The sequence below is a fragment of the Bacteroides sp. LFL-34 genome, assembly GCF_027257075.1.
In the GTDB taxonomy this organism is placed as follows: Bacteria; Bacteroidota; Bacteroidia; order Bacteroidales; family Bacteroidaceae; genus Bacteroides; species Bacteroides ovatus.
This window is the reverse complement of the sequence record NZ_JAPQKZ010000004.1, coordinates 57,672-115,342: the sequence shown is the minus strand read 5'-3', so window position 1 is coordinate 115,342 and position 57,671 is coordinate 57,672. Positions and strand designations below refer to the sequence as shown.

Annotated in this window: 44 protein-coding genes and 4 pseudogenes (2 of these 48 cut by a window edge); 27 read left to right on the top strand and 21 right to left on the bottom strand. The window is 38.5% G+C overall.

Annotation, left to right across the window (positions count from 1 at the left end; genetic code table 11):
* The 20 genes and pseudogenes from N5O98_RS03635 to N5O98_RS03540 form a co-directional block, all read left to right on the top strand.
* Positions 1–661, top strand: partial view of a Gfo/Idh/MocA family oxidoreductase gene (locus N5O98_RS03635; protein ID WP_004311144.1) — the 3' portion only. Its footprint begins 635 nt before the window's first position; only the last 661 of its 1,296 coding nucleotides appear in the window; its start codon lies beyond the left edge, outside the window; the stop codon is at positions 659–661.
* Positions 658–900 carry a hypothetical protein gene (locus N5O98_RS03630; RefSeq protein WP_008646559.1) on the top strand — a complete coding sequence of 81 codons (243 nt, stop codon included), beginning with the start codon at positions 658–660 and terminating at the stop codon, positions 898–900. The genes N5O98_RS03635 and N5O98_RS03630 overlap by 4 nt, the downstream gene beginning before the upstream one ends.
* A gap of 26 nt (positions 901–926) precedes the next feature.
* On the top strand, positions 927–2,345 hold the full coding sequence (locus tag N5O98_RS03625; RefSeq protein ID WP_004311145.1) for a Gfo/Idh/MocA family oxidoreductase: 1,419 nt from the start codon (positions 927–929) through the stop codon (positions 2,343–2,345).
* 62 nt (positions 2,346–2,407) lie between these two features.
* The gene (locus N5O98_RS03620) at positions 2,408–3,757 is read left to right on the top strand and encodes a 3-keto-disaccharide hydrolase (protein WP_032852408.1); all 1,350 of its coding nucleotides are present in this window, start codon (positions 2,408–2,410) and stop codon (positions 3,755–3,757) included.
* A gap of 143 nt (positions 3,758–3,900) precedes the next feature.
* Complete coding sequence (locus N5O98_RS03615) at positions 3,901–4,719, top strand: FAD:protein FMN transferase (RefSeq protein WP_008646558.1); 819 nt, start codon at positions 3,901–3,903, stop codon at positions 4,717–4,719.
* 226 nt (positions 4,720–4,945) lie between these two features.
* Positions 4,946–5,323: pseudogene (locus tag N5O98_RS03610) on the top strand (acetate--CoA ligase family protein); the annotation flags it as partial.
* Positions 5,324–5,420: 97 nt separating this feature from the next.
* Entirely contained in the window at positions 5,421–9,449 is a 4,029-nt protein-coding gene (locus N5O98_RS03605; RefSeq protein ID WP_004311149.1) for a hybrid sensor histidine kinase/response regulator transcription factor, read from the top strand.
* A gap of 92 nt (positions 9,450–9,541) precedes the next feature.
* Entirely contained in the window at positions 9,542–11,551 is a 2,010-nt protein-coding gene (locus N5O98_RS03600) for a hypothetical protein (protein WP_004311150.1), read from the top strand.
* 186 nt (positions 11,552–11,737) lie between these two features.
* Positions 11,738–13,747 carry a glycosyl hydrolase family 95 catalytic domain-containing protein gene (locus N5O98_RS03595; RefSeq protein WP_004311151.1) on the top strand — a complete coding sequence of 670 codons (2,010 nt, stop codon included), beginning with the start codon at positions 11,738–11,740 and terminating at the stop codon, positions 13,745–13,747.
* 240 nt (positions 13,748–13,987) lie between these two features.
* Positions 13,988–16,018 carry a hypothetical protein gene (locus N5O98_RS03590; protein WP_004311152.1) on the top strand — a complete coding sequence of 677 codons (2,031 nt, stop codon included), beginning with the start codon at positions 13,988–13,990 and terminating at the stop codon, positions 16,016–16,018.
* A 165-nt stretch (positions 16,019–16,183) separates the two neighbouring features.
* A complete protein-coding gene (locus N5O98_RS03585; RefSeq protein WP_004311153.1) occupies positions 16,184–19,288 on the top strand; it encodes a SusC/RagA family TonB-linked outer membrane protein in 3,105 nt (1,034 codons plus the stop codon).
* A gap of 18 nt (positions 19,289–19,306) precedes the next feature.
* A complete protein-coding gene (locus N5O98_RS03580) occupies positions 19,307–21,199 on the top strand; it encodes a RagB/SusD family nutrient uptake outer membrane protein (RefSeq protein WP_004311154.1) in 1,893 nt (630 codons plus the stop codon).
* Between the two features lie 19 nt (positions 21,200–21,218).
* Positions 21,219–22,364: a SusE domain-containing protein gene (locus tag N5O98_RS03575; RefSeq protein ID WP_004311155.1), complete on the top strand. Its 1,146-nt coding sequence runs from the start codon at positions 21,219–21,221 to the stop codon at positions 22,362–22,364.
* A 24-nt stretch (positions 22,365–22,388) separates the two neighbouring features.
* A complete protein-coding gene (locus N5O98_RS03570; protein WP_004311156.1) occupies positions 22,389–22,901 on the top strand; it encodes a hypothetical protein in 513 nt (170 codons plus the stop codon).
* Between the two features lie 30 nt (positions 22,902–22,931).
* Entirely contained in the window at positions 22,932–23,996 is a 1,065-nt protein-coding gene (locus tag N5O98_RS03565; protein ID WP_008646550.1) for a family 43 glycosylhydrolase, read from the top strand.
* Positions 23,997–24,081: 85 nt separating this feature from the next.
* Positions 24,082–26,628 carry a glycoside hydrolase family 31 protein gene (locus N5O98_RS03560; RefSeq protein ID WP_004311159.1) on the top strand — a complete coding sequence of 849 codons (2,547 nt, stop codon included), beginning with the start codon at positions 24,082–24,084 and terminating at the stop codon, positions 26,626–26,628.
* A gap of 431 nt (positions 26,629–27,059) precedes the next feature.
* Positions 27,060–28,490, top strand: a complete 1,431-nt coding sequence (locus N5O98_RS03555; protein WP_022199415.1) for an IPT/TIG domain-containing protein — start codon at positions 27,060–27,062, stop codon at positions 28,488–28,490.
* Between the two features lie 29 nt (positions 28,491–28,519).
* Positions 28,520–31,576, top strand: coding sequence for a SusC/RagA family TonB-linked outer membrane protein (locus tag N5O98_RS03550; protein ID WP_004311162.1), 3,057 nt, complete (start codon positions 28,520–28,522; stop codon positions 31,574–31,576).
* A gap of 8 nt (positions 31,577–31,584) precedes the next feature.
* The gene (locus N5O98_RS03545) at positions 31,585–33,597 is read left to right on the top strand and encodes a RagB/SusD family nutrient uptake outer membrane protein (RefSeq protein ID WP_004311163.1); all 2,013 of its coding nucleotides are present in this window, start codon (positions 31,585–31,587) and stop codon (positions 33,595–33,597) included.
* 19 nt (positions 33,598–33,616) lie between these two features.
* A complete protein-coding gene (locus tag N5O98_RS03540; RefSeq protein ID WP_004311164.1) occupies positions 33,617–34,603 on the top strand; it encodes a DUF4973 domain-containing protein in 987 nt (328 codons plus the stop codon).
* A gap of 515 nt (positions 34,604–35,118) precedes the next feature.
* On the opposite strand, the gene N5O98_RS03535 is transcribed toward N5O98_RS03540, so the two are convergent.
* The gene (locus N5O98_RS03535; protein WP_032852407.1) at positions 35,119–36,672 is read right to left on the bottom strand and encodes a sensor histidine kinase; all 1,554 of its coding nucleotides are present in this window, start codon (positions 36,670–36,672) and stop codon (positions 35,119–35,121) included.
* A 97-nt stretch (positions 36,673–36,769) separates the two neighbouring features.
* Positions 36,770–37,390 (bottom strand): annotated as a pseudogene (locus N5O98_RS03530) (ATP-binding protein); the annotation flags it as partial.
* Between the two features lie 108 nt (positions 37,391–37,498).
* On the opposite strand from N5O98_RS03530, the gene N5O98_RS03525 reads away from it, so the two are divergent.
* A complete protein-coding gene (locus tag N5O98_RS03525) occupies positions 37,499–39,367 on the top strand; it encodes a recombinase family protein (RefSeq protein WP_224262824.1) in 1,869 nt (622 codons plus the stop codon).
* A 94-nt stretch (positions 39,368–39,461) separates the two neighbouring features.
* Here N5O98_RS03525 and N5O98_RS03520 read toward each other — a convergent pair whose 3' ends face one another.
* The gene (locus N5O98_RS03520; protein WP_004296555.1) at positions 39,462–39,719 is read right to left on the bottom strand and encodes a hypothetical protein; all 258 of its coding nucleotides are present in this window, start codon (positions 39,717–39,719) and stop codon (positions 39,462–39,464) included.
* Positions 39,720–40,054: 335 nt separating this feature from the next.
* On the bottom strand, positions 40,055–40,333 hold the full coding sequence (locus N5O98_RS03515; protein WP_117809445.1) for a hypothetical protein: 279 nt from the start codon (positions 40,331–40,333) through the stop codon (positions 40,055–40,057).
* 102 nt (positions 40,334–40,435) lie between these two features.
* Between N5O98_RS03515 and N5O98_RS03510 the strand changes: the two genes are divergently transcribed.
* Positions 40,436–40,780, top strand: a complete 345-nt coding sequence (locus N5O98_RS03510) for a hypothetical protein (RefSeq protein WP_224262825.1) — start codon at positions 40,436–40,438, stop codon at positions 40,778–40,780.
* 351 nt (positions 40,781–41,131) lie between these two features.
* Here N5O98_RS03510 and N5O98_RS03505 read toward each other — a convergent pair whose 3' ends face one another.
* The 4 genes from N5O98_RS03505 to N5O98_RS03490 form a co-directional block, all read right to left on the bottom strand.
* Positions 41,132–41,314 (bottom strand): hypothetical protein, encoded by a 183-nt coding sequence (locus N5O98_RS03505; protein WP_004296552.1) that lies wholly within the window; start codon positions 41,312–41,314, stop codon positions 41,132–41,134.
* Positions 41,315–41,347: 33 nt separating this feature from the next.
* Complete coding sequence (locus tag N5O98_RS03500) at positions 41,348–41,521, bottom strand: hypothetical protein (RefSeq protein WP_269495502.1); 174 nt, start codon at positions 41,519–41,521, stop codon at positions 41,348–41,350.
* A 97-nt stretch (positions 41,522–41,618) separates the two neighbouring features.
* The gene (locus tag N5O98_RS03495; protein ID WP_005679035.1) at positions 41,619–41,774 is read right to left on the bottom strand and encodes a hypothetical protein; all 156 of its coding nucleotides are present in this window, start codon (positions 41,772–41,774) and stop codon (positions 41,619–41,621) included.
* 81 nt (positions 41,775–41,855) lie between these two features.
* Positions 41,856–42,056, bottom strand: coding sequence for a hypothetical protein (locus N5O98_RS03490; RefSeq protein ID WP_195469966.1), 201 nt, complete (start codon positions 42,054–42,056; stop codon positions 41,856–41,858).
* Between the two features lie 144 nt (positions 42,057–42,200).
* On the opposite strand from N5O98_RS03490, the gene N5O98_RS03485 reads away from it, so the two are divergent.
* Together N5O98_RS03485 and N5O98_RS27555 are read left to right on the top strand one after the other, a co-directional pair.
* Entirely contained in the window at positions 42,201–42,341 is a 141-nt protein-coding gene (locus N5O98_RS03485; RefSeq protein WP_269495499.1) for a hypothetical protein, read from the top strand.
* Between the two features lie 9 nt (positions 42,342–42,350).
* Positions 42,351–42,446, top strand: a pseudogene (locus tag N5O98_RS27555) (HNH endonuclease); the annotation flags it as partial.
* Here N5O98_RS27555 and N5O98_RS03480 read toward each other — a convergent pair.
* The 10 genes from N5O98_RS03480 to N5O98_RS03435 form a co-directional block, all read right to left on the bottom strand.
* Positions 42,443–42,703 carry a hypothetical protein gene (locus N5O98_RS03480; protein ID WP_117809441.1) on the bottom strand — a complete coding sequence of 87 codons (261 nt, stop codon included), beginning with the start codon at positions 42,701–42,703 and terminating at the stop codon, positions 42,443–42,445. The pseudogene N5O98_RS27555 and the gene N5O98_RS03480 overlap by 4 nt on opposite strands.
* Positions 42,704–42,727: 24 nt before the next feature.
* Entirely contained in the window at positions 42,728–42,886 is a 159-nt protein-coding gene (locus N5O98_RS03475; protein WP_165861952.1) for a hypothetical protein, read from the bottom strand.
* A complete protein-coding gene (locus tag N5O98_RS03470) occupies positions 42,849–45,008 on the bottom strand; it encodes a glucosaminidase domain-containing protein (RefSeq protein ID WP_269495496.1) in 2,160 nt (719 codons plus the stop codon). The genes N5O98_RS03475 and N5O98_RS03470 overlap by 38 nt, the downstream gene beginning before the upstream one ends.
* A 106-nt stretch (positions 45,009–45,114) precedes the next feature.
* On the bottom strand, positions 45,115–46,185 hold the full coding sequence (locus N5O98_RS03465; RefSeq protein WP_182426433.1) for a penicillin-binding transpeptidase domain-containing protein: 1,071 nt from the start codon (positions 46,183–46,185) through the stop codon (positions 45,115–45,117).
* A 21-nt stretch (positions 46,186–46,206) separates the two neighbouring features.
* Entirely contained in the window at positions 46,207–46,551 is a 345-nt protein-coding gene (locus tag N5O98_RS03460) for a hypothetical protein (protein ID WP_070782710.1), read from the bottom strand.
* Positions 46,552–46,640: 89 nt separating this feature from the next.
* Complete coding sequence (locus N5O98_RS03455) at positions 46,641–46,994, bottom strand: hypothetical protein (RefSeq protein WP_005679027.1); 354 nt, start codon at positions 46,992–46,994, stop codon at positions 46,641–46,643.
* 605 nt (positions 46,995–47,599) lie between these two features.
* A complete protein-coding gene (locus tag N5O98_RS03450; RefSeq protein ID WP_128859770.1) occupies positions 47,600–48,187 on the bottom strand; it encodes a tyrosine-type recombinase/integrase in 588 nt (195 codons plus the stop codon).
* A gap of 391 nt (positions 48,188–48,578) precedes the next feature.
* Complete coding sequence (locus N5O98_RS03445; RefSeq protein ID WP_122296015.1) at positions 48,579–49,595, bottom strand: DUF3871 family protein; 1,017 nt, start codon at positions 49,593–49,595, stop codon at positions 48,579–48,581.
* A 587-nt stretch (positions 49,596–50,182) separates the two neighbouring features.
* Positions 50,183–50,995, bottom strand: coding sequence for a hypothetical protein (locus tag N5O98_RS03440; protein ID WP_117809435.1), 813 nt, complete (start codon positions 50,993–50,995; stop codon positions 50,183–50,185).
* Positions 50,996–51,473: 478 nt separating this feature from the next.
* The gene (locus N5O98_RS03435) at positions 51,474–51,653 is read right to left on the bottom strand and encodes a hypothetical protein (RefSeq protein ID WP_225483792.1); all 180 of its coding nucleotides are present in this window, start codon (positions 51,651–51,653) and stop codon (positions 51,474–51,476) included.
* Positions 51,654–51,912: 259 nt separating this feature from the next.
* On the opposite strand from N5O98_RS03435, the gene N5O98_RS03430 reads away from it, so the two are divergent.
* The 3 genes from N5O98_RS03430 to N5O98_RS03420 all read left to right on the top strand — a co-directional run bounded on the left by N5O98_RS03430 (position 51,913) and on the right by N5O98_RS03420 (position 53,736).
* Positions 51,913–52,074: a hypothetical protein gene (locus N5O98_RS03430; RefSeq protein ID WP_154653420.1), complete on the top strand. Its 162-nt coding sequence runs from the start codon at positions 51,913–51,915 to the stop codon at positions 52,072–52,074.
* A gap of 656 nt (positions 52,075–52,730) precedes the next feature.
* Positions 52,731–52,976 (top strand): hypothetical protein, encoded by a 246-nt coding sequence (locus N5O98_RS03425; protein ID WP_004296531.1) that lies wholly within the window; start codon positions 52,731–52,733, stop codon positions 52,974–52,976.
* A 64-nt stretch (positions 52,977–53,040) separates the two neighbouring features.
* Positions 53,041–53,736 (top strand): hypothetical protein, encoded by a 696-nt coding sequence (locus N5O98_RS03420; RefSeq protein ID WP_070612757.1) that lies wholly within the window; start codon positions 53,041–53,043, stop codon positions 53,734–53,736.
* Between the two features lie 399 nt (positions 53,737–54,135).
* Here the strand turns inward: N5O98_RS03420 and N5O98_RS03415 are convergent.
* The 3 genes and pseudogenes from N5O98_RS03415 to N5O98_RS03405 all read right to left on the bottom strand — a co-directional run.
* Positions 54,136–55,059, bottom strand: a pseudogene (locus N5O98_RS03415) (YifB family Mg chelatase-like AAA ATPase); the annotation flags it as partial.
* Between the two features lie 13 nt (positions 55,060–55,072).
* Entirely contained in the window at positions 55,073–56,143 is a 1,071-nt protein-coding gene (locus N5O98_RS03410; protein ID WP_004311167.1) for a TlpA disulfide reductase family protein, read from the bottom strand.
* 112 nt (positions 56,144–56,255) lie between these two features.
* Positions 56,256–57,671: the 3' portion of a tetratricopeptide repeat protein gene (locus tag N5O98_RS03405; protein WP_008642433.1), read on the bottom strand. The gene runs 279 nt beyond the window's last position; only the last 1,416 of its 1,695 coding nucleotides appear in the window; its start codon lies off the right edge, out of view; its stop codon occupies positions 56,256–56,258.

Sequence of the window (57,671 nt, the reverse complement as noted above, 5' to 3'; positions counted from 1 at the left end):
AAACTGGCGTCTTTACAAGGAATTCTCGAAGGGACTGATGACGGAACTCGCTTGCCACCAGCTTCAGATCGGAAGTTGGGCTTTGCGTAAGATTCCCGAGAAGGTGATGGGGCATGGTGCCATTACTTATTGGAAGGATGGCAGGGATGTGTATGATAATGTGAGTTGTGTATATGTCTTTGATGATGGGGTGAAGATGACGTTCGACTCCGTTATATCCAATAAATTCTATGGACTGGAAGAACAGATCATGGGTAACCTTGGTACGGTAGAACCGGAAAAGGGAAAATATTACTTTGAGAATGTGGCTCCTGCACCGGCTTTCCTGCAGATGGTGAATGATTGGGAAAACAAAGTTTTCGATTCTCTTCCTTTTGCCGGAACGAGTTGGGCTCCGGAAACTGCAAATGAGAACACTGGAGAGTTCATTATTGGAGAACGTCCTAAGAGTGACGGTACGTCCTTGTTGCTGGAAGCGTTCGTTGAAGCCGTCATAACACAAAAACAACCGGAAAGAATAGCGGAAGAAGGATACTATGCAAGTATGCTTTGTTTGCTGGGACATCAGGCACTGGAGGAAGAGCGGATGCTCTACTTCCCCGATGAATATAAAATAGATTATCTGAACCATCAATCTGTAAAAACACCCGAAGCAGTATGAAAGACACGATTGTAACCGCACGACGAAAGAAAATAGAGTTAATTACTTTACTCGTTTGTTTCGTAGTATCCAATTTGATACACCTCTATGCAATTATAGCTTATCATGCGCCATTTACGGAGATGATAACTTCTATTTTTTATATCATCATATTTACTTTTGTGCTTTATGCTTTTTGGGGGATTTTGCGTCTCTTGTTTAATGGGCTACGGGCATTGTTTACTCGTTCACGAACTTAATCAATATCAATGAAAATAAATAACTTATGGTAACACGAAGAGATTTTCTGAAAACGATGTCAATGGCTTCTGCCGGATTGGCGTTGGGGGCAGGTGACTTACTGCATGCTCAAACGATTTCACCCAAGAAAGGAAGAGGTGACAAGGTAAAGATAGCCTATATCGGCATTGGTAACCGCGGTGAACAGATTATTGAAGATTTTGCGCGGACAGGTATGGTAGAAGTGGTAGCGTTATGTGATGTGGACATGGGTGCCAAACATACGCAAAAGATTATGGCTAAATATCCGAAGGCAAAACAGTTTAGAGATTTCCGCCAGATGTTTGATAAAGCCGGTAATGAGTTTGATGCTGTGGCGATTGCTACTCCCGACCATTCACATTTCCCGATCAGTATGCTGGCATTGGCATCCGGAAAACATGTATATGTAGAAAAACCGCTGGCCCGTACTTTCTATGAAGCGGAATTGTTGATGCAAGCTGCGCTTAAACGTCCTAACTTGGTTACCCAGGTAGGAAATCAGGGACATTCTGAAGCAAACTATTTCCAGTTTAAAGCTTGGATGGATGCGGGAATTATCAAAGACGTAACTGCTATCACTGCCCACATGAATAACCCGCGCCGTTGGCATAAATGGGACACTAATATCTATAAACTTCCTTCGGGACAGCAACTGCCGAAAGATATGGACTGGGATACCTGGCTCGGAGTTACCCCTTATCACGAATATAATAAAGATTATCATTTAGGACAATGGCGTTGCTGGTATGATTTTGGTATGGGTGCATTGGGCGACTGGGGGGCGCATATCCTCGATACGGCTCACGAGTTTCTGGAACTGGGATTGCCTTATGAAGTTACCATGCAATACGCAAATGGTCATAATGATTATTTCTTCCCTTATTCTTCCACGATTCTCTTCCGCTTCCCGCAACGTAAAGGGATGCCACCGGTAGACATTACTTGGTATGACGGTCTGGATAATCTTCCTCCTATTCCTGCCGGTTATGGAGTATCGGGACTGGACCCGAACATTCCTGCGACAAATCAGGGAGATACTCCTGCGGCTAAATTGAATCCGGGAAAGATTATCTATACGAAAGATTTAATCTTTAAAGGGGGGAGTCATGGAAGCACTTTGTCTATTATTCCGGAAGAGAAAGCGAAAGAGATGGCTGGCAAATTACCGAAGGTTCCTAAAAGTCCTTCCAATCACTTCGAAAACTTCTTATTGGCATGTAACGGTATTGAAAAGACGCGCTCACCGTTCGAAATCAACGGTGTTTTGAGTCAGGTGTTCTCACTGGGTGTAATGGCTCAACGGCTTAATACACAGCTATTCTTTGACAGCCGCACGAAACAGATTACAAATAATGAATTTGCTAATGCAATGTTGGCGGGACTTCCGCCGCGTAAAGGTTGGGATGAATTTTATAAATTATAAATAGAAACAGCTTTTTCCATTCCTTTCTTTAGGAGAAGGGGATGGAGAAGGACCAATAAATAATCATGAAAAATATTGTATTAACTTTACTTTTATTTTGTGCCGCTTCGTTGGGCGCACAAAACTGGGAACCTCTTTTCAACGGGAAAAACCTGAAAGGATGGAAGAAATTGAATGGCAAAGCCGAGTATAAAATTGTAGATGGCGCTATTGTCGGTGTATCTAAGATGGGAACTCCCAATACATTCCTGGCAACGACAAAGAATTATGGTGACTTTATCCTTGAATTTGATTTCAAGATAGATGATGGTTTAAATTCCGGCGTACAGCTTCGCAGTGAAAGCAAGAAGGATTATAAGAAAGGCCGCGTACACGGTTATCAGTTTGAGATTGATCCTTCGAAGCGCGCTTGGTCGGGTGGCATTTATGATGAGGCACGTAGAAACTGGCTTTATCCTTTGACACTGAATCCGTCGGCAAAAACCGCTTTTAAGAATAACGCATGGAATAAAGCCCGTATTGAAGCTGTTGGTAATTCGATCCGTACCTGGATAAACGGAGTTCCTTGTGCTAATATCTGGGATGATATGACTCCTGTAGGTTTCATTGCTTTGCAAGTGCACGCTATTGGAAATGCGGCTGATGAAGGAAAAACAGTTCGTTGGAAGGATATCCGTATTTGTACGACGGATGTAGAACGCTATCAGACACCGGAAGCGCAAGCTGCACCGGAAGTGAATCTGATTGCCAACACGATTTCTCCGAGCGAAGCAAAAGAAGGCTGGGCTCTATTATGGGATGGTAAGACTACTGACGGATGGAGAGGCGCTAAACTTTCTACTTTCCCTGCAAAAGGCTGGAAGATAGAAAATGGTATTTTGAAAGTAATGAAGAGTGGTGGAGCTGAATCTGCAAATGGTGGTGATATTGTGACTACCCGTAAATACAAGAACTTTATTCTGAAAGTAGACTTCAAGATTACTGAAGGTGCAAATAGCGGAGTTAAATATTTTGTGAATCCGGGGCTGAATAAAGGGGAAGGCTCTGCTATCGGTTGCGAATTCCAGATTCTTGACGATGACAAGCATCCTGATGCAAAACTGGGTGTGAAAGGCAACAGAAAGCTGGGCTCGTTGTATGACCTGATTCCGGCTCCTAAAGATAAACCATTCAACAAGAAAGAATTCAATACTGCTACTATCATTGTAAAAGGCAATCATGTAGAACATTGGCTGAACGGAGTTAAGCTGATTGAGTATGATCGTAACAATGATATGTGGAATGCATTGGTAGCATACAGTAAATATAAAAACTGGCCTAATTTCGGAAATCCGGAGGAAGGTAATATACTTCTTCAGGACCACGGAGATGAAGTATGGTTCAAGAACGTGAAGATTAAAGAACTGAAATAGTTCCGTTTTCTAGTTATTAGGAGATACGTCAAAACTCCTTTATGATTTTTATTCAGGCACGGATTACACGGGTTTCACGGTTACTCTAATGAAATAAAAACCGCGTAATCTGTGTAATCCGTGCCTAATTTGTGTTTTATACGATGCAGACCACTATTCAACATCTATACAAACCGTCAAATGATGGTAACTCCTTGTTTTATGCCTGGTTCCTTTCCATGCATACACGGGTGGATATTATCTTATGCAGCCGGAAACCGGAAGGGGAGTTGCTGCTTGTGGTCAATCGTATTTATGATGCATTGTGTCGGCTGGAAAAGATGGCGAACTTTTATGATCCGGCCAGCGAATTGTCTATTCTCAACCGGACAGCCTCTGTTTCTCCCGTTGTTCTTAGCGAAGAACTTTATTCAATGATCGATTTATGTCTGGAATATAATGGTAGGACTTTGGGATGCTTCGATATCACAGTTCATTCGGAAAATTACAATCAGAACACTATACATTCAGTACATTTATCTGCCGGAGATCGTAGTGTCGCTTTTTCACAGCCGGGAGTAACTATCAATTTGTCCGGCTTTCTCAAGGGATATGCTTTGGAAACAATCAGAGGTATATTGAATGAGGCTCTGATAGAAAATGCATTGATAAATATGGGAAACAGTTCTATTCTTGCTTTGGGTAATCATCCGGTAGGTTCGGGATGGAAAATTAATGATATACTTCTTCACAACGAATGCCTTACAACCTCCGGCAATGACTCTCCCAGCCGTCGGCACATTGTTTCTCCCCAAAATGGAAAATTGGTGGAGGGCGTCAAACAAATTGCTGTAGTAACAACTAACGGATCAATAGGGGAAATCTTGTCTACCAGTTTATTTGCTGCTGACAGCGAACAGCGTAAGGCTTTGCTGGCTGAATCTTCTTCTGTATTAAACCGTTTTTTCTTTATTGGTTACTAGGTATTTTTTTAGGGCGTGTGGTATTGCTTGATAGAGTTTACTGGGATGATAAAGCTTGGCCTAATCTTTTGGGTAACGGTTCAGCTGTAAAGACTGAAACAGATAGGTAAAAAGAATGTGAGGTATGTTAAAAAAAACTTTCATTATGGAATTTTTGATATACCTTTTTCATTATTCGGAATTTATTTTGTCTTTGTAGGAACATTATCGTCTATGCCGAAGGTGCGGGGTAGACATTTTGAGGATTCGTCGCATTATTGATTCTATTCCGGAGAATGGTTATATTGCTTCCAATTACGTACAAGCATTACTGCATGCTGCCGGTACTCCGCTGGTAGATGAGTTTGTTTCCGATAATAAAGAGGAGCTAGTAGCTTTCGTTCGTCGGTGCAGATTTCTGATTCATTCACTGCGTGCTTATATAATTATTCAGGGAACACGTGGACAAAAGAGAGTCAAAGAAGATAAATTTGCTGAAACTATTGTTCGTTTGTCCGCCTTGCTACATTTCGCTACAGAAATCAAAGAAATGGATATAAATCCGTTTTTAGCTGCGCAAAGAGCCGTTATAACAGTTGATGCGTGTATCCGAATAGAAAAATAGGACTATTCTTTCATTCATTGAGACATATTTACTATCTTTCCGCTATGATTTTGCCTACATTTGGTAACTCAAAACGAAAGGATAGAAAACACATAGTATGAAGAAAACCCTGACTCTTTTAATCTGTCTTATTTGTTATCAGATACTCTGTCACGCTCAAGTGGCAGACGAACACTATTATTTCAAAAATCTAAGTGTACAGAATGGATTATCGCAGAATACAGTAAATACAATTTTACAGGATAAGCAGGGCTTTATGTGGTTCGGCACCAAGGATGGACTGAACAGATATGACGGTCTGTCATTCCGTAAATTTAAGCATGATGACCGTAGTCAGCGGAGCATAGGCAATAATTTCATCACGGCACTTTACGAGGATGAAAAAGGAAGTATCTGGGTGGGTACGGACGTAGGGCTTTATATCTATTATCCGGAAAAAGATTCTTTCGAGCATTTTACCAAACAAAGTGTAGAGAATACAAGGATAGAACATACTGTGACGGCTATCTCCGGAGATAATCAGGGGTGTGTCTGGATGGCAGTGGAATCACAGGGATTGTTCTGTTATAATCTGGAAAAAGGAGAGCTTCAGAACTATACCTTACAGAACTTCTCCTTTCTTACCACCAATGTTGAGACTTTTGCTTTTGACAATAGCGGAACCCTTTGGATCGGCTGTTATGGCGATGGACTTTTCTATTCGAAAGACCGTCTGAAAACTCTCCATCCTTATTTATCGCCTGTGAATAACAAGGAAATTTATGCGAACGACGTAGTGACCTGTATTGTAAAAGGTGCATACAACTGCTTGTATATAAGTTCTTTAAAAGGAGGAGTGAAAGAATTGAATCTGACTTCAAACAAATTGCATGATTTACTTTTCGAAGATGAATCCGGGGAGTCTGTTTTCTGTCGTGAACTGTTGGTTGCTTCTGACAATGAACTATGGATTGGTGCAGAGTCGGGACTTTATATCTATAATCTCCGGCTAGGTAAGTACGTTCATTTGCGCAGTTCGATTAATGATCCTTATTCTTTATCCGATAATGCCATTTATTCATTGTGTAAAGATCGTGAGGGTGGCATTTGGATTGGCTCTTACTTCGGCGGTATAAACTACTATCCTCGTTTTTATACGAACTTCGAGAAATATTATCCGAAAGGAATAGAGAATGGCCTGCACGGGAAACGAGTGCGTGAGTTCTGTCAAGATAACCAGGGAATTCTATGGATTGGTACGGAAGATGGTGGCTTGAATCGTTTTAATCCTAAAACCAAGACTTTTTCTTTCTTTACGCCAAGTAATGCTTTTACAAATGTTCACGGACTGTGCCTGGTTGATGATAATCTTTGGGTGGGAACTTTCTCGAAAGGAGTAAAAGTGGTGGATACTCGTACAGGAGCTATTGTGAAAACCTATCAGAAGACAGACTCGCCCCGTTCATTGATAGATAATAGCGTTTTCTCCATTTGCCGAACGACGACGGGGGATATTTATCTGGGTACTTTATTCGGTTTGTTGCGCTACAACAGACAATCTGATGATTTTGACCGGATACCGGAACTGAATGCCCGGTTTGTATATGATATAAAAGAAGATTCGGGAGGAAACCTCTGGCTGGCCACTTACGCAAACGGTGCTTACTGTTATAATGTAAGTGAGAAGAAATGGAAGAATTATTTGCATAATGAAAATAATCCGAAAAGCCTTCCTTATGATAAAGTGGTAAGTATCTTCGAAGATTCTCACCGACAAGTTTGGTTGACAACTCAAGGTGGAGGGTTCTGTTTGTTTCATCCGGAAACGGAAACCTTTACCAGCTATAATCTGGCAGACGGATTGCCAAATGATGTCGTTTATCAGATTGTGGAAGATAAAGATGGACTTTTCTGGCTGACAACGAATAATGGTCTCGTATGTTTCCAACCTACTACCGGAGCAATGAAAGTATATACTACCTCCAATGGTTTGCTGGGCGATCAGTTTAATTACCACTCCAGCCTGGAGACGGAAGATGGTACGATTTATCTGGGAAGTATCGACGGCTTTATCGCTTTCAATCCGAAGACCTTTTCAGAGAATAGGTCGCTCCCATCTATTGTGATTACGGATTTCCTATTGTTTGGCAAAGAAGTGTATGTCGGTGAACCGGGATCTCCATTGGAAAAGAGTATCACTTTCTCTGATGAACTTATTCTTCAGTCTAGTCAGAACTCTTTCTCTTTCCGGGTAACAGCATTGGACTTTCAAGCTCCAAGAATGAGTAAAATCATGTATAAATTGGATGGTTTTGATGCGGATTGGCTGACAATTGGCGAAAGCCCTATTGTTACTTATTCCAATCTGCGATATGGCAATTATACATTCAAAGTGAAGGTTTCTAATAGTGATGGAGTATGGAATGAAAATGGAATATCATTAAAAGTACATATTCTTCCTCCTTTCTATCTTTCTGTTTGGGCTTATTTTGTATATGCTTTGTTGATTATAGGTTGTTCTTTGTATGTAATTATATATTTCAAGAGGCGTAGTAACAACAAGCATCGCAGGCAGATGGAGAAGTTTGAGCAGGAGAAAGAACGTGAAGTTTATCATGCAAAGATTGACTTTTTTACGAATGTAGCTCATGAAATACGTACACCGTTGACATTGATTAAAGGTCCGTTGGAAAATATCATACTGAAAAAACAAGTGGATGCTGAAACCCGTGAAGACTTGAACGTCATGAAACAGAACACGGAACGATTACTCAATCTGACCAATCAGCTACTTGACTTCCGCAAGACGGAAAGCCAGGGATTCCGGTTGAACTTTGCAAAATGCAATATAACAGAGGTCTTGAAGGAAACTCATGTACGTTTCACTTCTCTTGCAAAACAGAAAGGGTTGGAATTTACCTTACAGGTACCAGAAAAAGATTTCTATGCCCATGTTAATCAGGAAGCATTTACGAAGATCATCAGCAACTTGTTGAACAATGGAATGAAATATGCCGAGAGTTATGTACATGTAATGCTGGAAATACCCGAAACTGATGATGATAATCTATTCCGTATTCGCACAGTAAACGATGGAGTAATCATTCCTGATGAAATGAAAGAGGAGATTTTTAAACCTTTTGTTCGTTTCAATGAGCAAGAGGATGGAAAGGTGACTACTGGCACTGGAATCGGTTTGGCACTCTCTCGCTCGTTGGCTGAATTACATCAGGGAACTTTGGCTATGGAGACAGGAGAAGAAAGTAACATTTTCTGTCTGACTTTACCGGTCGTTCAGGATATGACAATCACTTTAACCCCAGAGGCGGAGGTGGAAATTGATAGGGTAAACGAAATCCCTGCCGAACAGGCGGGAAGGAAAGATAACCGTCCCACTGTGCTGGTAGTAGAAGATAATCCTGATATGCTTACTTTTGTTGTTCGTCAATTGTCGAGAGATTATACAGTGTTGACAGCTACTAATGGTGCAGAAGCATTGAAGGTGCTTGATGGTAACTATGTGAATCTGGTGATAAGTGATGTTGTGATGCCCGTGATGGATGGTTTCGAATTGTGTAAGACGATTAAGTCGGATTTGAATTACAGCCATATTCCGGTTATCCTGCTGACTGCCAAGACCAATATACAATCAAAGATAGAGGGGATGGAACTGGGAGCAGATGCTTATATTGAAAAACCTTTCTCTGTAGAATATCTACAAGCGTGTGCTTCTAACCTTATTCAGAATAGAGAGAAACTGCGTCAAGCTTTTGCGGAGTCTCCTTTTATAGCTGCTAATACAATGGCTTTAACAAAAGCTGATGAGGAATTTATCAAAAGGTTGAACGAAGTAATTCAGATTAATTATGCCAATCCTGAATTTAGCATGGATGACATGGCAGATAACCTGAATATGAGCAGGTCTAACTTTTATCGGAAAATAAAGGGAGTGTTGGATTTGAGTCCGAATGAGTTCTTACGCCTGGAGCGTTTGAAAAAGGCAGCTCAATTGTTGAAAGAGGGAGAAAACCGGGTGAATGAAATCTGCTACATGGTGGGATTTAATTCTCCGTCTTACTTTGCTAAATGTTTCCAAAAGCAATTTGGGGTATTGCCTAAGGATTTTGTTAATTCGAAAGAAGAGTAGATTATATATAGAGTTGTATTTCACTCTATATCATCTGTTATATTGAGGATTTATAATTTATAAGTGTGAAAATTTTAATAATACGATAAGATATGATGACCAGACAAAAGACTTTGTGGTTTACACTATTACTAATTGGATTGTATACCAGTTTTCTGAATGCCAGTGAGATAACGAGATGGGTGATTACTTCACCTGACAGTATTTGCTGGAGAGTGAATGGTGTGCATAATGACCATATTGAAATGAGTGGACTGAAAGTTTCAACAGTATTGCGCTATGGTGTTAATGAAGCTGGTGAATGGGTGATTGACCGGAATATGGTTTTACCTACTTTTCGTACTATCCCTAATGATACCCATGGTAGTTTGCAGCATCATTTTAATGGAGACTGGGCACATTTATGCCTTGTAAATGGCCAGCCGTTAGTAGGTGAAAAGGTAGAGACTGTATCGCTGAATGGAATTATGACTGTAAAGAGTGTATATGCTACTAGAGGGATTTCGTTGACACGTACACTTTTTCCTTCCACGTCACAACCGGCCTTCTGTGAGAAATATGAGTTGGAGAATACGACAGATCACCCACAGACAGTTCAGCTCCCATCGACCACTCTTTCTTATTATACTGATGAGGCAAAAGGAGTGGAAGGCAGTTATACATTAACGGCTACCCTTTCTTCTCCGGTAAAAGATGGTACTTATCTACTGAAAGCCGGAGAAAAGGCCTGGTTTCAGGTAATCTATGCAGGATATAAGAAACATGATCAGGAGTTGGCGTTGGATGTTAATAATGAACTTCTGGCACGTCGGAGATTTTTGAGTCAGATACAGGGTAACCTTGTGTTAGAGACTCCGAGTGACGTAATCAATACTATGTTTTCTTTTGCCAAGATACGTGGTTCGGAAAGCATATTTGATACTAAAGGCGGATATATGCAGAGCCCAGGTGGAGAAGCTTATTACGCTGCTGTTTGGGCGAATGATCAGGCCGAATATATCAATCCATTTTTTCCATATTTAGGTTATCAAGCCGGAAACCGTTCGGCTATGGATTCATTCGGGTTGTTTATGCGCTATATGAATGATGAGTATAAACCTTTACCTTCATCTATAATTGCAGAAGGGATTGATTGTTTTGGTGTTGCGGGTGATCGTGGTGATGTAGCAATGGTTGGCTATGGCGCAGCACGTTATGCTTTGGCATCCGGTAATTGTAATGAGGCTGAAAAATTGTGGCCGCTGATTGAATGGTGTCTGGAATATTGTCATCGCCAGCTGAATGCGGATGGGGTGGTAAAATCTGATTCTGATGAACTTGAAAATCGTTTTCCTGCCGGAAAAGCCAATCTATGTACATCTTCATTATATTATGATGCCTTGGTTTCAGCTGCTTATTTGGGAAAGGCACTGAAAAAAGAACATAAACAGATAAAGTCTTATCAGGATAGGGCTGCTGAACTTTATAAGAATATTGATGCATATTTTGCCCGTAATGTAGAGGGGTATGACACCTATCGTTATTATGATGGTAATACAGTGCTGCGTTCATGGATTTGCATTCCTCTGACTATGGGTATTTATGATCAGGCGAAAGGTACTGTGGAGGCTCTATTCTCTGATAAACTGTGGATGGAGAATGGGTTGTTAACTCAATCGGGTACTTCTACTTATTGGGATCGTTCTACACTCTATGCTTTCCGGGGGGCTTACTCTTGTGGTGCCAGAGATATAGCTACTGAATATTTGGATAAATACTCTGCTACTCGTTTGTTGGGTGATCATGTTCCTTACGCAGTGGAAGCGTGGCCGGAGGGAAACCAAAGGCATTTATCCACAGAAAGTGCTTTGTATTGTCGCATTATGACCGAGGGGTTGTTCGGTATCCGTCCCATTGCATTGGATGCTTTTATGATGACACCGCAGCTACCGGAAAGTTGGAATACGATGTCATTGAAACGTATCTGTGCATTTGGTTCCATATTCGATATTGAGGTGAAGCGCGATAAAGATGACAAACTGTTGGTTCTGATAAAAAAGGATCATAAGATTGTAAAAAGAAGTAAGATTACGAATGGAAAACCGATTGAAGTACGTATTTAAATAAGATAAAATAATCTGTCTTTTGATTTAAGCCAATTTTGGTAACAAAATTGGCTTAAATATTATTTTTAGTACGCTTTTGGTTTATTTGTCACATCATTTGGTCAGGTTATTTCCTAATGATTGGCAGATACGCCCTATTTTTGTGTCGGATGTCATTAACAAATTAAATATCTTATTTTTTATATGAGAAATCTATTTATCGTATTTTATTGTCTGGTATCAGCTCTTACTATTAAGGCAAATGGACAGGATAGTTTGTGGAAGATACAGACAACTGATTATCACGGAACTTATTACGGGGCAACAGTTGCCAATGGGGGGATTGGTATCCTGCCGTGGAAAGAACCGTTTTCTATTCGCCATGTCATGCTAAACCATGTTTTTGATTCTGCTACTCCTCAAGATGTGAGTCGTGTTTTACGAGGAATCAATCCATTCAATTTGCAGATGCAAATTAATGGACAGACTGTAAATGGTGATAATATTTCGAGATGGGAACAGTGTATAGATATGAAAGAGGCTACCCATAATACGCACTTCACTTGTGATGGAAAAGCGGATGTATCTTATAGCATCTGTGCTCTAAGAAATTTACCTTATGCAGGACTGGTTCGTGTGGAGGTTGTGGCACTGGGGGATATGTATTTGACAGTGTCAAATCCTATTGAGATACCTGATGAGTATAAAAACATAGGTTCGAAACTGGTCAATGTGAATGTTAATGGGAATGATATAAAAATAGTGCGTACTTGGGCTTTATCAAAATACCGCGAACAAAAAGTTTCAGCTTCTTCCGCATTTATTTATGATAAGAATTCCAGTGTGCAGCAACAATATAATGGGAGTGGTCAGATTTCTATTTCATTAAAGAAAGGAGAGAAATTCTTTTTTACTTTATTAGGTGCTGTTTGTACCGGACGTGATTTTATAGATCCATACAATGAGTCAGACCGTGAAGTGATTTATGGTGCGAAAGAGGGATTGACGCGTCTGATGGATGGGCATCGGAAACTCTGGAACGAGATGTGGAAAGGTGATATTGTGATTGAGGGGGATGATGAAGCACAGCGTACTGTGCGTTTTGCACTTTATAATCTGTATTCCAATGCACGCAAAGGAAGTCGGTTGAGTATACCTCCTTTTGGACTTTCTTCACAGGGATATAATGGGCATATTTTCTGGGATACCGAATTTTGGATGTATCCGCCTATGCTCTTTATGAATCAGGGCATTGCACGAACAATGATGGATTATCGTACAGATAGGCTGGAAGCTGCTTGCCAGAAAGCATTAAGTTATGGATATGATGGGGCTATGTTTCCTTGGGAAAGTGATGATGCAGGAGAAGAAGCGTGTCCGACTTGGGCGTTGACTGGTCCTTTTGAACATCATATCACAGCTGATATCGCCATTGCGGCCTGGAATTATTACTGTATGAGTGGCGATCAGCGATGGTTGCGTGAAGAAGGATTCCCTTTAATGGAGAAAGTGGCAGAATTTTGGGTAAGTCGTGTAGAAAAGAATGACGATGGTTCTTATTCGATTCGTAATGTGGTTTGTGCCGATGAATACGCAGAGGGTGATGATAATGCCTTCACGAACGGTACTGTTATACGCGCATTACAGGATGCTGCTAAAGCTGCTTCCATATGTGGGCTTAAAGCTCCAGTAATTTGGAAGGAAATAGCAGCAAAGTTGCGCATCCCCAAATTTGAAAATGGAGTGACTATGGAGTATGATGGTTATAATGGACAGGTTATCAAGCAGGCGGATGCTAATTTACTGGTATATCCATTGAACCTGATTACCCGTCCGGAAGAAATTCGTAAGGATTTGGAGTATTATGAGGGAAAGATTGACAAAGGAGGCCCCGCAATGTCATTCTCTGTATTGGCTTTGCAATATGCACGCCTTGGTGAAGGGGATAAGGCTTATGAATTATTTGTGCAAAGCTTCCGTCCCAACCAGCTACCTCCGTTCGGTGTACTTTCTGAAGGTGCAGGAGGTACTAATCCTTATTTCTCAACTGGTGCGGGAGGACTTTTGCAGGCTGTAATCAATGGCTTTTGTGGTTTGGAAATTACAGATAGCGGTATTAAACAATTGCCTTCGAAATTGCCAGGACATTGGAAGAAGTTGGTAGTTAAAGGAGTCGGACCGGATGGTAAAACATATGTCCGGCTTCAGAAATGAGTTCAATTTTTTCGGTTGCGTAAATAAGAGTCAGAAGATGTATACTTTGGGAGGGAAATTGAGACTGGAATTTCATTTATTGACCTGTTTTTAATATCCTAAGCTGGTAGAATTCCATACTTTTGTTGCGTATCACACAGGCTACAAAATATTAGCTGTTGCTCAAGTTTGAAAATGAATTATTAGTGTATTAACAGAACCAGTATTTATTTTATTACTGATTCATTTAATTGAATTTACATGAATTTAAAATGCTTATTTTGTGGAATACTTATTGGGTTATATGTTGAGGCTGTTGAAGCCGTCAATTATACTCCAGAAAAGATTTCAGCATCTATTTCCTTAAAAGTACCGGGAAATGAATCGGAAAAATACTCGCTGGATATGCGGCAGTTGAAGAATGACTGTTCATCTTATCTGTTGGAACCTTCCAAAGGTATTCCGATGGTAATAACTCAGAGAATGGAGGATATGAATGGTAAGTTACGTATCAATGTCAGTCTAACTGCATTAGAGGATGTTTATTTTAATTTTAGCGAGCAGTTGTCAACCGGTTTTAATCATGATGATTGCCAGTTCTATATGCCGGGGTTCTGGTATCGTCGCAATCTGCGATCTCCTAAGGAAGCACCTTCATTTCATACATCAGACAGCTGGTTGGTGCGTGAGGATAGATTGAGTGCTCCTCTTACAGGTATTTATTCAGAAAAGGAAAAAAGCTTTGTGACGGTGAGTCGTATAGACAATTTTGCTAATGAGGTTTTGTCTACTCATCGAGAGGGAGAAATCATTCTTTCAGGTAAAACTTCAATAGGTTTTACTGGATTCGAAAATCAGAATGGAGTGGCAACACTTTCTTTCGGTTTTCCTTACCGTGAAGCACCTAAAAGCTATATTCGAAAATTAACATTGGCTCCGGCGGTAGAGGCTTTTCAGTCTCTGAGAAAAGGAGAAACAATGTTACTGACATGGGAGATCTTGGAGAATAAAGCTGATGATTATTCTGATTTTATTCGGAATGCGTGGGAGTATAGCTATGACACTTATGCTCCGGTTCCGGTTGATACTCCTTATTCTATTGAGGATATGAAAGAAGTTATGAGCCGTTTTTTTGTGAATAGTCTGGTGACTGGTAATTCGTTGACTTTTAATTCGGGTATTCATTTGCGGACTGCTGATTGTCAGAGTAACGGTCAGGCAGAAGTTGGTTTTATTGGCCGTGTACTCCTTAATGCATTCAATGCTTGGGAATATAGTTGGCAATGTGGCAGAGAAGATCTGAAAGAAAACAGTATGAAAGTATTCGATAGTTATTTGAAGAATGGCTTTACCCAGGCTGGTTTCTTTAAAGAATCGGTAAACTTTGATAGAGGGTATGAAGATCCTGTACATAGTATTCGTCGTCAATCAGAAGGAGTTTATGCTATGCTTCATTTTCTTGCTTATGAAAGGGAGAATGGCCGTCGTCATCCTGAATGGGAACAAAAGATGAAAAATATGCTCGATATACTTCTGCAGTTGCAACATGAAGATGGCAGTTTCCCCCGTAAATTCCACGATGATTTTACAATAGTCGATAATAGTGGAGGAAGTACACCCTCGGCCACTTTACCTTTAATAATGGGATATAAATATTTTAAGGATAAACGTTATTTAGCTAGTGCTAAAAGGACAGCAGATTATTTGGAGAAAGTCTTGATATCTAAAGCTGACTATTTTTCATCTACTCTCGATGCCAATTGTGAAGATAAAGAGGCTTCTCTTTATGCTGCTACGGCAACTTATTATCTTTCGTTGATAACGAAAGGAGATGAGCATCGTCATTATGCCGACCTGACAAGAAAGGCTGCTTATTTTGCATTGTCATGGTATTATGTATGGGACGTTCCTTTTGCTCAAGGTCAGATGTTGGGTGATATCGGTCTAAAAACTCGTGGTTGGGGTAATGTTTCTGTAGAAAATAACCATATTGATGTGTTTGTTTTTGAATTTGCTTCGGTACTGCAATGGTTGTCAAAGGAATATAAGGAGCCACGTTTTGCCCATTTCGCGGAGGTGATTTCTACTTCCATGCGCCAATTGTTACCTCATGAAGGGCATCTATGTGGAATTGCCAAATCCGGTTTTTATCCGGAAGTCGTTCAACATACCAACTGGGATTATGGCAAAAATGGGAAAGGGTATTATAACGATATCTTCGCACCGGGATGGACAGTCGCTTCTTTGTGGGAGTTATTGACTCCGGGGCGTGCGGAACATTTCTTAAAATGACAGAAATAGGTCAGAAGATATCTCAATTATATTTTAATTTCATTTTGAACGATTTTTTTTAATTATTGGTCTATCTATTTTATTACATTTTGTATTAGTTGTCTACTTTTGCTCTCACTCAATATGAGATAAAGTATTTATTATGAGTTTTTTAAATTTAATATTATGGACTTGAAGAAAGCATTGTTTGTTTGCTTGTTGTTCTATTATGGAACAAGCGCTAACTCCGCTTTACCGGAACATTCTTCTATGTCTGGTAAGACTAATATGTCGGAGCAAGCGAAAGGTATTCGTATCAGTGGTACGATAACCGATAAGGACAAGAATCCTCTTCCTGGTGTGAATGTACGTGTACTGGAACAGACAGGGACTGGAGTGATTACGGATATGGACGGACATTTTTATTTGAATGTACCCGGAAAGAATTCTGTAATAGAGATTTCGTATATTGGCTTCAAAACTCAACAAATAAAAGTTGGAAGTAAGATTAATTTTGATGTAATTTTAGAAGAAGATATTGAAGCCTTGGATGAAGTTGTAGTTACTGGATATGGTAGTCAGAAGAAAATGTCGGTTATCGGTTCTATCGAGACATTACAGCCTAAGAAGTTACAGGTTGGTGCCACACGCTCTTTGTCTAATAATCTGGCAGGACAGATTGCCGGTGTGATAGCGGTTCAACGTTCGGGAGAACCGGGTTACGATTCCTCGAATTTTTGGATTCGCGGTATTGCTTCTTTCTCCGGTGGACAATCTCCGTTAGTGTTGGTAGATGGTATCGAGCGCGACTTGAATAACATAGACCCCGCTGAAATTGAATCTTTCTCAGTATTGAAAGATGCATCGGCGAGTGCTATGTATGGTGTACGTGGTGCAAATGGTGTCATTGTTATCAATACGAAGCGTGGTAAAGTAGGAGCTCCTTCTGTCAATTTGCGTGTGGAACATTCTATTGCAGAGCCGACAAAACTTCCGGATTTTATTGGGGCAGCCGATCATATGGCATTGATAAATGAAATAACAGAGAATAAGTCGCGTTTGCCTTTCAGTCAGGAGCAGATTGACAGAACGAGATATGGTTATGACAGAGATTTGTATCCGGATGTAAATTGGCTGGATGAAATAACAAAGGATTATGCTTATTCTACTCGTGCGAATCTGACTGTATCAGGTGGTTCCGATTTCCTGCGCTATTCGTTGGTTGGTTCTTATTTCGGTGAGAAGGGAATCATGGAGACGGATAAGTCTTTGCCTTATGATACAGGAACGAAACTAACTCGTTATAATATGCGTGCGAATGTTGACTTGGATGTGACTAAGACAACAGTGCTGCGTTTAAATGTCGGTGGGTTCCTCCAAACACACCGCAAACAGGCATTTAGTACGGACGATGCTTTTGATAGAGCGTTTATAACTTCTCCTTTCGTGTATCCTGCCCGCTATTCAGATGGGACTATTCCAATTATGGCTATTAATGATGTGAACCCTTGGGCAGCGGTGACACAGCAAGGTTACGACGTAGTTACAGCTTCACAGATTCAGTCACTCTTTGCTATTGAACAGAATCTGAAGATGATCACGCCGGGATTAAAAGCGAAAGTAACCTTTTCTTTCGACCGTTGGAATCAGAGTTCGATTACAAGGGGAAAGGATGCTACTTATCATAGTATTGCTACCGGACGTGACATTGAAGGTAATCTGATTCATTCTGTACTTAAATATGGAGATGACTCTTTGGGACATGGAAATAAAGGGGAATATGGAAATTCGAGGGTTTATTTTGAAGGAACATTAACGTATGCTCACACTTTCGGAAAGCATGACGTAGATGCATTGTTTCTGTATAATCAGCAAAGTTATGATAATGGTAGTGTACAACCTTATAGAAAACAAGGTATTGCGGGTAGATTGTCTTATACTTTCGATAGCCGTTATGTGACGGAGTTCAACTTTGGATATAATGGTTCAGAGAATTTTGCTAAAGGTAAACGTTTCGGCTTTTTCCCTTCTGTGGCAGTCGGATGGTTATTGTCTGAAGAACCTTTCATGGATCGTTTCAGAAATACATTGAGTAAATTGAAATTAAGAGGTTCTATAGGAAAAGTTGGTAATGATGATATCGGAGGACGCCGTTTTGCCTATATAACAACATTGAATACCAATGCAGATAAGTATAACTGGGGTGATACAGGACAGATTGGTCGTACCGGTATTTCAGAAGGAGAAGTTGGAGTTGAAAATCTTACCTGGGAAACAGCTCTGAAAATGAACCTTGGTTTTGAACTGGGATTATGGAATGAATTGGAATTACAGGTAGATGTTTTCAAAGAAAAACGTACCAATATCTTTATGCAGCGTAAGATTATTCCTTCACAGACAGGATTCTTGACTAACCCTTGGGCCAATTTTGGTGAAGTGACTAACCGCGGTGTGGAATTCTCCTTAAACTATAATAAACAAATTAATAAAGATTGGTTTGTAGGTTTCCGTTCTAATTTCACATATGCTATTAATAGGGTGGACGAATACGATGAGCCAGAAACTGTGAAAGGTACATACAGAGGATTGACAGGCCGTTCATTAAATACTTTGTATGGATTGCAGGCAGAAAGATTGTTTACAGAAGATGATTTCGATGCGAATGGTAATTTGAAATTCGGTATACCGACACAGGACGTTGGAGCTTCAAAAGTACGTCCCGGTGATATCAAATATATAGATATGAATGGCGATGGCATTATCACTGATGCGGATGAAGGATACATTGGTGGAACGGTAGACCCGCGTATTGTTTATGGTTTCGGAGGTAATGTGAGCTACAAAAACTGGGATTTGAATTTCTTCTTCCAGGGAACAGGTGATACTTATCGTGTGATTGGTGGAACTACGTATTTCATTCCGGGTAGTGGACAAACATTACAAGGCAATGTCTACTCTAATTATAACGACAGATGGACAGAAGAGAATCCTTCCCAAGATGTATTCTGGCCGAGATTGACGGAGGAACCTAACAGACAGAACTACCGGAATTCTACATGGTGGAAAAAGAATATGCGTTTTATGCGTTTGAAAACGCTGGAACTTGGATATACTTTACCGCAATCTGTAACTGATAAGATACATTCTAAAGCTATTCGTTTTTACGTGAGTGGTAATAATTTATTCTGTTTCTCTCCTTTCAAACTGTGGGATCCGGAATTAAATACGAACACCGGTCTGCGTTACCCGGCTATGCGTTCTGTAATGTTTGGAGTTGACCTGAATTTCTAATTAAAAAAAATGACGATAATGAAACTTAAGAAATATATAGTTGCTGGTTTAATAGGCATCGTATCGTTGGGTTCCTGTACGTATCTTGATAAAGAACCGGATACGGAAATTGATATAGACATGGTCTTTGAGAATAAGACAAAAGTAGAATCATGGCTGGCCAATGTATACAGCCGTATCCCTAATCCGGGTAATGACTGGTTAAATACGTATGGTTGGGAAGTGTTTGCAGATGACTTGACTGCTTCTGCACGTTGGCAGCAATGGGACTGGCCCAATATCACCAAGATTTTTGGTGGATGGACACCGAATACACAATGGGCAGGAAATTTCTGGGATGGTCTTCCGAGAAAAATACGTCAGGCTTATATTTTTATAGAACGTGTACATGCATTACCTGATTCCGACCTTCCTCAGAGAGAAGTGGATTATATGAAAGCGGAAGCACGTTTCCTTGCGGCCTATTATTGGTGGCAATTATTGGAGACATACGGTCCTATCCCATTTAGACCGAATTACATTGCTCCGACTGACTTTACTCTTTCAGATTTAATGGTCGGACAAAGACCTTTTGATGAGATTGTCAGCCATTTGGATAATGAGATGTTGGAAGCATCTAAACAATTGCCTGCTGTATGGCAGAGTGTGGAGAAATATGGTCGTATAACTTCAGTTATGTGTCTAACTGTTCGTGCGAAGATGTTATTATTTGCTGCAAGTCCGTTGGTAAATGGAAATGAGTGGTACATTGGACATAAGAATAAAGAAGGTGAGGAATTGTTCAATTCTACTTATAGCCAGGAAAAATGGGTGAAAGCGGCAGAAGCCTGCAAACGATTGCTTGATGTAGCAGAGCAAGCCGGTTATCGTTTGTACGTAGAATATAATGATGAGGGAGAAATAGACCCGTTTACTTCGCTTGAAAATCTTTGGTTTACGAAATTTCAAGATGGAAATAAGGAGATATTGTTCCCATATACAAAAGAAGATGCTTATCAAAGTTACCAGTTCTATACGAATAAAGCTGTAACTAAAGAATATGGTGGTGGAAATGGTTTAGGTGTATATCAAGGTTTGGTGGACGCGTTCTTCATGAAGAATGGGCTTCCGAAAGACGATGATAATTCGAAATATGTAGAAGAAGGTTTTTCAACGGAGACAGAAACCCGATCTACTAATTGGACTGGTGGTACAGGGCAAAAGGGAGAAATAACTGCCGAAGGTACATATAATATGTATTGTAATCGCGAACCTCGTTTTTATACTACAGTAAGTTATAATGGTTCTTGGTATGCTTTGGCAGAGCGTAAATTCGAATTCTTTAAGAATCAGAAAGATAATGATTATACACATGATGCACCCCAAAATGGTTATTTGGTTCGTAAGAAAGTATATTCACAGGATAATCCGAAGAATGGTAGTTACAAATGGCGTCAAATGTTCCTATATCGTTTAGCTGCTTCCTATTTGGATTATGCTGAGGCTGTTAATGAGGCTTATGATAATAGAGCATCTCGTGAGGATGCATTAAAATATGTGAATAAAGTCCGTGAACGTGCAGGCGTGCGCCAATATACGTTGGATGCCGTAGCGGCAGATGATGCAAAATACATTCATGTAGATGACAATCAACTGGCAGTACGTGAGGCAGTTCGTATGGAACGCCGTGTTGAACTTTGCTGTGAAGGATCACGCTGGTCGGATATCCGTCGATGGAGAATTGTGGAACAGCTCCCGGAGATGTGTGGAGATGATTATGGTATGAATTTCGCAGGAACAAATAGTCAGGAATTTTATAAGAGAACCGTATTCCAGACACGTGTGTGGAAAAGGGCGATGTACTGGTTCCCGGTATATATAGATGAAATGAATAAGAACACGAACTTGGTTCAGGCGCCTTTCTGGAATTAATTAAATGAAAAGCATAATTATGAATAAGATAATGAAACTAATATGCTTGCTCTTTCTTATGTTGATAGTAGCGAGCTGTAATAAAGATCCGGAGTATTACACGCTTGAAACTCCTGTAGATCAGATGCTTTTGAAGGCTTCTTCTTCTGAAATTACTTTGGAGAAAGAAAAAGAGAATGAAGCAGCTGTTATATTTACATGGGATGCTGCAGCTCAACGTGGAGGAGCTGATGCTACTATCACCTATTTTTTCAGAATGTATATGGCAGACTTACACTCTAATGTGACAGATTTGTATGAGATTGAATCGGAAGAGCGTTCCATTAGTTTCACGCATAAGGAGTTAAATGATATACTGGCTTCTTGGAGTATACTTCCTGGGGATAAGGTGACTATTGAAGCAGAGGTTATAGGACAGGTCAATTCATCTGTAGAATACTTGAAACCGGAGTTGTCGAAGACGCAATTGAATGTGATCGGATATGATAAGAATGCTACTGCGATATATATGGTGATGGTGGATGATGCTGGAGAGAAAACTGTTCGCCGAATGACCGAGAAGGTTGTGGGTTCAGGAGTATATCAGTCGACAGCAGAATTGAAGCCATGTGAGTACTTCTTTGCACTTAGTCCGGATTCTGATTATCCATGCTACATGAAAGCTGAGAATGGAGATAATTCTTTGCAATATGTGGCAGAAGCAGGGAATGGTGAGATGTTTGAAAATACAAAAAGCGGTACCTATACAATAGTTGTGGACTTAAATCGTTTGGATGTGAATATCGTTAGTATTTACCCTTTACCGCAAGGTGGGATTTGGATTGTTGGCGATGCCAGTACCATCGGATGGGATTGGGGTAAAATGAAAAAGGAAGGTGCATTTGTGAATAATGATCCACGCCATCCAGAACGTTGGACGTATACAGGTAACTTTTATGGCGGTAAAGAGTTTAAGTTGGCGTTGGAGCCGAATGGAGCAGATTTTGCAGGAAAATTCTTTTTTGCTCCTTCACAAGGAGCAAATCCGGGCGTAGAACATGAACTCGGAGAAGCAAGGTATCAGGATAATGGCGGTGACTTGAAATGGATTGTTGCTGCTGATGGTAAATACATTTTGACAGTAGACCTTAATGAGATGAAGATATATTTGGAGCCGACTGAATAATCTCCATAAGAAGTAAATTAAAATATGAAAATCATGAAAAAACTGTTTATAATACTATATCTGCTTACTAATATATTTGTATTGGGAGCATGTGGAGATGTGGAAAGTGAGGGTGACCCACAACCACGTGTACCGAGAGTAGAAGTGGAATCTGATGATTATTATGTACAGATTACACAGGAAAATATGGATGGGGTTGCTTTTGTCTACCGTTGGCTGGATATAGAAACAGCATCGAAGTATGTTATGACTTTAGGACTGCAGGTAGATGGAGAAATAACTGAAACAATGGGTGTGGAAGATAAAAGCATACTTACTTATAACGGAGTACGCGAACAGCTTTTTACCAATCAACAGATAATGGAATATATGAAAGCTTTTGGAGTGGACGAAAAAGAAGCTCAGTTTAGCATTACATTGGAAGCGTTTCAGTCGGATGGTATGCCAATTACTTCAGAAACGGACAAAGAATCAAAGACTTCCATAATCCATATTGTATTGGGACCTGGTGTTGAATTGAATTCGAGTATGGAATAGATTAGTAAAATTAATAAAAACTGAGAACTTATGTTATACTTACAACATACAATTACGCTTGGAATATTTTCCCTGCTTACATGGGGGTGTGGTAACAGCGATAAACAGAAAGGTGAAGCAGAACAAGCTCCATTGGCAGACAAAGTGTGGTATTCAAATCCTGTCATCGATTCCGATAATCCGGATCCGACAGTGATAAAAGCGGAAGACGGATATTTCTATTTGTATGCTACCGGAGGAAATACATGGATACACAAATCCAAAGACTTGGTTCACTGGACTTATGTGGGCGGTGCTTACGAGGATGATAAAAAACCGTCATGGGAACCGGAAGCAGGTATTTGGGCGCCGGATATCAATTATATCAATGGAAAATATGTGATGTATTACTCCTTGTCCAAGTGGGGAGGTGGAGCAACTTGTGGTATTGGTGTTTCTGTTTCGGACAAGCCGGAAGGACCGTTTACCGATCAAGGCAAATTATTCCGTAGCAATGAGATCGATGTTCATAATAGTATCGACCCTTTCTATATTGAAGATAATGGTAAAAAATATCTTTTCTGGGGAAGCTGGTATGGTATTTGGGGTATTGAATTGACTGAAGACGGTCTTGGACTGAAAGGAGGTATTGAAAATGCAAAAGCGACAAAAATACAGGTTGCTGCCAATACTGGAGGTACCAATGCTTATGAAGGATCATATATCTTGAAAAGAGGTAAATACTATTATTTGTTCTGCTCTACAGGTACTTGCTGTGACGGTGCAAATAGTACATACCAGACAGTTGTATGTCGTTCCACCGAGCTTTTTGGTCCTTATTTGAATAAATCAGGTGACAACATGAATGATAATAAACATGAGGTACTGATACACAGAAATGATGCGTTTCTGGGGACAGGGCACAATGCTGAAATAGTGCAGGATGATGAAGGTAAAGATTGGATTATCTATCATGCTTACCGGACTGCCGATCCATCTTTAGGTCGTGTAGTATTGCTTGATAGAGTTTATTGGGATGACGATGATTGGCCGTATCTCGTAGGGGACGGACCGGTTGTGAAGGCGGAAGCTCCGACTTTCAAGAAGAGTAAGTAGTTGACATAGGGTGGTTGTAGCTATGATAACTGCAACGACCCTATTTTATTCTCGAATTATAAATTTATTGCTTTTAAATGTTATCATGAAAAGAGGATTATTGCTTTTACTCTGTGTCATGCAGAGTTTTATATTTGTATTGCATGCGCAAAACACACAGCGAAATATTGCTTATACAGATGGCAATGTAAGATTTACAGTCATTTCTGATGGAGCAATCCGTCTGGAATATGCACCGGATGGGAAATTCGTGGACGATAGATCTCACATCGTTGTGAATCGTAACTATCCCCAGGTAGATTACAAGCTAAAAACAAGAGGAGGATGGGTTGAAATAACGACTTCCAAAATGAAGATGCGTTATAAGAAAAAGAGTGGACAGTTTACAGATAAGAACTTGGTTATCACTGCCTCTAAAGAAATATTACCTTTTACTTGGAAACCCGGTATGCAACAGAAGGGCAACTTGAAAGGAACCTATCGTACATTGGATGGTATGGATGGTGATACACAGACACAAACATGGGTGGCTGATACAAAGAAAGGTGATAAACTGAAACTGGAAGATGGCCTGTTGGCTACGGACGGTTGGACTCTGATTGATGATTCTCAGGGACTTTTGTTTGATGATAATAAAGATTGGGATTGGGTGAAAGAGCGTCCGGCTAATGGCGGACAGGATTGGTATTTCATGGCATATGGACATGACTATAAAGCTGCCTTGAAAGATTATACCCTCTTTGCGGGAAAAGTACCATTACCTCCCCGGTATGCATTTGGTTATTGGTGGTCACGCTATTGGTTATATTCTGACAGGGAGTTCCGTAATCTGATTGATAATTTCCATACTTATCAGATTCCTTTGGATGTATTGGTGGTAGATATGGACTGGCATTATACAGAACAAGGAAAAGGTGGTTGGACCGGTTGGACATGGAATCGTGATTTATTCCCGAACCCAAAGGAGTTTTTGGGATACTTGAAACAGAATGATGTGAAAATCACCCTTAACTTACATCCGGCGGATGGAGTAGCTTCTTATGAAGAAAAATATTCTGGATTAGCAAAAGATATGGGAGTTGATCCTCAGTCCAAACAGACTATTCCATGGATAAATTCAGATAAGAAGTTTATTAAAAATATGTTTAAGAATGTATTGACGCCAATGGAGAAAGATGGTGTTGATTTTTGGTGGCTGGACTGGCAACAAAGGATATATGATCCGAAGGTGAAGAATTTGAGCAACACTTGGTGGATTAATTATGCTTTCTTTAGTAATATGGAAAAGAACAGGGACACACGTCCGATGCTATATCACCGTTGGGGAGGTTTGGGTAATCATCGCTATCAGGTGGGGTTCTCCGGTGATGCAGTTGTTTCATGGAAATCATTAGATTTTCAGCCTTACTTCAACTCGACAGCTTCCAATGTATTATATGGTTATTGGAGTCATGACCTAGGAGGACATATCGGTGAAAGTATAGATCCGGAAATGTACACTCGTTGGTTGCAATTCGGAGCCTTAAGCCCGATTATGCGTACACATTCTCAAAAAAGTGCCGGTTTGAATAAGGAACCATGGGTATTCAACAAAGAATATTGTGATGTTCTTCGTAAGACAATCCAGCAACGTTATGAGATGGCGCCTTATATTTATACAATGGCTCGTAAAGGTTATGATGAAGGATTATCACTTTGCCGTCCGATGTATTATGATCATCCGGATAATAAGGAAGCATATGAGTTCCGTAATGAATATATGTTTGGAGATGATATTCTGGTTGCTCCTGCCACAGCTCCTGCAAAAGATGGTTATGTACAAGTGCGTGTGTGGCTGCCCGAAGGTGAATGGTATGAGTTGCATACAGGTACCTTACTGAAAGGAGGACAAATAGTGGAACGTCCTTTTGCTATTGACGAATATCCGATTTATGTAAAAGCGGGAGCGGTATTGCCGATGTATACAAGAAAGGTGATGAACCTGAACGGTAATGATGAGGAGGTTGTTGTTACCGTATTCCCTGGTGGAAATGGAATTTCGTCCTTTAATTTTTATGAAGATAATGGAAATGATAAGAACTATGCTTCGGAATATGCTGTGACTAAATTAACATCTTTCAGCCAAGGGCAGGAACGAACGATTGTTATCGGTAAACGTGATGGCCGATATAAAGATATGCCTGAATCTCGTTCATTCAAAGTGAAAGTGCTCTCATCACTTGTTCCTCAGTCTGTCACTGTAAATGGTCAACCTGCCAAATATGAATATTTGGGTGAAGAGTTTGCTCTTTCGGTTGATTTGCCTGTTTTGTCATGTGATCAGGAAAAGGTTATTAAAATAGTTTATCCTACGGAAACAGCTGATATGAACGGCTTGTTGGGAGTATCTAGACGAATAGCTAAATCTATGGAGCAGTTAAAATACCGTGATTCATATATTTGCTTTAAGGAAGAATTTGGTAAAATGGGAAGTCTGAGTGAAGCGGTAATCTATGCACCGGAGAAGATCTCTTCTTTAGTTTCCGATTTTTGGAAAAGTTATACTGACCTCCCGGAGGTTTTGAAGCGTCAGGGTTTGAATGACGAAAATAAAGCTTGGTTTTTGCAATCTATTTGCTGGAGCAAGCAATAGTATGAGAAATGTAATAGTGGGGTGATAAAAGCTCCCACTATTTTTTTATATAAGTAATGAAGGGCAAGCCAGATACTACTGTAGTTGATATTTTCTGATGTTGCTCCATTTTAGAAAGAGTTTGTATTTTTATGACCATTTATACAACTATGCTATATGTAATATCACTTTCGGGGGGGGAGATATAGGTTGGATGATAATAGAGAAAAGCACACAACATAAGCTAAAATAGTAAAAGTGCTCCAAAACATACTAGGATAGCTGTTTTATAGGTTTTTGACCTGTTTTTGTCATTTATTGAACCGTTATTTTTATTCTATTAATAGGATAGCGTTTTATTTTGCATTTCGTTAATAGTGCACATTGGAATAATGCATAGTTATTTTTTCTTTTGATTTTTATATTTATTGTTTAACGAATAATTTAATACAATGAAAAGTCTTTTTAAAACAAAAAAAGGAGGGAAACAGGTTAGGTTTGTATTGTTTTCCTTGATTTGCTTGGGTGGATTGGGTAGTTGCATGGACAAAAATGTGGAAGTAAATCTTCCGTCTTATGTAGCTTCTGATCCTAATGTTGAAGTTGTTTTTACTGACTATTCTCCTTTGGAAGGTGCTGTACGCACGAACATGTTTATCAATGGTAGTAATTTTGGGACTGATCCCTCACTGATACGAGTGGTTGTCGGTGGTAAGGAAGCGAAGGTTGTTAGCTCTTCCGGTACACAGATTTATTGTATTGTTCCTTCCCGTGCGGATGGAGGGTCTGTGCAGGTGGATATATTGAATAAAGATAAAAGTTTGAATGCTACCTATACATTTGACCAAAAGTTCTCTTATCAGTATAATGTAGTTGTCGGCACGTTGTGCGGTGTAGTAGATAGTGAAGGCAATACTTCTATTACGGATGGTAATTTTGATAAAGCAGGAACTCAAACTCCTCTTGCCATGTACTATGACGAATCATCAGGCGAACGTTGCATTTATTTTTTCGAGAATGAACATAGTTTACGTAAAATTTATCTAGATAAGGATTCCATAGCTACTGTGATTACTAATGGTGCTGCTGGTTGGAGTAGTGCTCCGAGTGGACTTGGCTGGAGTGTGGACAGGGATACTATGTTTGTGAACTGTCCGCAGGGGAATGTAGAACGTGCAGGAGCTTATTACCTACTTCGTAAAGAAAATTTTAAAAACTCTTATCCGGCTTTAAATGGAGATGATTTCAATACATTATTCACGCATCCTATAGATGGTACTATCTTTTTGTGTCGTGGTCGTGATGCTACGCTTCATAAAGCGGTTTGGAATGAGAAGACACAAATGTGGGATCCGAAGCAGATTGCCAAGATGGGACCAAGCGGCTGGTTCCAATGTGTTACTTTTCATCCAAGTGGAAATTTTGCCTATTTAATAGCACGTGACAAGCAATGTGTGATGAAAGCAGAATATAATTGGGCTGGTAAATATCTGGAAACTCCTATTACTTTTGCTGGAGAGTTCGGATCATATGGTTACAAGGACGCATCCCAGAATTCTGCCCGTTTTGATAATCCAATGCAAGGGTGTTTTGTGTTGAACGAAGAATATGTGGCAGAGCAACGTGCGGATATATATGATTTTTATCTTACTGATGCTGCCAATCATTGTATTCGTAAGATCACTCCTGATGGTATTGTTACAACGTTTGCCGGTCGTGGAAGTTATTCGACAGATCAGATCGTGTCAGGATATATTGACGGTGATCCTCGTGAAACAGCACGTTTCAACTATCCTTTAGGACTTTGTTATGAAGAGTCTACAGGTACTTTCTATGTTGGTGACAACGGTAATCACCGTGTTCGTACCATTGCATTACAGTAAATTGATGATTAACACACAATTCTTATTTTATGAGGAAATTTTTATTTATGATATTATTATTGACAACAGGTTACGTCATTGATATGTATGCCCAGAGTCAGACGATAGAGGTAACCGGTATGGTCAGAGATGCCGAAAAGATACCTTTGGCTGGAGTCAATATTTCGGTAAAGAATGTTGCAGGTTTGGGAGTTATCACCAACATTGATGGTGAGTATAAGATTAAAATAGCTCCTTACAGTACGCTGATCTTTTCTTATATAGGATTTGAAACACAAGAAGTCCTGATAAAGGATAATATGAGTAAGATTGATGTCACATTGCGAGAATCTTCTGCTAGTGTGATTGATGAAGTGGTTATCACCGGTACAGGTGCTCAAAAGAAAATAACAATGACAGGTGCAGTTTCTACGGTAGATGTGAATGTGTTGAAGTCATCTCCTACTTCAAGTCTGGCAAATGCATTGGCTGGAAATGTTCCTGGTGTGTTAGCAAGGCAGACTTCCGGTAGACCGGGAGCCAATATGTCAGAATTCTGGATTCGTGGTATCTCTACTTTTGGGGCAGGTTCCGGAGCATTGGTTTTAGTAGATGGATTCGAACGTAGCCTGAATGAAGTCAATGTGGAAGATATTGAGTCATTCTCTGTATTGAAGGATGCTTCAGCTACAGCAATTTATGGTAGTCGTGGTGCAAATGGCGTAGTGTTGATTACTACTAAGAGAGGTAAGGCTGGTAAAATTAATATCAATGCGAAAGTGGAAACTTCTTATAATACACGTACCATGACTCCTGACTTTGTAGATGGTTATACTTACGCTACCATGCTGAACGAATCACGTACAACTCGTTCTCAACAGCCGATGTATTCCCAAGATGAGTTGAGACTGATTCAGACAGGACTGGATCCGGATTTGTATCCGAATGTAGACTGGATGGATGTATTGTTAAGAGACGGTGCAATGACTTATCGTGCTAATCTTGATATAAGTGGCGGTGGTTCTGTGGCACGCTACTTTGTGTCAGCAAGCTATGTTAGCGAGGGAGGTATGTATAAGACAGACGGTAAGTTGAAAGATTATAATACAAATGCCAATTACCAGCGTTGGAACTATCGTATGAATGTAGATTTTGATGTTACAAAGACCACCATGGTGACGGTAGGTGTTTCAGGCTGGCTTTCTACTCAGAATGATCCGGGACTTGGCTCTGATGCATTGTGGAAGTCCGTAATGGGACAAACACCTATTAATATGCCGGTGATTTTTTCGAACGGAAGAATTCCGGCTGCAGGAACAAGTGAACGTACTAATCCATGGGTAATTGCTACACAAACCGGTTATTATGAGGAGTGGCAGAACGTAATTCAAACGAATGCGACTTTGGATCAGAAATTGGATTTTATAACGAAAGGTTTGAAGTTTACCGGACGTTTTGGATTTGATACTTATAACAATAACTATCGTAATCATAAGCAGTGGCCTGAACAATGGCAAGCCGAACGTCAGCGAGATTCTAACGGGGAAATCGTTTTCAAAAAAGTGGCAGAGAAACAGCTGATGTTTCATGAGTCTTCTGCTTCAGGTAACCGTAGGCAGTTTTTGGAGGCTATTTTGCAATATGATCGTCGATTCGGTGATCATTCGGTGGGCGGTACGTTGAAATATACTCAGGATGAATATGTCAACACACAAAGTACAGCCGGCTATGATTGGCTACCTAATAGACACATGGGACTTGCTGGTCGTATTACCTATGGATGGAAATATCGCTATATGGTTGATTTCAACTTTGGTTACAATGGTTCAGAAAATTTTGCCCCAGGCAACCAGTTTGGCTTCTTTCCTGCATACTCAGTAGCATGGAATATTGCGGAAGAACCTATTATTAAGAAGAATCTGAAATGGATGAATATGTTTAAGCTTCGTTATTCTTATGGTAAGGTAGGTAGTGACAATATTGGAACTCGTTTCCCTTATCTGGAGCTTTTTGAAAGTAGAAATCCTTATAATTGGGGAGATTACAATACTCCTAATGTGGATAATGGACAGATTTATAAGCAGATATCTTCTTCTGGTGTGACATGGGAGATTGCTACTAAGCATGATATAGGTGTTGACTTCTCGTTATGGGATGACAGGTTTACTGGTACTGTAGATTATTTTCATGAAACACGTGATGGAATCTTTATGCAGCGTCAAAGTTTGCCAGGAACTTTAGGTTTGAGTTATCTTACACCTAGTGCGAATGTAGGTAAGGTACGTTCTACCGGTTTTGATGGAAATGTGGCTTTCAAACAGGATATAGGCAATGTCAGTCTGACTGTACGCGGTAATTTCACTTATAGTAATAATAAGATTCTGGCTGCTGACGAGGCAAATAGCGCATATCCTTATATACGTGATACAGGGTATCGTGTCAATCAAGCGAAAGGTCTGATAGCTCTTGGCTTATTTAAGGATTATGATGATATACGTAACAGTCCTCAACAAACAGAATGGGGAACAGTAATGCCTGGTGATATTAAATATAAAGATGTGAACAGTGATGGCGTGATTAATGATAGTGATAGGGTACCTATTGGTTCTACAACCCGTCCGAATTTGATTTACGGCTTTGGTATGTCTGCTACATGGAAAGGGTTCGATGTGAATCTACATTTCCAAGGTGCTGGTAAATCCTCTTTCTTTATTGATGGTTTTGGAGTCAGACCATTTAGTGGTGGTGACTGGGGTAACATTCTTACGGATGTAGTAGGAAACTACTGGAGTCTTGGCACGAATGAGAATCCTGATGCCAAATATCCTCGTTTGACCTGGCAGAATAACAGTAACAATAACCGTGAATCGACATATTGGTTGCGTGATGGTTCATATCTGCGCCTGAAAACGGTAGAGGTGGGTTATACACTTCCAAAGAACATCAGTCGTGCAATCTTGATGAATAATGTACGCATCTTCTTTATCGGGACAAATCTGTTAACATTCTCTAAGTTCAAATTATGGGATCCTGAAATGGGGAGCTCTAACGGGCAGCAGTATCCATTGTCTAAAATGCTCACTTTAGGTTTAACTGTTAATATATAATACGAAATATGAAAAAGAAACATATATTGTTTTCCACCATTATCAGTATGGGAATGATGGTTTCCTCTTGTTCAGATTATTTGAGCGTGGAGGGGAAATTGGGAGAAAATACCCAGAGTTTGGAAAATATATTCGAAAATAAAGAATGGTCGGAACAATGGTTGGCGACTGCATACGCTTGGCTGACATGGAGTAACATCGATATTGGTTCGAAAGATAACTGTATTACTAACTTTTCTGACGATATGTGTTATAGCGACCGTAATCTTGAATATCGTGTATTCAAATATTGTGAATATGATGAGAATTGGAAACAAGACTCCTGGGCACAAGCTTATGATGGTATCCGTCATGCCTCGATTTTTATTCATAATATTGACAGAAATAAAGAAATGACTCCGGATGAAATTGTTGATTATAAGGCACAGGCTCGTTTTGTACGCGCTTATTTCTACTGGAAGTTGTTGCAAAAGTACGGGCCTATACCAATTATACCTAATGATGGTGTGATGGACTATAATGCTGCTTATGAGGATCTTTATATCCCACGTAGCACGTATGACGATTGTGTCAACTACATTGCAGAGGAAATGAAGCTTGCAGCGAAAGACTTACCATTGAAACGTGATACACGTAATATGGCACGTCCTACTCGCGGAGCAGCTTTGGCAACTCGCGCAAAAGCATTGCTTTATGCTGCCAGCCCTCTCAATAATCCGCGTCCAACCGATACTGAACGTTTCACGGATTTGGTGGATGATGAAGGACGCTATCTGATGGCTCAAGAATACAATGAAGAAAAGTGGGCAAAGGCGGCAGCAGCTGCTCGTGATGTGGTAGAACTTGGTCGTAAGGGTGTGTATGAGCTACATACGGTCTCAGCTCACTCTACTGGTACAATTGATAATCCGGCAACGATTGCTCCTCCTACGCATGCGGTATATTCTCATGCGGATTTTCCTGCAGGATGGCGGAATATTGACCCGTTACAGTCTTACGAGACACTTTTTAATGGAGTGATTTTTCCTTCGGAAAACAAAGAGATGATTTTTACAACCGGACAGAACAACGGAGATATCAATACGATGATTCAACATCAGATGCCAATAGCATTCGGAGGTTATAATTGTCATGCTATGACAGGTAAGCAATGCGATGCCTATCAGATGAATACCGGAAAACCTTTTGATAAGACGAAAGACTGGACGGGTGATGAAAATTATGTGAGTGCCGAGGAAGCAGCTAGTGGTGATTGGGCACCATTGGTGGAAGGTGTGAATAAACAATATGGACATCGTGAACCACGTTTTTATGCTACGGTAGCATACAATGGTTGCTTATGGAATGGTACTAATGCTGTACAGTCGTATGACCGGAATCTAATCATATGGTATTATCGTGGTGAAGAGAGTGGCTGGAGTAATTCAGGTGATCGTTGGTTGGCTACTGGTATTGGGATCAGGAAATTTGTTAGTTCTCGTGACAACTTTAAGACAGAGGGAGGGGTTATCTCAAAGCCTGTGATTGGTATTCGTTATGCTGACGTGTTGTTATGGTATGCAGAGGCATTAAATGAATTAGGTGCGAGTACTTATCAGATTCCTTCATGGGATGGAACTCAGTCTTATGATATTTCACGTGATAAGAATGAAATGAGTTATGCTATTTCCAGAGTTCGTATTCGTGGAGGAGTTCCCGATTTTGGATCAGATGTTTATGAGAATGCTGATGAGTTCCGCAAGCATTTGAAGCATGAGCGCCAGATAGAGTTATTTGCAGAAAACAGTCGTTACTTTGATCTGCGCCGTTGGAAGGATGCCGAATATGAGGAGTCGCAGCAGATGTATGGTTGCAATGCATATATGAGTAAAACAGAAAGAGACTTATTTCATACTCAAGTGATCAATTCGAACTTGCCGACTACTTTTAGCCGTAAAATGTATTTCTGGCCGATTTCCCATGATCAGTTGAGAAGAAACTTGCGTCTGACTCAGAACCCGGGATGGACATATTATGATTAACCTTATTAAATGGAAAAATATGAAAAATTATATCGTATATTTTATATTGTTATTAACGCTTGTTCTGACTGGTGCATGTAACAATGAATGGGTGGAAGAAGTGTATGTGCAAAATGTCGGATTGAAAGCCCCTGTCAATAGTAAGGGAGTGACTGATGTATATTTGCGTTATCAAGCGAACGGTGAAGTGACTTATCGGCTACCGGTGATTGTAGGTGGCTCTACTATGAATGAAAGAGATCTGGATGTTGCTATTGATGTGGATCCGGATACATTGATTGGTTTGAATGAAGCTCGCTGGAAACAACGTGAAGACTTGTATTTTCAATTGCTGGATAAGAAACACTATGAGTTTGCCTCTCCTACTTGTCATATTCCGGCTGGGGAATGTCAAGGTTTGTTTGATATTAAATTCAAATTTAGCGGACTGGATCTTGTTGATAAATGGGTACTTCCATTGACGATTTTGGATAGTGACTCGTATGATCCGAATCCACGCAAGAATTATCGTAAAGCACTTCTCCGTGTGATGCCGTTTAATGATTATTCAGGAGCTTATGGGGCCACCAATATGTTTGTATATATGATGGATAATACGAGTGCTATGGTTTCAAGTACACGTACCTTGCATGTAGTGAGTGAGAATCAATGCTTCTTCTATGCCGGAGTCATTAGTGAAGAATTGAAGGATAGAGATAAATATAAGATTGTGTTGACTTTTAACGAAAATGGGACACTGACAGCTGAACCTGCCGATCCGACTAATGCCATGAACTTCCGACTTATAGGAGATGCGCCTACTTATACGACTAGCATGTCTTTAGATGAAGTAACTCCTTATTTGGAACATCATTTCACGACGATTTATATGTCATATACGTATGATGATGTGACAACGTATGAAGATAAAGATATCGTTGTACCTTGTCGTGCTGAAGGTAGTATGTTGATGGAACGAAAAGTTAATAGCTTGATTCCTGATACAGACCAAGCTATTCAGTGGTAAAAATGGGAAATATGCCGCAAGAGTAAGATCTTATTGTCTGATATTTATTGATACAAAATATCGTGAGATGATATTCTGTAGAATAAAGCGGAAAGTCAGTTTATAAATAGAGAGAAGGCTATCTTATTATATATAAGTTAGTTTTCTCTTTATTTTTTCAGCAAAAAAACAATAGGTTCTTGACAAATGCTTTTTATTTCCTGATTAGTATCAGAAATGGTGTATCGGCTATAGGCAAAAAGGCTACAAATTTCATGAAATTTGCAGCCTTTTTGTTGTAATAGATAGAGTTGAGAACTCGGAAATCCGATTGCAAAGTTTTTAATAAACTCAAATACTGTTCTTAATAAACTACTCAAAGGTTTATTTAAAACGTGATATCCGTTTATATGGGAAATTGTTCATATTTTTGTATGTTTTCAAGTTTGTGTTTGGAATACTCTTTGCTAAAGGTAACTATAATAAACAAATTAGAAAGTAATCTAATGATACAAGTTATTCGTTTTATGCAAAATTTAGACGTGAAGTTCCAGTATGAAACGGGTTCCTTTGGTATAACTGGTATCTAGCGTCAGGCTACCATTCATTTTTGCGGCGATAAGTGAGCAGATTGGTAATCCTAGCCCATCTCCTGTAGTGAGGTCTTTCACTTCCGTGAAAGGCTTGAAAATATTTTCCTGTTGCTCTGCCGGAATACCGATTCCCGTATCCGTCACGATAAATTGATGAGTATGTGCACCACGTTTCTTGAACTCAAGGCTGATACGTCCTTGTTCGGTGTAGTAGGCTGCATTTTTCAGTAAATAGAGAAGGATACGTTCCAGTTGCTCCTTGTTTGTCTTTACCTGAAGTTTGGGAGCGTTGACTGAAGGAGTAACATCTATTTTTATATGCTCCTTAACCTTATCCATTACATTTTCGCAGAAAGTACCTACGTTGATTTCACCCAATTCATAGAGTTCGGTTAATGAATTCTCTAATGAAGACAGTTCCTGGATATCATCGCTGAATTTCTTCAGAGCAGCGACTTGGCTCTGCATTTGGCTCGCTTCTTGAGGGGCTTTCTGTAAAAGTTCATTCGCAGAGGTAGCCAACGTATTCAAAGTCGGTTCCATCTGTGAGGATATGTTCTGAATGAATTTGGTTTTTAATTCATTATGTTCATTGGCAATCTTCACACTTTTCTTTAATTTGCGGTTGCCGGCTATAAATTTCAGTAATATGGCGGCCAGTATTGCCAGTCCGGCAACGAGGATGACTACAAGAACACACAGACCTATAATGATGTATTGTTTGGCTGATAGTGTGTCGTCTTTTTCTTGTATAGTCAGTTGGCTTTCGTCATATTTCCTTTTCAGTACATTCAGTTCGTCTTGAGCTGTCAGAGCTTTCACGGAGTCTGTCCAAACGATGTAACTTTCATAGGTGCGTTCCATTAAAGGGGCATTATTGGCTTTACGGGCAATTCCGATAAGGTTCTTGTAGCAATCATTCACTTTGGCATAGTCTTTCTTTTCCTTATATTGATTAATCAGTTTGCGGAAACAGGCATCACCTTGCGTGTTTTGGTTAAATGTATAGTAATAGTTGGCTTTTGTATACAGTAAAACCTCTGTCAGTGAGTCATTCTTGGCAAGGTTAGCGGTTTCTTCCAATTTATTCAGCTGTGTTTTTGCTTGGGCTGGATTTTTAAGTGCCGTGTACATCTGCAACCGCTCCTTGTTTACGAGGAAGCGGAGGTCATAAAAGACTTTCTTCTGATTTTGCTCTCCGGTCCATATAAGTTGGTCCATGTCACGACAAAGTTCGAATCCTTCTTTGTAAAAGTTCTCTCTGACGTATAAAGCATTGGCCTGAACACCACATTCTATCGCCTGTGGATAGTTTCCGCGGGTTGCAAATGCTTCGTATGCTTTTTTGAATAAGTAACGCGCTTTGATGTAATCTTTTTGATTGAGACTGCTTTGCGCTTGTTTTTTTAGTTCTGTGGCTCTGTCCTGGGGAGTTTGCGCATAAGCCAATATGCTCAAACAAAATATCATTAAAAGACTTGTTATTGATGTTTTCATATGATTGCATATTTGTTTGTCACAAATGTAAAACAAATATATGAAAAAAGATAGTGTTATCGATGAAATAATTCTCTTATGTTTATATTCATTGTTATTATCCAGCCCAGTTCTCTCTGTCGAGATTCCGATAACTGATAGCCTCTGCCAAATGATTGGGGAGTATTTGTTCTGCTCCTTCCAAATCGGCGATTGTACGGGCAACTTTTAAAATCCGGTCGTAGGCTCGGGCAGATAAATTGAGTCGTTCCATTGCATTTTTTAGCAATGCAAGTCCTTTGGCATCCGGTTGAGCGTACATTGCAAGCAGTTTGCTGTTCATTTGTGCATTGCAATAAATTCCGGTATATTCGGTGTAGCGTCTTTCCTGCATTTGACGGGCTTTTATCACTCGCTGTCTGATGATATTGCTCGATTCTCCCTGTCTTTGATCGGAAATCTTATCAAAGGGTACAGGTACAATCTCTATCTGAATGTCGATGCGATCTAATAATGGACCGGATATCTTATTCAAGTACTTTTGAACCTGTCCGGGGCTGCATACGCATGCTTTTGTCGGATGGTTGTAATATCCACAGGGGCATGGGTTCATGGATGCAATCAGCATCAGATTGGCCGGATAGCTGATAGTACTTTTGATGCGGGAAATAGTGATCTGGCGGTCTTCCAATGGTTGACGCAACACTTCCAGCACTCCTCGGTTGAATTCCGGCAATTCGCTATTCTTAAAATACTTGCACCATTGTAGAAACTTTCTTATCTTTGCGAGAGGTAAAGACTATTATCTGTGCTATTATATTGCATTATAGATAGTTAGCTAATAGTCTTGATTGCAATAATATTAAATGTAACAGATATGAGAGCTGCATTTTTGATTAGGTGCTCAACTAAGAAGCAAGACTATGAGCGACAGGTAAATGACCTAACTAGACTGGCTAAGAAGTTTGGTTATACGTCAAGTGATAATATGATATTTGGTGAGCATATCACTGGTAAAGATGATGCAAGTAAGAGAGATAGGCAGTCTATTCAACGTCTAAAAGATGCTGCTATTAATAAGGAATTTGATGTCGTTTTAGTGTCGGAAGTTAGCCGAATGAGTCGTGACCCTATGTCGGGTCGGTTATATGTTAGACAGCTTATCAACATGGATATTCCTGTGTATTTTAGGGATATTGATACTTGGACTATAGACCCTGTAACTGGCAAGAAAGTTAGAGATGCTGAAACTATTATAGGTGCTGCCTTTGATGCTGCTTGGAAATACATAAAGAGTATGAAAACACAAATAGCATCTGGTAGACGTGATGAACTGGATAACAATCAAATGAGTATAGGACAGCCCTTCTTTGGTTATAAAAGATATGGTGGTAGAGATAAGGGTAAGAAGAATAGTTGGGTGATAAATGATGATGCCGCTAAAGTTGTGGTAGATGTATTTGAAGAATATGTTAAAGACGGTGCAACACTGAAATCTACAGCTTTGGCTATTACTGCCAAGTATGGTGAACAATTTAATAAGAAATTCAGCATAGGGACTATAGAGCATATTTTAACCTTTGAACCTTATTGTACTGGTATAAAGGTTGTATCTCTTACTGACCCAGATACAGAAGATGTAGATGAGTTTGAAGTCGAGATACCTACTATCATAACTAGGGCTATGTTCGATAAAGCCACCACTAAGAGAGCTACAAATAGAACTGCTAGAACTCCTTATCCAAAACAGGCTACTTATATATTGAGTAAACTTCTTAAATGTCCTATCTGTGAACACTCATTAACTCCACAGAAACGTGGTGGAGATAAGGGGGATAAATATAGATTGATGAATGGGAAGGTAGCTATTAGGTGGTCATGTATGTCGGGTATCAATAATGCTACAGATTGTAGTAGTCGCATTACAATTAGTAATGAGAAATTAGAAGCTATTATTTGGGGCTTAGTTAAACAGGAGTTAATAGGATTTGCCAATTTGAATGATGAGGATAGAGTAGCTAGGGTGGTGGAACTTACCGATAAAATAACCAATTTGGAAATGAATATAGCCAACTTTACATCTCATATATCTAACATGGATAGATTGATAGAAAGAGCTTATAGTGCTTATATGGATGCTCCGGATTCTGTAATGGATATAGCTAAAGATAAGTACTATAAAACCCTAACTAAGTGTGAGAATGAGAGAGCGGAGTGCAAGGATAAGATAGAAGCTTTAAATGTAGAGAAGTTAAGATTGGAGAATATGAGGACGTTCTTCAACCAACCTACCTTGCCAAAGGATGCCATTGAGAAGGCAGAATCAGACCCTATTAAAATGAGGAACTTAGTAATGGAACTAGTAGACAAGATATATCCTTATAGGATTACAACCTATGTATCACCAGCTACTAATAGGATAATGAAGAATGGTATAGTTCTATTGGAAGTATATACTATAAATGGAATTTATAATGTCCTATATGACGGTAATCAGAGGAATAATAAGGTAGCCTATTATATTAGCGGTAATTATGCCACATTCCAAAATGGAAAGAATAAGCTTGATGCTTATGATGCCGGAGAGTACTTTGTTATCTCTAATGCCACATTGGTGACTGAAACAGAAGATGTAGATTTAACAGTAACCTTTAATGAACTGATAAAGATATGTATGCAGAATGGTTGGGAAATAGATTATACTTACAAGATGTAATATTTCACTGAATATAATTATTAACTAGTAAATGTGGTTGATTAAATTGAAAATGAGGTTGTGCCAATGTCTTGACACAACCTCACGAAAGATGCTATTGGGCGTTTAATGCAGCTAAAGCTGCTTCTAAAGCTTCTTTAGACATGCCACTCAATAACTGTGCTTGACTTGAATGTTTCAGTTCTGTACAGTTCTTAATCCATTCACTGTAAACTGCTATTCTTGCATCACACCAAGAAACAAGGTCGGAAGCTGTTGCTCCCTCTTTATACCACATTCCATAAGTTCTATGCATTTCTGCACGTTTACGTTCTTCAGCACTCTTTACATTTGCATTTTCCAAATTTGACATAGTTTTAATTATTAAGTTAATAATACATTTATTACCAGCAAACCTTACTGGATATTCAGATTATAAGCTAGTAAATTAACTATTATCTGGAAATGCGTTGCAAATGTAGTATGAAATTTAATAACCTCAAAGGAATAATAAGGATTTCTTGTATGATAATTAATTCTTATATAATAATTGATTTATACGTAATATTGTATCTAGCCTATCAAGTATTATCTAAACAAGTTATTTGAATGGCTAGGTAATAATATTACTATTCCCTACTAGTAGGGTCAAGTACATAGGAATTTACTAGCGGAAGGTAGGGTAGGATATATAGGCATACAGAGACTTTATATCCTACGTTTCTTATCATATCCCAGATTATAGAACTTCTTAAACATCTCCCAAATGTAGCCAATAAATCCAATTATGATGAATGGCAGGAAAGGCAGAAGAAGGCTACTCCAACCATATCCCAAACACAGCCCTATAATTACGCCTATGACATATAAGGCTGTTATAATTCCGCAACCTATCATTACTCCTCTTCCTCCTGCCATTACGTATTTAATTGGAGCATTAGGAGTGAAGAAGTCTGGTTCTTTATTCTCTGATTGATTATTATTCATATTAGTTTATTTATAGTTACGAGATATTAGTTTAATTCTTATCTTTGTAGTAGAATTTCATAAAAGTTGCTAGTTATGGGTGTTCTATTGGTTACAGGTATTTTGAAGGAGATAACATGTTTACAAGCTGTTGCTGATGATGAAGCGTGTAAATATGGTTACGAGTCGTGGATAGCCTACTGTTATAAAACCAATATATTTACAAGATTCATTACTATATGCCCTTGCTGTAAGAAGTCATTTACTAATGACAACCCTGCTGTTGGTGGGCATGTACTTGCTGAATACGGACGACTAAATGCAGAAGGTAGACTTATTTATACCGAGTGTCTTACTCCTATCTGTAAGGAGTGTAATGACAGTTATAAGAATCATCAGGCTTTGAAAGTATTTAAAGTCCGTGGTTATCATTTATGTCGAGTACCTAATAAGCCACCTAAACGATAAACTTTAACATCAAAGAATATATCTTAATGATTAAATCTAATAGAACAAGAATACAGCTCGATTTCTTGTGAAGTTACTCATTATTAGCCAATTAAACTAATGAAGGTATGTTAATCAATCGTTAAATAATAGCTTGTCTAACATCTCCTTTAGTTGTTTGGGTAACTTCTTTCTAGGGTTACAGTTTACAGGATTGTCAACCTTTACTAGTTCATTCTTATCATTTAGTTCGTACCTAGTTACACGATACTGCTGTTTCTTGTTTCTCTTCATATTCATAATTTACCTCCATTCTTATATCCTAGTTTACCTAGTTCATTTAATAACTCTCATAAATTCTTCTTATTAATATCAGAAAGCCATTGGACCGTGAGGCATATTTCTAAGCTCCTCTAAGCTATTAACTCCAAACATTCTACATAGTTCCTCTAAAGTGGGTGGAGTTAAATCACAGGGCTCAATGAAAGATTTGTCTACTGCAATTCCTAATTCTTCCATAATATCCCACATCTCACTTGCTGTCATTGTTTCCATACATCCAATACTCTGCTGTTATCATATTCATAGTTATTCATCTGCCTGTTCATCTAGCATATCATCATCTAACTCCTCATATATAAAAGCCAATATTTCACCTGTTATAGCATCCTTAACACATTTGAATCCGGGTGCAATTTCTTCAACTATCTTCTCACATTTAATATTGCACCACTCGGGTATTATTTTATCCTTACTTCCCATTATCATTGTTATTAATAGTAGCCGCAGTAGGAACTCCAACTGCTGTACCAAATCCATACTTGTTAAATCTTCTCATAAATTCATTTAAGGTTTATAATTATAATCCCATATAGAATGCTAGCATAAGCTTTGCTGCCTGATTGTCCAACTTATCAATAAATGCTTTAGGGTCTTTCCAAAACTCCTCTCTTGATAATCCGTACTCATCTAGCACAGAATTAATCCCGTTTCTCCACTGTTCTGCTGTTATCATATTAATTCATTTAAGATTATTAGTTGCATATCTATGATATAGAGTTAGTCATTATTAAAGAAGTAAACAACTGGAGATATGTTAAGTATTGTTACTAGGTTGCTCATCTAGCATATCATCTAACTTCTCTGTTAAGTTACGTAGAGGAGGACCTGAATATATAATCATATCTATTTTATCCAATTCTACACATACTTCCTCTGCTGTAATCTCTCCTGCTTCAAATTTAGCATAAAGTTCATCAAATAGTTTACTATATTCACTACTACTCATTTCTATCATAACTCATTCCTCCTATTAATGTAGTTCCTATTAATGGATATACAAAATACTTACCTGTCAATGCGTTCCATACTCTCTTAGGATGTCTTGGAATATTAATAATTATTGCTATATTTGCAGTTATTAATTCTAATATCTAAGATTATGGAAGTAAGACCTAAATGGACAGAAGAAGAACTGGATATAATATTCAGTAAAGCCACTTTAGTACAGGACGGACTTCGCAAAGATGCCAGTGGTGAATATATACATCGTGATGCTTATGGTAAAGCTGAACATCCTTAAGGTTGGGAAGTAGACCATATTAAACCAATTTCTGAAGGTGGTACTAATAAGCTTAATAATTTACGTCCATTAAATATCCCTGCTAACAGAGGAAGGAATAACTAATTCCTTCCATGTCTCTCTAACATCTCTAAGTGACAATTATAGAACTTTAGAAATTCAGGTTCTTCCACTTGGTAATACCATTCTATCATCTTATCAACAACATGGCAGGCTTCTTCATTGTCTATATGCTCTTTACATTCTGGCTTAACAAGTCCATTACATTGTTCCTTTAATGGACAGTTATGGTCTTTACTTACCCAACACTGCTTCTTATCTGCATCCTTACTATAGTATTGATTTAATTGTTCATTAGTCATATTAATTCATTTAATTATTATTAGTTATACTATTTGCATGTAGAACTCCAATGTAAGCTTTGCATCCTTATCTTCCAAATTATTAATGAATGCTTCGGGGTCTTTCCAAAACTCCTCTCTTGATAGTCCATATCTATCAAGCACTTTATTGATTCCTTCCATCCAATATTCTGCTGTTATCATATTCATTCATTTTAGATATAGTTACCGGAGTGCCAATCATAGTTGACCACTTCGACAACCATTTGGCAGCTTCCTTCCAATCTACAATAGATTTAAAGAACTCTGTCATGTTATTATCCATTCCTGTATCTTTAATGTAATTCTTAGCTGCATACCTTAACATGTCCTCTGTAATCTCTTGGTCTGGAGATGATAGTCCGTAGTAGTCTTTAATCTGTGTACCTCTACCAGTTAACTCTGTGCCATTCCTTGCACTAAAGTAGCCAGACAAGTCCGTTAAACTAGTATCAAATCCTTTAGGAGCCTCTCCTGGTATATGAATGGCGTGGTCCATTTCATGGCTAACTGTCCTACGTATATTATTATCTCCAAAGTCACTAGCAACTCTAGATAACCCACTCCTTCCTACATAGATGTTTCCCGTACTAGAAGTGGCAAATATCATGTTGTCATTTAACAACCCTCTTGACTTCATATATGATTCACCAGTAGGTAACTTATTAGTACTAGCATTAATGAAATCATCAGATACTTTGCCTATAGTTTCCAAAGGTGCTTTATCATAATAATGTATCTTAGGGTACATTGAGTTGCTCTTATAAGCCCAATTATAATTACCAGCATTAAAATACCTTTGACCGTTTACTGTTTCTGGTAATCTGTCAAATCCTCCATTAGCCAACCTAGTTGCATGTAATTCTATAGGGTCAGCTGGTGAATTAGGAGTAACATAGTCAGGCAGTTTAAAATTGTTATCTTTAAACTCGTATGTTCCGTCTGGAATATTATTAGCCCTTATACGTCCTATTTCATTATTAATACTCTTAACTTTAGGATTACCCTTATTTACAGCTTCGTCAATAGCCTTACTAATTACTCTAGCTCTAGCCCATTTGTTACCACCAACAGCCATATCTTTTACTGGCTTTAACTTAGGTCCAAAGTTACGCATTCCAAATCCACCTGCCAAATTACCTATGTTAAAGAAATCTGCAACTACCGGATTCATTCCTGTAGTCTTAGAAAGCATATCAGCCCAGTCTTTATATTTGTCATTACTAGCTATATTAGTTATCTTATTAACTGCTTCATTACCTGCATATCCACCTGCTACTGATAATGGTCCAAATATTGCACCTGTTAATAATGTACTAACATAAGGTGCGGCTTCTCTCCTTCCTCTATCTACAGCTCCTGCCAGATTTATATTCCTAGGAGTAACTGTTACTTCTGGTAAAGTTACATTATTCATACCATTCTCATTATTAACTGGCAATACTATATTACCTCTCTTATCATAACCTCCCATATACTTAATAGGTTGTGCAGGTTCTTGATACTTAATAATCATACCATTCTCACCTTTAGGAATACCATTATATACCCCAGTAAGTACTTTAGCATAATTAGTAGCTTCTGCATATCTTCTCTTACCTTTATTAGAACCAGTAAGCTTAGCTACAAACTTATTAATATCATCATTCTCATCAAAGTCATATAGTCTCTTTAAGAATTGTATCTTATCTGCTGCATACTCATCCATAGAATTATAAGACCTAAACTTCTGCTTAATAGCTTCACCTTTAGCATTTTTATCATTACCAGTTACATAATCACCTTTCCATGAACTACCAGTAGTTAAATTGCCAAAGTTGTACTTACCTTGTGCAGATTTACCCCAACTAGATTCTAATGCGTCTTGTGCTAATAACATTCTAATTGCATTATCATTAGTAATACCTGCCTTCTTATAGGCATTAATAAGTTCTGTAGACCATTGCTTTCTGTTAGTATATGGACTCTTCCAAGTTGAGTTGGCAGTAACAGGTTTATCGGTAACAGGTTTACTAGCTACTGACTTATTAATTACTGGCTCTGCTGTAGGATTATTAGCTACATCAGTTTCTTCAGTATCTCTTACTGGTACTACTAAAGCTTCTGGTTTATCGTAAGTTGTATTATAATTATACTCACTAAATGGATTAATAGGATTAGTAATATCAGTGTAATCTATTGTAGGATTACTTACTGGATTATAACTTACGAACTTCATTCCTTGTTGAGCTTTCTTGATTCGCTTCTTATAGGTTGGGCGACTTGATTTGATGAACTTCTTGCGCATGTCTCGTTTGCCATTTATAAATATTCAACCTTTCCGGCATAGGGGTATTATATATAGATATATGACTAAGAAAGGTTGAATATTATATTAACAGCATGAGTATGATTCAATAAGGAAATAGTAATCCAACTATCTTCTTAAATACATCACCTGCCATTAGTTCACCACTTGCAGGTAATCCAGCCTTATTAATAGATACAATGATACTATACTTGGGATTATCAGTAGGAAAGTAACCACAGAACTCTACCGCATACATATCCTTAGTACTATCCTCATTAGTAGATAATGAACTAGTTCCCTGCATACCTGCAACTACTACCTTATCAGACTTGGCAGGTTGACATAATCCGTCAGTAATATTAAATACTAGAGCTTTCTTCAAACTATCAATACTAGCCCTACTTGCTATTTGGGGATTAATAACTACTACACTATCCTTATATAGTTGAGGCTGTATCATCTTCCCATTGTTAGCAATAGCATTATAGAAGGTTAGTATTTGGATTGGCGATATTTGTTGATTATATCCAATACTTGACCATGCAAAATCACTCTTAGCCCAATTGTTATCTTTAGGAGTTACAATGTGTGCAGGCTTTAGATTGGCTATTCCTGTGATACTATCTGGCTTACCATAGCTCATATTAGCTAATAAATTAAAGTATGCTTGGGGATTATTACCAAATGCTTTCTCCATTGTCTTATAAATGGCAATATTGGAACTAGCTGCCAATCCTTCTTGTACTGTAAGCTCACCATATCCACCTCTATGCCAATTATGGTCTTTAAGCTCTCTGCCATGAACTTGATAGATACCATTTCCAGTATCAACCTTATCACTCAACTTCACCTTACCAGTTTCTAAAGCTACCAATAGCGATATTGGGTGCATCAGACCAGTAGACTGCCATACAGAGAAGTTCTCACATGATTGGTAGTTCGTACTGTCTTTCTTAGTAAGTCCAACCAGAGCTTTTATTTGCCCTGATTGAACTTCCATTACTATAGCCTGCCCAGATAAAGCATCGAGTTCAGATAGTTTATTCTCCAGTAGAGAAGTTACATTTACTTGTAATATACTATCTATTGTGGAGATATTCTCTGTAACTTGTTGCCTAGATTGGCAGGAAACTAATAAGAACAATATTATTAACGCTATAAATTCGTTCTTCATTACCTTAGAGTAGTTTCTGTATTAGTTGTTCCATTCTTTACATACAGAGCAATTAGGGTCATGAATATTCTTTCCGTCTTTTAGTATAAATTGATGTTCATAGTACCCTTCTTTCTCTAGTTGTTTACACTTCTTACAGGTAGGATGATGCATTCCTTCTCCGCTTTGTGGTGTCCCATCTCTATTGTAAAACATTATATATTCATGTCCATCCGGTTTCGTAACTTTCTTACTACCTGCCAGTTTCTCATCATTTGGATAGAATACACCGTCCCTATAAGTACCACCCTTTCCTTTACAACTGAATAATGTAATTAGTGCAAATATTACACAGATGTACAATATGTTTACATTTGGTCTCTTCATTGTAAATTCCTCCTTAGCTGATTAATATATAGTTAACCCCTTTGGGATATTAAATAATAATTGTCAATAAATAACTGCGATATTTATGATTAGAATATAATTGTCACAGGCTTATTATTGATTTTAGTATTGCCGTAATATTTCTTCTTAGGATAGTCCTTTAACAGATAATTCTTTGTTTCCTTAGGAATATTGGGATTAGCTATGTCGTCTTCAATCTTACGCATAGGTACATATATACTCATCCATTTGTCTTTATTGAGTATAGCATAATCATCATACAGAGCTATGGCGGTAATTTTACCATTATCTTGTACTTTAATCTTAATAATTACACTGGTATTACTAAAACCTCTAGCTTCTCCATTTACATTTCTAATCTCATCTGCATATATGATACTTGAAATTAGAATCATCACATACAATAGAATTACTTTCTTCATATCATTAATAGATGCCCTTTTGTTCCTTAACAGGCTTTTAGTTATTAATTATAGTGTGAGGAACACAACATAGAGTTGCACACTTCTTTAATAAAGAACTGTTGAGTAGTAAAATAGACTGTCTGTTTCTTATATACCTGTATTTATGCCAACCTGTTCCCTATAGTTGGCTATTACATATAGAAAGGTGTGGGAACACTATTTGCTTTATCCTTGTAACGGGCTCTCGCATTGCCTTTGCTGTGGATAAAACAATAGCAACCCACACCAAGCGGCATATAGAAACTTTACAAACGTAAGGTAAGTATATATCCAAAGTGCGGGTGCTATTGCTATCATCTTCACAGCGTTTCAAATTTGCGAGATTTGTTACAAGAAGATAATTTCAATAACACCTTTCGTTAATATGTCCTTCCAACAACTTAACTCTCTAAGTTCTTGGAATTGGTACAAAGATAATGAAAGGTATTTTATTTTGCAATTAAATGTATCTGTTAAAATGAGAGTTGAAAGCTATTTCTACTCTGAATATCCATAAATTGAGACAGAACTATTCAGAGCATAAATAAGTAAACTCCGATTCATTCTGTCTCAAATCTCAATTATCAGAAGCTAAGACAGTCATAAGTATTTAATAATTCCTCTTGCCTTAATCCCAAGTATCTCTTAGTAATTGATACACTGGAATGATTGAATAGCTCCATTAGCTTGACAAGTGCAAGCTCTGAATTATCATTATTCATGTTGTAAACCTGTCTGCCAAAGGTCTTCCTAAGAGAATGGCAACTGAAATTGCCTATATGTAACCTGTACTTCTTCTTAATCTCCTTCAACATGACATTGATTCTCTGAACTGTGTACACTGTCCCCTTCTGACTTATCAATACAGGTGCATTTATGCCAACTGGATTTATATGCTCATAACAATCTCTGATATGTTGCTGTAGCTGCATATTAATCCTGATTGTCCTTTGCTTCCCTGTCTTAATTTCTATAATGGTAAATTCTTCTGCATCTAATATCTGATTCCACCTTAAAGCAAGAATATCAGATATTCTTAGACCTGTGAAGCAACCTAAAGCAATAAGAAGTGACATCTTATAATTACTATCCCTTGCCAACTTTCTTACTAAGTTCATTGCTTCGCTCCATTGCAGATAATCTGCTGTTGTACTTGAATATTTAAGTGACATAACGTTCTGTTTTATAGTGAAACTAATAAAAGTGAATATTAATTTTGAGTTGGAATATCTAACTTACTGATTACTAGCTAAACATTCACTAATAATAGAAGTGAATATTATACTACTGGCTAATAATAGAGAAAGAGTACCTATATATAGTATATAGATACCCTTATTAGTTCTTCATGTACTACTTCATTGTAATAATCTTGTATATAGTCCAAACAATCATCAAGAAGAATACAACAGGTGAAATTGCACACATAACAAGTAACAAGATAATCCAAGATATAACGACTAATAACGCTTGTAACATAATCTTTTGAGTATTAATAGGTAATGAATAATAAAGGGACACCCTTATTATATGGATGCCCCTTTTAAGTACTCTGTAATACCACTAACTAAGAAACCATTGATACTTGTCATCACCATGTAAAGCGGAACATATACCCGTTGCAAGTTCTGTAGCATTATAGGCTCTATCCAAGAATGAATCTATATAGCTGCTCTTATTTGCACCTGTGAGCAAGTTGTAGAACTTCCACATAGACAAATCATTTCCCAAGCTGCCAAAGTTCTCGTCATTGATATACGCTTTAGCCACATTGTTAACCTGTGTATCAGTAAGCAACATTTTAGGTATATCCTTTTGATAGCCTTGCGGTAGTGATTGATAAAGTCTCATTCTTCCAAGTAGTTGGCAAAACTGATGCTCCGTCATACTGGTATTGCCTAAAGACTGCATCAAATGTATGTGCTTGGCTGCATCGTATTTGTGGAACATTTCCAATACCGCTTGATATAAATCCCTTGTATTGGTAACTTCCAAGCAACTAAGATAACCGTCCGTAGATACACATAGATTTGTGCAAACCTTACAAGTAAAGCCAATAAACACTTTAAACCGCTCCGAGCCTTTCTTTGAATAAAGATTGGTGTGGTTATAAGCTCTCACACCACCAATAGTAAGTGTTAGCCTGTTACCGTGTACTGTCTCATAGATAGTAGGAACTTCAATAACAAAAGCGCACCTCTCGTAATAGATAGTCTTATCACTTTCTAATAACTGATTGGCTGGCTTATGTATTGCTTCGGGAATCCTACCTTTGATTACATGAGAAACACGAATATCTGGCGATTCAATTTGTTCACCGCTAAAGAATGTATTGGTTGCATCCTGTACCGCTTCAATGAAAGCCACATGAGATAATGTAGCTTCGTTGTCCTTTGCGAATACGGGTATAATACAATCATTCCTTAGATGTTCCAAACTGGCTTCAATCGTATTGGCTTCAATGAATAGAGGTCGTTTCTGCTTAATAATTGGCTCTTCAATTATTACCGCTTCTTCTGCATATTCACCAAAGTTTCTACTAGTTCTTTGTACTGGCATAATCTGTAATGTTGATTCCATAATCTGTAATTTATTAAGTTAATATTAGAAATTCCTCTGTCTGAAAGCTAAGCAAGCCACAATCAGTATTAATAATCCAATAAAGAACTGTGGCATTAAGACTATTGGCACAATTAGAATTATTCCAAACGTCAATAAAATCTTTAAATTCTCCATACGCATAATAATAGATTAGTAAATAGTGTATTTAAGGACAAAATGAGGGCTTAACATGAAGCACTATTCATTCACTTTCCTTTGTGCATCTTTATATGTAGACATATACAAATCGTTGATAAGTCCGCATATTTCAGAAGTTCAAAGCGTTTGTGGGCTGAATAGCAATTCATGTAATCCTTTCTTTTTCCTAATGATTGGTGAGGGGGTGTTAGTAGTTTCACAGAAGCTTAGCGCACGATATACATCTGATGCGCTCACTGACAAATTAAATATTTCACTCTATAGCTGCATAAAGTCTAAATAGAAACACTGCCTAAATCTAAAGGGCGGGGGTATGAATTTCAAGTACCTATATTCTTGGGTGGGGGATATACATAAAAAGCCCCAAACCTGATTAATGGTCTGGAGCTTTATTGCTTACAAACTAACTACAGAATAATCTCATAAGGTATATTTTCCTTAACAGGTCGCTTCCTACCTACTGTACCTGCTTGTATTGACTTCATAAAAGCGTGGATATTCTTGACATCTTTAAATCCATTCTCCTTATACTTCTTATAAATCATACATTCTCTGGATAATGGTTTGTTATTGCCTTCGTTGAAGTCTATCATGTGGTCGAACATGGCAATTAGTTTCTTTACCTGTTTATCTTTAGGCTGGTCTATTATTAAGCCTTTGACCTTTAGAATCAGACAGTCACCAATTTCATCCAATAAATCCAAATCCTTTAACTGCTCTATGTACCTACCAATAGTATTATGTCCCATGTGAATAAGCTCCTTCAATTTCCTTATGGATGATAATTTGATAACATAACTATGCGGCTCTGTTACACTGAATAGCTTTAATATGAATCCTCTTAGCTTCAAATCTAAAGTATTGTAAGTATCGTAGAACTCTCTGCCAATTCTTCTATAATTGCCTGGCTCTACTTGATTGAATCTGTATATAGTCCAATGCCTGTCCTTCCGTTTAGAATCTATATCACGTATAACAACCTCGCCTGTAGCCCTTAATTTGTCATTGAAGGATAATGTACTCTTACTCTTCTTGTAATTATCCAGTTCTTCCCCTACAAACCCTGCAAGCTGTTTTAATGTAGTATTAGTTTCCAAAGAATCTTTATCTGCTGTTAATAGCAAGGTATAAGCCCTGTACACATCTGAACAGTTTAGATTCTGAATCAGATTATTACTCATTACTGTGTACTCCTTGAATGGAAGTTTCGTGTCTTTCATAAGGCAAACGCTCAATATGGTTAATCAAAATAATCTGATTGGTCTTTAACAAGAATCTCATCTTAGTGGAACTTAGTCTGTTCACTTTCCTTAGTTCGCTTAGTTTCTCATATAAATTATTATTATAATGCCACATATATTATTGATTTATATATCCTACTTATCCCACCTACTGAAAGTTCGTCAGAACTTTACAGTATGGCTGTATGGAGTGTAGTATCTAGGAGTGTAGACAGGGGGTGAATAAGCACGCTCCAAAAGGGGATTAAGCACACCGCTAAAGGGGGGAATAAGCACACCTTTATAATCTGGTAATATCAATACTTCTGCACATAACTTTGCTGTATTAGTAAACACATTAGTAGATAGTGATACTAATTAGATGATTAGTTGCAAATACATACCCTGCCTAGTATGCTCACTTATTAACGGTAAAAGGGAGAACCATTTATACTGTCCTCCCTTCATTAGAAACTATTCATGTATCATTATTCATCTTGATGTAAACGGTGTAAACCTTGTTATCTCTCTGCTTGCGTCTCTTGGAATATCCATTGAGCTTAGCCCATATTCCAATCATCGTTCTATTATCTGCTATATGGTGGGCTAATGCAAGCTCACGTAACTGTTTGAATGTAAGTTCTGTTTCCTCACTCATTCTTAGTACCATGAATAATTATTAAATAGGTAATCTGGCAAGATAAGGTGGATTGAATCGGTAGGTATATTCAGATATGTTTCAAGTGGGTAATTTAGTCGTTTCAGTGATACCACCCTTATCTCATGTTGGTAGTGCAAAGATACTGCACTTCGGTGAGGTGCCAAAACGCTTCGTAAACTTTCTTAAAACTTTATGTTGAGAGCCTTATGAAGTGAAGATATGCTCTTTTCTGCTAGCTTGGAAACTGATTCGGAACTTGAAAACGAATCTTGCTCTGATTTACGGTGTGCAGGTGAACAGTGCACGTCTTGCCTTGAATTATTTTTCACTTCTGGGCGTATCAGTCGGCAGTTCAAAGCCCGATGTAAATTATTGTGTCTCTGATATGTCACAGTCTCAAATTCCAAGTGCCGGATAGGTCAGCCCACTCATTTGAAACGAATTAGATTTATGGTGGCAAGTCTGGAAGATAAACGGAGCGGTCATTTCAAGATTGACAAGCCGTAGGGAATGTTAGCGTTGCGTATTCACCTCTCCGCTCTCGTCCGCATGGATAAACACACGTGAGAGTGCTTGCAGCCATGAATCTCCGAAAAATGAGACAGAACCGTTCGGAGTGTAATAAGTCAAACTCTCAACAGTTCTGTCCCACTTGCGTTCACCTTATTGGATATTTACAGTATAACAACAGGCAAATTCTAGTTATAAAGACATTGATAGAATGTATATAGATTACTACAGTCTATTAGTATGCTGTATTACTATAAGATACTGTAGTATTATAAAGTATTATAACTACTATGAATATATACCTAGTTCCATACTATCATTCAAGACCATTATGATATATATCTACAATAACACATTAATTTATAGCATAAATTATATTAGACTTGATTGCTTATTTAAAATATATTTGTACATTTGTGGCGTTTCATTTAGAGATACCATAATGGCTTAATTGCGCTTTATGTTCGTTTACTTGTAAACAACTTATGGACTAATACCGTAAGGAACGGCAAGCCTTTGAGTAGATTTAAAGGTTAATTTATTTACCCTAATTAATTTATCATTATGGAGAATCAGAATGAAGCAACTTGTGTAGTGTTAAGTCGTGAAGAATTATTTGATTTGTATGGCTCTTGGTTTGGTAATACTGCAACACCGGCTGATATGGTTTGTTGGTGTGACAGGCAAATCGAGAAGTACGAGGAATGGATTAAGAACTGCAAGGAACTCAAATTAGAGAACCAGAAGAAGCTTCTTAAAGATATTCCAACAGACATACTACAAGCTATTTTAGATTCTTCTACTAATTAATACTACTAAGTAAACACTTTAGGGTATCCATTTGGATACCCTTTTTAGTTAATACTAATAGGTTATGCTGTACACAAAAGTCCTTGATGAATATAAGATAGATTATGAGGAATATCTCCGAGAAAGGGAAGTAGACTTCTTCGGAATGAAGGATAGATACCTAAAGTATATACAGACCAAAGGAATAGACCATTTCACTTTTAAACCTATAAAGATTACCACCAACACAGGTCATATATATATTATCAGATATAGCTTCAGTGCATACTGGAAGCATAAGTTTGTACCATTAATTGCAAGATGTTACCGCCAACCGGAAGGCATATATGTAGTGACCTGTCATAGTACTATTACTAAAACTGCTAAGAGCGCTGCATATATACCACATTTCTTTGATAGATATAGAGATAGGATTCTTAAACGTAAACATGGCAATAAACTAGATGTTATAATGAAATTCTTCGAGCATGAAGCACGTTTCAGTGTAGGAACAATAGCACAGAATGACAAATATCCCGATAACAGCATATTCGTTTTTGATAAATTCATTATACTAGGCAGTCCACTAGAGGATGTTAATATATTTGAAATGAGAACCTTAATCAGCTTAGATATGCTAAAGGAAATGCAGAAGGATATATGTAATGAACTTGTAGAATCCCGTATTAAAGGATTAGAAGAACATATTAAAGATGAGGATAGGAATAAAGATGAACTTCTTCGCACTTTATTAGAGCTACCCAATTATAAAGAAGTATAGCATACATAATCAGAATCAAACATAATCTTGCTATATTATCTCACATAATGTAAGACATATATGGGGAACTTAGATTTCGTTGCTATTGATTTGGAAACAGCTACTTCTCATAGAAACTCTATCTGTGAAATTGGTATTGTAAAGAACTCTATAGTAATTGAGAGTAAACTAATACTAGGTTGAAATTGTGAATATTGGAGTTGAGAGGGTGCTCTAGGGCGGAATTTACTTTTCTTCTTCAAAGGAGACGGCAGGAATTGAGATGAGAGGCTGACCGATTGTGAGGCTTTGTTGGGCTTACATCGGTGCGGAAACTGAATTTTACTGGATTGAATGGTTGTTCTGTCTGATTAAATAGTTGATATATAACAATATACAATAGTTAAATAGTTTTGAGAATAGTTCATCTAAGAAAAGTACCCCATTATGTGCCAGACTGATTTCTCCGGGTTGTGGAAAACTACCTCCGCCAACCATCGCCACCTGGGAAATTGTGTGGTGAGGGTCGCGGAATGGGCGTTGGGAAATCAATGATGAACCGCGTTTCAGTTGTCCGGCAACTGAATGTATCTTGGTGGTTTCCAGACTTTCACCCAGAGAAAGAGGAGGAAGAATGGAAGGAAGGCGTTTGGCCATCATCGATTTACCGCTACCCGGAGCACCTACCATTATTAAATTATGCCCTCCGGCTGCTGCAACTTCTAGTGCCCTTTTTACATTCTCTTGCCCTTTAACGTCTGCAAAATCCAAGTCACAGTTTGTCTGTTGTTGATAGAATTCTTCCCGTGTATTAACAACAGTCGGCTCTAATTCGCGTTCATTATTGAAGAATTCGATGACCTCCTTGATATTACTGACTCCGTATACTTTTAATTGATTGACAACGGCAGCTTCCCGTGCGTTTTGTTGGGGGATGATTAGTCCTTCGAAACCATCTTCGCGCGCTTTGATAGCAATGGGAAGCGCACCTTTGATAGGTTGTATACTTCCGTCCAGACTTAGTTCGCCCATTAACAAATAGCGGGAAAACTTCTCGGAAGAGATTGTTTCGTTAGCCCCTAACAATCCGATGGCAAGAGGCAAGTCATAAGCTGAACCCTCTTTTCGGATGTCGGCTGGTGCCATATTGACTACTATATTGCTAGTGGGCATTTTATAGCCATTTACCAGCAATGCGGAGATAATACGTTGATGGCTTTCTTTGACCGCAGAATCCGGAAGGCCGACGAGATAGAACATACAGCCGCGCGAGCTGTTGACTTCGATTGTTATGAGTGTTGCATCAATCCCTTGAACAGCCGCTCCGAATACTTTAATTAACACGTTTGATTATTGATTATTTTTTCTTCTTATTGTCTTGTTTTTCCTTTTCTTCAGCAGCAGTGACTACTTCCTCAATTTTCTTCTTCAATTGTTCTCCTTTGAGGTTTTTCGCGAGAATCTTACCGTCTGCCGACAGAAGAATGTTGCTGGGAACTTGCTTGATGGCGTATTGTTTGGCTACTTCGGAATTTAGTCCGCCAAAATCACAGACTTGCTCCCAATTGAGCGTATCACGTTTTATAGCATCCTGCCATTCTTGTTTATCCATATCAAGGGAGATACCGAGCATGGCTATATGTTTGTTCTTCTTATATTTCTGATAGATCTCTTTTAACTCGGTATTGCTTTGGTGATTGGAAATGCTATCTCCCCATGAAGCCCAAAAGTTGATTAACAAGTTCTTTTTCTTGAAATCTTCTGATGACCGGGTAATTTTCTCTCCTTTTATGTTAGGAAGGCTGAAAAACGGAGCATATTTGCCTATCTCTGTCTTTTCGGACAAGGAAATGGCTTCATTCAGTTGCTCGATGTATAGCTTGTCTTGCAGTATTCCTGTCATGACTTCAATTAATTTCTTTATCTTGTTGAAATCAGGAGAGTCTTTCTGCACAAAGTATTTATCCAACAGGTAAAGACTGACAAAAGAAGAATGATGTGCCGTGATGAATTCTTCTGCTTTTTGCTCTAAATCTTTCTCGGATGGGGTAGGCAGGCTATTTAGTTCTTTCTGAAAGTTTGTAAACTCTTCATTATATATATTACCATTGATATCCAGATATTCCGGGTGATTGATATCTCCTTTTATTTTGATCTGATTTCCTTTGTCAAGGAAGATTGGATATTCTGTCTGATTGTCAATAAGTAAAAAGGCAGAAGTAATGGTGTCTATTGAAGCTGTATAAGAGAATTTATCGTTCTTCGCGAAAATGGTATCTATCCGGTCGAATGATTCGTCCATTCCATACAGATAAAGCGTATCTGTGCCCAGGCCTTTGATTTCCCCGGTTATGCTAACCTTCTTTGAAGATTTACCACAACTGCATAGACAAATGATTATGAGGATTAAAATGCTACTCTTTTTCATTGCTTTGATTTCTTTTCTGCGAAAGTACGGTTTTTACAGATAAAAAAAAAGAATTGCCCGTCATTTATAATGACAGGCAATTCTTAATATTTAAAATAGAGTGGTAATTCTCTTATTTAATGATGTTCATGAAATCTGCATTTGTGAAGTATTTTGCAAATTCCAAGTCAGTAGCTGCTTTCTTAGCTAATGACGAATCTTTAGCAACTGCGCTCTTTAAGCTGCTTGTTACCATAGAAGAATTGTTAGTTCTAGCACCTAAAACTGCCATCAGGTAGTCAGTGTAAGCATCCGGTCTTGTTACGTTAGCCAATGTGTTTTTAGCTTTGTTGTAGTCCTTAGCAAGGATTTGAGCCAAAGCAGCACTGTTAGTCTTAGAGTCACCGAATGAGTTAACTGCTCTTTCATATTGACCTTGAGCGATGTACAGGTTACCCATAGATTCGCCAAGTTCTTTTGTTCCGGCAGCTTTACCGAAGTATGCTTCTGCAGCAGTTTTGTCACCCTTCATCAAAGAAACCAAACCTAAGTTCATGTTAACTTCAGGAGTAGCATTAACACTGGCAGCTTTCTTGAAGTAAGATTCAGCTTTGTCAATGTTACCAGCCTGGTAAGCTAATTTACCCAAGTTGTTGTAACCACGGTAATCGTTCGGGAATTGTTTGGTAGCTTGAGTATAGATAGCTTCTTGTTTAGCAGGATCGCTAGTCAGTGTAGCAGCATACAGCAATTCTTCTACATTCAGTTCAGAAGGATTAGAAGAAGCCAGTTTAGTGATTTCTTCGTCAGACTTACCGATGATTTCATAGTTCAAAGTCAAACGAGAACGACGCAACTGAGGAAGAATAGTGTTAGCCAATTCTTTGTATACAGCAGAGATGTTTTTGATTTCGCTTTCTCTTTGAGCAGGGTCTTGATACATTGCAATAACGCGGAGGATCAACTCTTTGTCTTGGATGTTAGATTTAGAAACCAGTTCTTGGAAACCTTCCCAGTCCTGTGCAGTATATTTAGCATCGATCGGAGCGTCGATTTTTGCTTTCTTCAGGTCTTTGCTCAACAGCTTGGTTGTGTTGTTTTCGCGGTTTTCAGCAAGAGTAGTATTCAAGCTTACACCACCATCAGGAGAAGCGTATGCAGAAACTTCGATGTTGCTGATCTTCTTGTTAGCAGCTTCGTTTACGTTAGCTACTTCTTTGTTGAATTCTTTAGCAGTCTTCAACTCGCTGGAACGAATGTTAGCTTGTTGGATCAAGAACATGATGTTAGCATCGTGTTTTTCTTTGATAATACGTTGGAAAGCGTCTTCGCCCAATGCAGGGTTGGCGTTACCTAATGTATTGTTTACTAATTCAGAAGTAGAGATTACACCATCAGCAATTTTCACAGCAGGAATAGTAACTACTTTCTTACCGATAGTAGCTTTGAATTCCAGGTACAATTCAGACTTAGCCATTTCCGGAACATAGTCAAAAGAAGTTTTCATAGTGTAGCTACCGCCCATCTTGTAAGAGATAGTCTGGTCGTT

Coding starts and splice junctions, on each gene's coding strand:
- N5O98_RS03630 (WP_008646559.1), top strand. CDS start 658: ATGAAAGACACGATTGTAACCGCACGACGAAAGAAAATAGAGTTAATT.
- N5O98_RS03625 (WP_004311145.1), top strand. CDS start 927: ATGGTAACACGAAGAGATTTTCTGAAAACGATGTCAATGGCTTCTGCC.
- N5O98_RS03615 (WP_008646558.1), top strand. CDS start 3,901: ATGCAGACCACTATTCAACATCTATACAAACCGTCAAATGATGGTAAC.
- N5O98_RS03605 (WP_004311149.1), top strand. CDS start 5,421: ATGAAGAAAACCCTGACTCTTTTAATCTGTCTTATTTGTTATCAGATA.
- N5O98_RS03600 (WP_004311150.1), top strand. CDS start 9,542: ATGATGACCAGACAAAAGACTTTGTGGTTTACACTATTACTAATTGGA.
- N5O98_RS03595 (WP_004311151.1), top strand. CDS start 11,738: ATGAGAAATCTATTTATCGTATTTTATTGTCTGGTATCAGCTCTTACT.
- N5O98_RS03590 (WP_004311152.1), top strand. CDS start 13,988: ATGAATTTAAAATGCTTATTTTGTGGAATACTTATTGGGTTATATGTT.
- N5O98_RS03585 (WP_004311153.1), top strand. CDS start 16,184: ATGGACTTGAAGAAAGCATTGTTTGTTTGCTTGTTGTTCTATTATGGA.
- N5O98_RS03580 (WP_004311154.1), top strand. CDS start 19,307: ATGAAACTTAAGAAATATATAGTTGCTGGTTTAATAGGCATCGTATCG.
- N5O98_RS03575 (WP_004311155.1), top strand. CDS start 21,219: ATGAATAAGATAATGAAACTAATATGCTTGCTCTTTCTTATGTTGATA.
- N5O98_RS03570 (WP_004311156.1), top strand. CDS start 22,389: ATGAAAATCATGAAAAAACTGTTTATAATACTATATCTGCTTACTAAT.
- N5O98_RS03565 (WP_008646550.1), top strand. CDS start 22,932: ATGTTATACTTACAACATACAATTACGCTTGGAATATTTTCCCTGCTT.
- N5O98_RS03560 (WP_004311159.1), top strand. CDS start 24,082: ATGAAAAGAGGATTATTGCTTTTACTCTGTGTCATGCAGAGTTTTATA.
- N5O98_RS03555 (WP_022199415.1), top strand. CDS start 27,060: ATGAAAAGTCTTTTTAAAACAAAAAAAGGAGGGAAACAGGTTAGGTTT.
- N5O98_RS03550 (WP_004311162.1), top strand. CDS start 28,520: ATGAGGAAATTTTTATTTATGATATTATTATTGACAACAGGTTACGTC.
- N5O98_RS03545 (WP_004311163.1), top strand. CDS start 31,585: ATGAAAAAGAAACATATATTGTTTTCCACCATTATCAGTATGGGAATG.
- N5O98_RS03540 (WP_004311164.1), top strand. CDS start 33,617: ATGAAAAATTATATCGTATATTTTATATTGTTATTAACGCTTGTTCTG.
- N5O98_RS03535 (WP_032852407.1), bottom strand. CDS start 36,672: ATGAAAACATCAATAACAAGTCTTTTAATGATATTTTGTTTGAGCATA.
- N5O98_RS03520 (WP_004296555.1), bottom strand. CDS start 39,719: ATGTCAAATTTGGAAAATGCAAATGTAAAGAGTGCTGAAGAACGTAAA.
- N5O98_RS03515 (WP_117809445.1), bottom strand. CDS start 40,333: ATGAATAATAATCAATCAGAGAATAAAGAACCAGACTTCTTCACTCCT.
- N5O98_RS03505 (WP_004296552.1), bottom strand. CDS start 41,314: ATGGAAACAATGACAGCAAGTGAGATGTGGGATATTATGGAAGAATTA.
- N5O98_RS03500 (WP_269495502.1), bottom strand. CDS start 41,521: ATGGGAAGTAAGGATAAAATAATACCCGAGTGGTGCAATATTAAATGT.
- N5O98_RS03495 (WP_005679035.1), bottom strand. CDS start 41,774: ATGATAACAGCAGAACAGTGGAGAAACGGGATTAATTCTGTGCTAGAT.
- N5O98_RS03490 (WP_195469966.1), bottom strand. CDS start 42,056: ATGATAGAAATGAGTAGTAGTGAATATAGTAAACTATTTGATGAACTT.
- N5O98_RS03485 (WP_269495499.1), top strand. CDS start 42,201: ATGGAAGTAAGACCTAAATGGACAGAAGAAGAACTGGATATAATATTC.
- N5O98_RS03480 (WP_117809441.1), bottom strand. CDS start 42,703: ATGACTAATGAACAATTAAATCAATACTATAGTAAGGATGCAGATAAG.
- N5O98_RS03475 (WP_165861952.1), bottom strand. CDS start 42,886: ATGATAACAGCAGAATATTGGATGGAAGGAATCAATAAAGTGCTTGAT.
- N5O98_RS03470 (WP_269495496.1), bottom strand. CDS start 45,008: ATGCGCAAGAAGTTCATCAAATCAAGTCGCCCAACCTATAAGAAGCGA.
- N5O98_RS03465 (WP_182426433.1), bottom strand. CDS start 46,185: ATGAAGAACGAATTTATAGCGTTAATAATATTGTTCTTATTAGTTTCC.
- N5O98_RS03460 (WP_070782710.1), bottom strand. CDS start 46,551: ATGAAGAGACCAAATGTAAACATATTGTACATCTGTGTAATATTTGCA.
- N5O98_RS03455 (WP_005679027.1), bottom strand. CDS start 46,994: ATGAAGAAAGTAATTCTATTGTATGTGATGATTCTAATTTCAAGTATC.
- N5O98_RS03450 (WP_128859770.1), bottom strand. CDS start 48,187: ATGTCACTTAAATATTCAAGTACAACAGCAGATTATCTGCAATGGAGC.
- N5O98_RS03445 (WP_122296015.1), bottom strand. CDS start 49,595: ATGGAATCAACATTACAGATTATGCCAGTACAAAGAACTAGTAGAAAC.
- N5O98_RS03440 (WP_117809435.1), bottom strand. CDS start 50,995: ATGAAAGACACGAAACTTCCATTCAAGGAGTACACAGTAATGAGTAAT.
- N5O98_RS03435 (WP_225483792.1), bottom strand. CDS start 51,653: ATGAGTGAGGAAACAGAACTTACATTCAAACAGTTACGTGAGCTTGCA.
- N5O98_RS03425 (WP_004296531.1), top strand. CDS start 52,731: ATGGAGAATCAGAATGAAGCAACTTGTGTAGTGTTAAGTCGTGAAGAA.
- N5O98_RS03420 (WP_070612757.1), top strand. CDS start 53,041: ATGCTGTACACAAAAGTCCTTGATGAATATAAGATAGATTATGAGGAA.
- N5O98_RS03410 (WP_004311167.1), bottom strand. CDS start 56,143: ATGAAAAAGAGTAGCATTTTAATCCTCATAATCATTTGTCTATGCAGT.